Origin of the sequence: Luteimonas sp. RC10 (assembly GCF_014192745.1) — a bacterium.
Classification (GTDB): domain Bacteria; phylum Pseudomonadota; class Gammaproteobacteria; order Xanthomonadales; family Xanthomonadaceae; genus Luteimonas.
This window is the reverse complement of the sequence record NZ_JACHYJ010000008.1, coordinates 224,206-281,876: the sequence shown is the minus strand read 5'-3', so window position 1 is coordinate 281,876 and position 57,671 is coordinate 224,206. Positions and strand designations below refer to the sequence as shown.

At 69.2% G+C, this 57,671-nt stretch carries 47 protein-coding genes and 1 other RNA gene (2 of these 48 only partly in view); 29 read left to right on the top strand and 19 right to left on the bottom strand.

Going from position 1 to position 57,671, the window contains the following annotated elements:
* On the bottom strand, window positions 1-1,055 hold the 5' portion of the coding sequence (locus FHW73_RS15255) for an ATP-binding protein (RefSeq protein ID WP_183427596.1). The gene continues 520 nt to the left of window position 1, outside the view; only the first 1,055 of its 1,575 coding nucleotides appear in the window; its start codon is at window positions 1,053-1,055; its stop codon lies beyond the left edge, outside the window.
* A 194-nt stretch (window positions 1,056-1,249) separates the two neighbouring features.
* On the opposite strand from FHW73_RS15255, the gene sucC reads away from it, so the two are divergent.
* The 7 genes from sucC (at window position 1,250) to rpoD (ending at window position 8,978) form a co-directional block, all read left to right on the top strand.
* Window positions 1,250-2,413 (top strand): ADP-forming succinate--CoA ligase subunit beta, encoded by a 1,164-nt coding sequence (sucC, locus tag FHW73_RS15250; protein WP_183427595.1) that lies wholly within the window; start codon window positions 1,250-1,252, stop codon window positions 2,411-2,413.
* Window positions 2,414-2,438: 25 nt separating this feature from the next.
* Window positions 2,439-3,311, top strand: coding sequence for a succinate--CoA ligase subunit alpha (sucD, locus tag FHW73_RS15245; protein WP_183427594.1), 873 nt, complete (start codon window positions 2,439-2,441; stop codon window positions 3,309-3,311).
* A gap of 245 nt (window positions 3,312-3,556) precedes the next feature.
* Window positions 3,557-3,835, top strand: a complete 279-nt coding sequence (locus FHW73_RS15240; RefSeq protein ID WP_183427593.1) for a type II toxin-antitoxin system CcdA family antitoxin — start codon at window positions 3,557-3,559, stop codon at window positions 3,833-3,835.
* Complete coding sequence (locus FHW73_RS15235; protein ID WP_183427592.1) at window positions 3,832-4,146, top strand: CcdB family protein; 315 nt, start codon at window positions 3,832-3,834, stop codon at window positions 4,144-4,146. The genes FHW73_RS15240 and FHW73_RS15235 overlap by 4 nt, the downstream gene beginning before the upstream one ends.
* A complete protein-coding gene (locus FHW73_RS15230) occupies window positions 4,136-5,785 on the top strand; it encodes an NAD+ synthase (RefSeq protein WP_183427591.1) in 1,650 nt (549 codons plus the stop codon). The genes FHW73_RS15235 and FHW73_RS15230 overlap by 11 nt, the downstream gene beginning before the upstream one ends.
* Window positions 5,786-6,599: 814 nt before the next feature.
* Window positions 6,600-7,037, top strand: coding sequence for a D-aminoacyl-tRNA deacylase (gene dtd / locus FHW73_RS15225; protein ID WP_183427590.1), 438 nt, complete (start codon window positions 6,600-6,602; stop codon window positions 7,035-7,037).
* Between the two features lie 54 nt (window positions 7,038-7,091).
* The gene (rpoD, locus tag FHW73_RS15220) at window positions 7,092-8,978 is read left to right on the top strand and encodes an RNA polymerase sigma factor RpoD (protein WP_183427589.1); all 1,887 of its coding nucleotides are present in this window, start codon (window positions 7,092-7,094) and stop codon (window positions 8,976-8,978) included.
* A 506-nt stretch (window positions 8,979-9,484) separates the two neighbouring features.
* On the opposite strand, the gene rpiA is transcribed toward rpoD, so the two are convergent.
* The 7 genes from rpiA to FHW73_RS15185 all read right to left on the bottom strand — a co-directional run bounded on the left by rpiA (window position 9,485) and on the right by FHW73_RS15185 (window position 14,354).
* A complete protein-coding gene (gene rpiA / locus FHW73_RS15215; protein ID WP_183427588.1) occupies window positions 9,485-10,132 on the bottom strand; it encodes a ribose-5-phosphate isomerase RpiA in 648 nt (215 codons plus the stop codon).
* On the bottom strand, window positions 10,129-10,608 hold the full coding sequence (locus FHW73_RS15210; protein ID WP_183427587.1) for an EVE domain-containing protein: 480 nt from the start codon (window positions 10,606-10,608) through the stop codon (window positions 10,129-10,131). Before FHW73_RS15210 ends, rpiA begins: the two co-directional genes overlap by 4 nt.
* The gene (locus FHW73_RS15205) at window positions 10,605-11,204 is read right to left on the bottom strand and encodes a 5-formyltetrahydrofolate cyclo-ligase (RefSeq protein ID WP_183427586.1); all 600 of its coding nucleotides are present in this window, start codon (window positions 11,202-11,204) and stop codon (window positions 10,605-10,607) included. The genes FHW73_RS15210 and FHW73_RS15205 overlap by 4 nt, the downstream gene beginning before the upstream one ends.
* A gap of 54 nt (window positions 11,205-11,258) precedes the next feature.
* Window positions 11,259-11,443, bottom strand: a non-coding RNA gene (gene ssrS / locus FHW73_RS15200) — 6S RNA.
* A 152-nt stretch (window positions 11,444-11,595) separates the two neighbouring features.
* On the bottom strand, window positions 11,596-11,895 hold the full coding sequence (locus FHW73_RS15195) for a cell division protein ZapA (RefSeq protein ID WP_183427585.1): 300 nt from the start codon (window positions 11,893-11,895) through the stop codon (window positions 11,596-11,598).
* Window positions 11,892-12,113, bottom strand: coding sequence for a TIGR02449 family protein (locus FHW73_RS15190; RefSeq protein WP_183427584.1), 222 nt, complete (start codon window positions 12,111-12,113; stop codon window positions 11,892-11,894). The genes FHW73_RS15195 and FHW73_RS15190 overlap by 4 nt, the downstream gene beginning before the upstream one ends.
* A gap of 45 nt (window positions 12,114-12,158) precedes the next feature.
* Window positions 12,159-14,354, bottom strand: coding sequence for an EAL domain-containing protein (locus tag FHW73_RS15185; RefSeq protein ID WP_183427583.1), 2,196 nt, complete (start codon window positions 14,352-14,354; stop codon window positions 12,159-12,161).
* Window positions 14,355-14,421: 67 nt separating this feature from the next.
* Here FHW73_RS15185 and FHW73_RS15180 point away from each other — a divergent pair, with 67 nt between their 5' ends.
* Both FHW73_RS15180 and FHW73_RS15175 read left to right on the top strand, forming a co-directional pair.
* The gene (locus tag FHW73_RS15180; protein WP_183427582.1) at window positions 14,422-15,033 is read left to right on the top strand and encodes a UPF0149 family protein; all 612 of its coding nucleotides are present in this window, start codon (window positions 14,422-14,424) and stop codon (window positions 15,031-15,033) included.
* A 13-nt stretch (window positions 15,034-15,046) separates the two neighbouring features.
* Window positions 15,047-16,357, top strand: a complete 1,311-nt coding sequence (locus FHW73_RS15175) for an aminopeptidase P N-terminal domain-containing protein (RefSeq protein ID WP_183427581.1) — start codon at window positions 15,047-15,049, stop codon at window positions 16,355-16,357.
* A gap of 163 nt (window positions 16,358-16,520) precedes the next feature.
* On the opposite strand, the gene pepQ is transcribed toward FHW73_RS15175, so the two are convergent.
* The 4 genes from pepQ to rph all read right to left on the bottom strand — a co-directional run bounded on the left by pepQ (window position 16,521) and on the right by rph (window position 20,503).
* Window positions 16,521-17,870, bottom strand: a complete 1,350-nt coding sequence (pepQ, locus tag FHW73_RS15170) for a Xaa-Pro dipeptidase (protein ID WP_183427580.1) — start codon at window positions 17,868-17,870, stop codon at window positions 16,521-16,523.
* Between the two features lie 69 nt (window positions 17,871-17,939).
* On the bottom strand, window positions 17,940-19,094 hold the full coding sequence (hemW, locus tag FHW73_RS15165) for a radical SAM family heme chaperone HemW (RefSeq protein WP_183427579.1): 1,155 nt from the start codon (window positions 19,092-19,094) through the stop codon (window positions 17,940-17,942).
* Window positions 19,095-19,158: 64 nt separating this feature from the next.
* The gene (gene rdgB, locus FHW73_RS15160; RefSeq protein ID WP_183427626.1) at window positions 19,159-19,749 is read right to left on the bottom strand and encodes an RdgB/HAM1 family non-canonical purine NTP pyrophosphatase; all 591 of its coding nucleotides are present in this window, start codon (window positions 19,747-19,749) and stop codon (window positions 19,159-19,161) included.
* Between the two features lie 25 nt (window positions 19,750-19,774).
* A complete protein-coding gene (gene rph / locus FHW73_RS15155; RefSeq protein WP_183427578.1) occupies window positions 19,775-20,503 on the bottom strand; it encodes a ribonuclease PH in 729 nt (242 codons plus the stop codon).
* A 129-nt stretch (window positions 20,504-20,632) separates the two neighbouring features.
* On the opposite strand from rph, the gene FHW73_RS15150 reads away from it, so the two are divergent.
* Window positions 20,633-21,493: a YicC/YloC family endoribonuclease gene (locus FHW73_RS15150; RefSeq protein WP_183427577.1), complete on the top strand. Its 861-nt coding sequence runs from the start codon at window positions 20,633-20,635 to the stop codon at window positions 21,491-21,493.
* A gap of 214 nt (window positions 21,494-21,707) precedes the next feature.
* On the opposite strand, the gene FHW73_RS15145 is transcribed toward FHW73_RS15150, so the two are convergent.
* The 5 genes from FHW73_RS15145 to FHW73_RS15125 all read right to left on the bottom strand — a co-directional run bounded on the left by FHW73_RS15145 (window position 21,708) and on the right by FHW73_RS15125 (window position 30,207).
* Window positions 21,708-24,692, bottom strand: a complete 2,985-nt coding sequence (locus FHW73_RS15145) for a TonB-dependent receptor (RefSeq protein ID WP_183427576.1) — start codon at window positions 24,690-24,692, stop codon at window positions 21,708-21,710.
* A 109-nt stretch (window positions 24,693-24,801) separates the two neighbouring features.
* Entirely contained in the window at window positions 24,802-26,337 is a 1,536-nt protein-coding gene (locus FHW73_RS15140) for an amidase (RefSeq protein WP_221187586.1), read from the bottom strand.
* A gap of 133 nt (window positions 26,338-26,470) precedes the next feature.
* Entirely contained in the window at window positions 26,471-28,522 is a 2,052-nt protein-coding gene (locus FHW73_RS15135; protein ID WP_183427574.1) for a S9 family peptidase, read from the bottom strand.
* Between the two features lie 145 nt (window positions 28,523-28,667).
* Entirely contained in the window at window positions 28,668-29,660 is a 993-nt protein-coding gene (locus tag FHW73_RS15130) for a FecR domain-containing protein (protein WP_183427573.1), read from the bottom strand.
* Window positions 29,650-30,207, bottom strand: coding sequence for an RNA polymerase sigma factor (locus tag FHW73_RS15125; RefSeq protein ID WP_183427572.1), 558 nt, complete (start codon window positions 30,205-30,207; stop codon window positions 29,650-29,652). The genes FHW73_RS15130 and FHW73_RS15125 overlap by 11 nt, the downstream gene beginning before the upstream one ends.
* A gap of 259 nt (window positions 30,208-30,466) precedes the next feature.
* Here FHW73_RS15125 and gmk point away from each other — a divergent pair, with 259 nt between their 5' ends.
* From gmk to FHW73_RS15070, 11 genes are all read left to right on the top strand, one after another.
* Window positions 30,467-31,084 carry a guanylate kinase gene (gene gmk, locus FHW73_RS15120; RefSeq protein ID WP_183427625.1) on the top strand — a complete coding sequence of 206 codons (618 nt, stop codon included), beginning with the start codon at window positions 30,467-30,469 and terminating at the stop codon, window positions 31,082-31,084.
* A gap of 138 nt (window positions 31,085-31,222) precedes the next feature.
* Window positions 31,223-31,525: a DNA-directed RNA polymerase subunit omega gene (gene rpoZ, locus FHW73_RS15115; RefSeq protein ID WP_047135361.1), complete on the top strand. Its 303-nt coding sequence runs from the start codon at window positions 31,223-31,225 to the stop codon at window positions 31,523-31,525.
* Between the two features lie 168 nt (window positions 31,526-31,693).
* The gene (locus tag FHW73_RS15110; RefSeq protein ID WP_183427571.1) at window positions 31,694-33,865 is read left to right on the top strand and encodes a bifunctional (p)ppGpp synthetase/guanosine-3',5'-bis(diphosphate) 3'-pyrophosphohydrolase; all 2,172 of its coding nucleotides are present in this window, start codon (window positions 31,694-31,696) and stop codon (window positions 33,863-33,865) included.
* Window positions 33,866-33,936: 71 nt separating this feature from the next.
* Complete coding sequence (locus tag FHW73_RS15105; protein ID WP_183427570.1) at window positions 33,937-34,320, top strand: RidA family protein; 384 nt, start codon at window positions 33,937-33,939, stop codon at window positions 34,318-34,320.
* A 19-nt stretch (window positions 34,321-34,339) separates the two neighbouring features.
* Window positions 34,340-36,433 (top strand): ATP-dependent DNA helicase RecG, encoded by a 2,094-nt coding sequence (recG, locus tag FHW73_RS15100; protein WP_183427569.1) that lies wholly within the window; start codon window positions 34,340-34,342, stop codon window positions 36,431-36,433.
* Between the two features lie 136 nt (window positions 36,434-36,569).
* On the top strand, window positions 36,570-37,229 hold the full coding sequence (locus tag FHW73_RS15095) for a response regulator (RefSeq protein WP_183427568.1): 660 nt from the start codon (window positions 36,570-36,572) through the stop codon (window positions 37,227-37,229).
* A 237-nt stretch (window positions 37,230-37,466) separates the two neighbouring features.
* Complete coding sequence (locus tag FHW73_RS15090; protein WP_183427567.1) at window positions 37,467-43,091, top strand: YadA-like family protein; 5,625 nt, start codon at window positions 37,467-37,469, stop codon at window positions 43,089-43,091.
* 61 nt (window positions 43,092-43,152) lie between these two features.
* A complete protein-coding gene (locus tag FHW73_RS15085; protein ID WP_183427566.1) occupies window positions 43,153-43,965 on the top strand; it encodes an OmpA family protein in 813 nt (270 codons plus the stop codon).
* Window positions 43,966-44,020: 55 nt separating this feature from the next.
* Window positions 44,021-44,959, top strand: a complete 939-nt coding sequence (locus FHW73_RS15080; protein ID WP_183427565.1) for a nucleoside hydrolase — start codon at window positions 44,021-44,023, stop codon at window positions 44,957-44,959.
* A gap of 93 nt (window positions 44,960-45,052) precedes the next feature.
* Window positions 45,053-45,304: a type B 50S ribosomal protein L31 gene (locus tag FHW73_RS15075; protein ID WP_183427564.1), complete on the top strand. Its 252-nt coding sequence runs from the start codon at window positions 45,053-45,055 to the stop codon at window positions 45,302-45,304.
* A 245-nt stretch (window positions 45,305-45,549) separates the two neighbouring features.
* Window positions 45,550-46,842 (top strand): citrate synthase, encoded by a 1,293-nt coding sequence (locus FHW73_RS15070; RefSeq protein ID WP_183427563.1) that lies wholly within the window; start codon window positions 45,550-45,552, stop codon window positions 46,840-46,842.
* 152 nt (window positions 46,843-46,994) lie between these two features.
* Here FHW73_RS15070 and FHW73_RS15065 read toward each other — a convergent pair whose 3' ends face one another.
* Window positions 46,995-47,615: a hypothetical protein gene (locus FHW73_RS15065; RefSeq protein ID WP_183427562.1), complete on the bottom strand. Its 621-nt coding sequence runs from the start codon at window positions 47,613-47,615 to the stop codon at window positions 46,995-46,997.
* A 108-nt stretch (window positions 47,616-47,723) separates the two neighbouring features.
* Window positions 47,724-50,282: a penicillin-binding protein 1A gene (locus FHW73_RS15060; protein ID WP_255493020.1), complete on the bottom strand. Its 2,559-nt coding sequence runs from the start codon at window positions 50,280-50,282 to the stop codon at window positions 47,724-47,726.
* 188 nt (window positions 50,283-50,470) lie between these two features.
* Here FHW73_RS15060 and FHW73_RS15055 point away from each other — a divergent pair, with 188 nt between their 5' ends.
* The 8 genes from FHW73_RS15055 to FHW73_RS15020 all read left to right on the top strand — a co-directional run.
* Window positions 50,471-51,529: a pilus assembly protein PilM gene (locus FHW73_RS15055; protein ID WP_183427560.1), complete on the top strand. Its 1,059-nt coding sequence runs from the start codon at window positions 50,471-50,473 to the stop codon at window positions 51,527-51,529.
* Complete coding sequence (locus FHW73_RS15050) at window positions 51,529-52,134, top strand: PilN domain-containing protein (RefSeq protein WP_183427559.1); 606 nt, start codon at window positions 51,529-51,531, stop codon at window positions 52,132-52,134. Before FHW73_RS15055 ends, FHW73_RS15050 begins: the two co-directional genes overlap by 1 nt.
* Entirely contained in the window at window positions 52,131-52,805 is a 675-nt protein-coding gene (gene pilO / locus FHW73_RS15045; RefSeq protein WP_183427558.1) for a type 4a pilus biogenesis protein PilO, read from the top strand. Before FHW73_RS15050 ends, pilO begins: the two co-directional genes overlap by 4 nt.
* 20 nt (window positions 52,806-52,825) lie before the next feature.
* Window positions 52,826-53,347, top strand: a complete 522-nt coding sequence (locus tag FHW73_RS15040; RefSeq protein ID WP_183427624.1) for a pilus assembly protein PilP — start codon at window positions 52,826-52,828, stop codon at window positions 53,345-53,347.
* Window positions 53,348-53,360: 13 nt separating this feature from the next.
* Complete coding sequence (gene pilQ / locus FHW73_RS15035) at window positions 53,361-55,256, top strand: type IV pilus secretin PilQ (protein ID WP_183427557.1); 1,896 nt, start codon at window positions 53,361-53,363, stop codon at window positions 55,254-55,256.
* Between the two features lie 151 nt (window positions 55,257-55,407).
* On the top strand, window positions 55,408-56,400 hold the full coding sequence (locus tag FHW73_RS15030) for a MoxR family ATPase (protein WP_183427556.1): 993 nt from the start codon (window positions 55,408-55,410) through the stop codon (window positions 56,398-56,400).
* 38 nt (window positions 56,401-56,438) lie between these two features.
* Window positions 56,439-57,356, top strand: coding sequence for a DUF58 domain-containing protein (locus tag FHW73_RS15025; RefSeq protein ID WP_183427555.1), 918 nt, complete (start codon window positions 56,439-56,441; stop codon window positions 57,354-57,356).
* Between the two features lies 1 nt (window position 57,357).
* Window positions 57,358-57,671 carry the 5' portion of a DUF4381 family protein gene (locus FHW73_RS15020; RefSeq protein ID WP_183427554.1) on the top strand. The gene runs 145 nt beyond the window's last position, so only the first 314 of its 459 coding nucleotides appear in the window; its start codon is at window positions 57,358-57,360; its stop codon lies beyond the right edge, outside the window.

Genomic DNA, 57,671 nt, shown 5'->3' with positions numbered 1-57,671 from the left:
CGCACACACTGCTGGTGGACGATCTGCAACAGGCGGCGATCGCCGTCCTGGATGGCGTCCGATTCTTCGAGCAGTTGCGTCGCGTAGCTGATCGCCGCCAGCGGGTTGCGGATCTCGTGGGCGAGGCTGGCGGAGAACCGGCCCATCGTGGCGAGGGTCAGCGACTCGGCGCGGCGGGTGACCAGCGAGGTGTCGTCGAGAAAGACCAGGGTGTTGTCGCCGTCGGCGAGCAGGCGCACGAACCGCGGCATGACATCGACATGCTCGCGCAGTGCGAGCGGGGCGTCGTCACTGCTGCCGCTGCGCAGCCAACTGGCCAGGCGCAGCGCCAGCGGCGGCGACAGGCGCGATAGCGGGCGGCCATGCGGGTCGCCGTCGGCGTCGAGCAGGGCGAGTGCAGCCTCGTTGGCCCGGCGCACATGACCGGCGCCGTCGACGAGCAGCACGCCGGTCTGCATGCGCCGGATGATCAGCTCGTTGATCTCGGCCAGGCTCTCGGCCTCGGCCTCGTGGTGGTCGGCCAGCGCTTGGCTTTCGCGGATCTGCTTGCCCAGCAGCCGGGTCAGCGAGGCGGCGGCGAACAGGCCGAGCGCGAACATCAGCGGCTCGGCGACCGGACGCGTCGGCGCGCGCGCGCTGGTCAGCCCCACGAGCGGGCCGATCAGCAGCGAGGCGGCTGCCGCCACGCAGATCAGCAGACTGACGCGCAGGTTCACGAACAGCGAGGCTGCCGCGACGTTGAACAGCAGCAGCATCGCCACACCGGGCGCGACATCGGGCGCAGCATGGCTGGTCAGCGCTGCGACCAGGATGTCCACGCCGATGCCGACCGTCGCGTGGGCGGCGTAGTCTGGGTTGGGCGCACGGGCGTGGATCAACAGGCCGACCGAGGCGACCAGGTAGCCCAGGCTCACCGGCACCGCGATCGCGGCGATCTCCACGCCGCCCAGCGCCTCGCCCCAGGGGCTGAAGACGACCAGCGCCAGCAGTGCGGCCTCGAGGACCCGGTAGAGCGAGAACAGGGCCAGTTCGCGCTGCATCAGCGACCGGGACATCGCGGGGGCGGCCAGCGGCACGGGGGCTCCAGGGGGACGGTCTGGCGCCAGTATAGGCAGGCCCCGACAGTCCCGGCCGTCCCCCGGTTTTGCCCGGCGGGCGCGCATGCGCGAGAATGGCGGACCCCGTCGGCCCGCCGCGCCCTGTGCGCCCGCCGGCGGTCGGCGACATTTCCTTCCCGTACGGACCCCACATGAACTTCCACGAATACCAGGCGAAGCAGTTGTTTGCCGATTACGGCATCCCCGTGCCGGCCGGGCGCGTCGCGTCCTCCGCCGACGAAGCAGTCGAAGCAGCCAAGTCCCTGGGCAATGGCCCCTGGATGGTCAAGGCCCAGATCCACGCCGGTGGCCGCGGCAAGGCCGGTGGCGTGAAGTTCTGCAAGACCCACGATGATGTGAAGGCCGCTGCCGAGAAGATGCTCGGCACCCACATGGCGACCTACCAGTCGGCGGGCGTCGCCCTGCCGGTGAACCTGGTGCTGGTGACCGAAGCCGGCGAGATCGCCAAGGAACTGTACCTGTCGGTGCTGGTCGACCGCGGCACGCAGTCGATCACCTACATCGTCTCGAGCGAGGGCGGCGTGGACATCGAGCAGGTGGCTGCCGAGACTCCCGAGAAGATCGAGACCCTCAATGTCGGCTTCGTCGAGGGCTTCCAGGCCTACCAGGGTCGCGATATCGGCTTCAAGATCGGCCTCAACGCCAAGCAGGCCAATCAGCTGGCCAAGATCATGGGCGGCCTGTACCGGCTGTTCAACGAGAAGGACCTGGCGCTGGTCGAGCTCAACCCGCTGGCGATTCTCGACAGCGGCGACCTGTACGCGCTCGACGGCAAGGTCAACAGCGACGACAACGCGACGTTCCGTCACAAGGATCTGGCCGCGATGCGCGACACGACCCAGGAAGACGAGGCCGAGGTGCGCGCCAGCGAGTACGACCTCAACTACGTGACGATGGATGGCAACATCGGCTGCATGGTCAACGGCGCCGGTCTGGCGATGGCGACGATGGACGTGATCGCGCTCAACGGCGGTTCGCCGGCCAACTTCCTCGACGTCGGCGGCGGCGCGACCAAGGAGCGCGTGACCGAGGCGTTCAAGCTCATCCTGTCCTCGGACAAGGTCAAGGCGATCTTCGTCAACATCTTCGGCGGCATCGTGCGCTGCGACATGATCGCCGAGGGCATCATCGCTGCGGTCAAGGAAGTGGACGTCAAGGTGCCGGTCGTGGTCCGTCTGGAAGGCACCAACGTGGAAGCGGGCAAGAAGCTGCTGGCCGAATCCGGCCTGGCCATCACCCCGGCCGACGACATCAACGACGGCGCCAAGAAGGCCGTCGCGGCCGTTGCCGCCTGACCCCACGCGACCAGGAAATCATTCAATGTCTGTTCTGATCAACAAGAATACGAAGGTCATCGTGCAGGGCTTCACCGGCCAGCAGGGCACCTTCCACGCGACCCAGATGGTCGAGTACGGCACCCAGGTCGTCGGCGGCGTGACCCCCGGCAAGGGCGGCACCACCCACATCAACCTGCCGGTGTTCAACACCGTGCGCGAAGCGGTCGAAGCCACCGGCGCCGATGCGTCGGTGATCTACGTGCCGCCGCCGTTCGCGGCCGACGCGATCCTCGAGGCCGCAGCGGCCGGCATCAAGGTCATCGTGTGCATCACCGAGGGCATCCCGGTGCTCGACATGCTGCGGGTGAAGAACGTGCTCAAGTCGCACCCTGATGTCACGCTGGTCGGTCCGAACTGCCCCGGTGTGATCACCCCGGGCGAGTGCAAGATCGGCATCATGCCCGGCCACATCCACATGCCGGGCAAGATCGGCATCGTCTCGCGCTCGGGCACGCTGACCTATGAAGCCGTCAAGCAGACCACCGCGGCGGGCCTGGGCCAGTCGACGGTCATCGGCATCGGTGGCGACCCGATCAACGGCCTGAACTTCGTCGACTGCCTGAAGCTGTTCAACGAGGACCCGCAGACCGAGGGCATCATCATGGTCGGCGAGATCGGCGGCGACGCCGAGGAAGCAGGCGCCGAGTACATCAAGGCGCACGTCAAGAAGCCGGTCGTGGGCTTCATCGCCGGCGCCTCGGCCCCTCCGGGCAAGCGCATGGGCCACGCCGGCGCGATCGCGTCGGGCGGCTCGGGCACGGCCGAGGGCAAGTTCAAGGCGATGGAAGCGGCCGGTGTGAAGACCGTCCGTTCGCCGGGCGACCTGGGTGCGGCGATCGCCGAGCTGGTCAAGTAAGCGATCCGGGTCACCGGCGCTTGTCGAAAAGGCCGCCTTCGGGCGGCCTTTTCGTGTCTACCTGTAATACCAAAGCCGGAGTCAGCGTGTCATTTCGCAAGGCGGAATTGCACGCTGCCCCCGGTTTGCGGCGCGGTCACGCTGTCGCCATCAGACTCTGCGCAATAGGTGGAGCAGGTCGGTCATGCGGTTGACAGGTGATGGCTCAATGCGCATGCTCGATGCGCATTGAAGAGGATCACGTCATGCGCATCCGCGAAGACTATGCCGGCTACGGCAAGCGCGCGACCAATGTCAGCATCAACCAGGGATTGCTCGAACAGGCGCGTGCGCTCGACATCAACCTGTCGGCGACGTTGGAAAAGGCGCTGGAGGCCGAGGTGCGTGCCCGCAGGCGCGCGCAGTGGCGGGAAGAGAACCGCGAGGCGATGGCCGCGTACAACGCGCGCATTGCCCGCGACGGGCTCGCCAGCGACCGGGTTCGCGCATTCAAGGCATCGCGGAAGGACCCGGCGGGGGTATGAGCCAGTTCTGCGTCTATGCCAATGCCGATCCGGCCTCGCGTCACGCGGTGCCCTGCTGGTTGAACGTGCAGAGCGATCTGATCGATACCGTGGAGTCGCGCGTCGTCGTGCCGCTGATTCCACCCGAGCAGGCCGGTCCACTGCTCACCCGCCTGATGCCGGCACTGCCGGTCGCCGAAAACACGATGGTGATGGACACTGCGCAGATCACCAGCGTGCCCATGCAGATGCTCGGTCCCCAGGTCGCGAACCTGTCGGACGAACGACTGCGCATCATCGAAGCCCTGGATTTCCTGACGTATGGCATCTGACCCCGCCCGCCCCCTGCGCATCGCCCTGGCCCAGTTCGACTTTCCGGTCGGCGACGTGGGGCGCAACGCCGAACGCATCGCCGCGATGATCGAGGAGGCGAAGACCGAGTTCGGCGCCGACATCGTCGTGTTCCCCGAGCTTGCGATCAGCGGCTACCCGCCCGAAGACCTGCTGATGCGGCCGGGCTTTTTGATCGACTGCGAGGCGGCGTTGATGCAGGTCGCCAAGGATGTGCACGGCATCGTCGCGGTCGTCGGTTGGCCCGAGTCGGCCGGTAGCGTGCTCTACAACTCCGCCAGTGTGCTGCGCGACGGCAAGGTCGAGCGGACGTATCGCAAGCGCGAGTTACCCAACTACAACGTCTTCGACGAGCGGCGCTATTTCCACGTCGACCCCGATGGTGGTTCGTGCGTGATCGACGTGCGCGGCGTGCCGGTCGGTGTGCTGGTATGCGAGGACCTGTGGTTCCCCGAGCCGCTTGACGACACCGTGCGCGCCGGCGCCGAACTGGTCGTGGTGCCCAACGCCTCGCCCTACGAGCGCGGCAAGCATCGCCAGCGCGACGCCTTACTGGCCGAGCGCACGCGCGATGCGGGCGTGGCATTGGCCTACGTCAACGTGGTCGGTGGCCAGGATGCGCTGGTGTTCGATGGCGCCTCGGTCGTTGCCGATGCCGATGGCACCGTGCATCCGGCAGCGGTTGCGTTCGACGACCAATGGCTGGTGGTCGATTACGACCGGGAGCGCCGCGGCTTCACGCCGGTGCTCTGGGTCGACGATGGCGACGAGAGCATCGACGCGCTGGCCTGGCGCGCGGTGGTGCGCGGGCTGCGCGATTACTGCGGCAAGAACGGCTTTTCCAAAGTGTGGCTGGGGCTGTCGGGCGGCATCGATTCGTCGGTGGTACTGGCGATGGCGGTCGATGCCCTCGGCGCCGACAACGTCACCGCGGTGCGATTGCCGTCGCGCTACACCGCCGGGCTGAGCAACGACCTGGCCGCCGAGCAATGCGAGCGCCTGGGCGTGCGCATGCTCACGATTCCGATCGAGCCGCCGTTCCAGGGGTTCCTCGACACGCTGTCCGAGGCGTTCGGCGACGCGGCGCCCGATGTGACCGAGGAGAACCTGCAGTCGCGTACACGCGGCGCGATCCTGATGGCGCTGTCCAACAAGCACGGCGGGCTGCTGCTGACCACCGGCAACAAAAGCGAGTACGCGGTCGGCTACGCGACGATCTACGGCGACATGTGCGGCGGCTACGCGCCGCTGAAGGATCTCTACAAGACAGAGGTCTTCGGGCTGGCGAAATGGCGCAACACCGTCGCCGGCAGTCCGGTGATCCCGCCCGCGGTCATCGACCGGCCGCCGTCGGCCGAGCTGCGCGCCGACCAGCTCGACCAGGATTCTCTGCCGCCCTACGACGTGCTCGACGCGATCCTGCGCCGCTTCGTCGACCAGGAAGAATCGCGCGACGAGATCGTTGCCGCTGGCTTCGACGCGCCGACCGTCGACCGGATGCTGCGGCTGGTGCGCACCAGCGAGTGGAAGCGACACCAGGCCGCCCCCGGCCCGAAGATCTCGCGCCGCGCCTTCGGCCGCGAGCGCCGCTATCCGATCAGCAACCGGTACTCGGGTTGATGGGTTTCACTCCGCTTCACTCCACGCTTGAGGCGGGCCGGTATCGGGCCAACACTCCGCACCCTCCCCCGCAAGCGGGGGAGGGCGACGGACAGCGCGCGACAGGCCTGTTTGCAAGGAGCGTCGCTGTGCCCCTTCCCTCGCTCGCGGGGGAAGGCTGGGATGGGGGCAGTGCTTCGCTCCTTCCCCCGCCTGCGGCGGAAGGTTGGGATGGGGGTGTAACGTCGAGGCGCGGGATGGATGGGGTGGCCTTCCGTCGCTCGCCCTTGGCGTCCGCATCGTCTGATCGCTTGCCCCCACCCAACCCTCCCCCGCAAGCGGGGGAGGGCGTCGGGCAGCGCGCGACAAGAACGTTTGCGAGGAGCGGCGCAGTGCTCCTTCCCCCGCTTGCGGCGGAAGGTGGGGATGAGGGCCGTGCTTCGCTCCTTCCCCCGCCTGCGGGGGAAGGTTGGGATGGGGGCGTAACGTCGAGGCGCGGGATGGATGGGGTGGCCTTCCTCATCCGTCGCTCGCCCTTGGCGTCTGCATCGCCGGATCGCTTGCCCCCACCCAACCCTCCCCCGCAAGCGGGGGAGGGCGTCGGACAGCACGCGACAGGCCTGTTTGCAAGGAGCGTCGCTGTGCCCCTTCCCTCGCTCGCGGGGGAAGGCTGGGATGGGGGCAGTGCTTCGCTCCTTCCCCCGCCTGCGGCGGAAGGTGGGGATGAGGGCCGTGCATCGCTCCTTCCCCCGCCTGCGGGGGAAGGCTGGGATGGGGGCGCAGCGGCGAGGGGCGGGAGGGACCGGTCTGAGCGGCTGGCTGCAGTGGTGGCGTCATGCTCGCTCTGATCCAGCGGGTCAGCGAGGCGGCGGTGCGGGTCGACGGCGAGGTCGTGGGCCAGATTGGGCCGGGGCTGCTGGCGTTGGTCGGGATCGAGCCCGGGGACGACGATGCCCAGACTGCGCGGATGGCCGATCGGCTGCTGGCCTACCGGGTGTTCGCCGACGAGGCCGGGCGCATGAACCGGTCGCTGGCGCAGACTGGCGGCGGGCTACTGCTAGTCAGCCAATTCACATTGGCCGCGGACACCCGCTCGGGCAATCGACCCGGCTTCAGTACCGCCGCGCCCCCCGAGGAGGCTGAACGGACCTTCGATCGTCTGGTCGCGGCTTGCCGTGCCCGGCATGGGGGGGTGGAAACGGGGCAGTTCGGGGCCCATATGGTGGTCAGCCTGGTCAACGACGGCCCGGTCACCTTCCTGCTGCGGGCATGACCCCGGCCCTGCAGGTGGTATAATTACGGGTTCACTTTGACAACGGTGCGCCACATGGCGAATGAACGTCCCGCCCAGCAGTCCGATATCAAGCTCCTGATCAGCAAGGGCTTGGAGCAGGGTTATCTGACCTACGCCGAGGTCAACGACCACCTGCCCGACGACATGGTCGATCCGGAGCAGATCGAAGACATCATCGGCATGATCAACGGCATGGGCATCGATGTCCATGAGGTCGCACCCGACGCCGAGACGCTGCTGCTGGCGGGCGAATCGAGCGGCAACCGCGAGGTCGACGAGACCGCGGCCGAGGAAGCCGCCGCGGCGCTGACTTCGCTCGATACCGAAGGCGGTCGCACCACCGACCCGGTGCGCATGTACATGCGCGAAATGGGCACGGTCGAGCTGCTGACCCGCGAGGGCGAGATCGCCATCGCCAAGCGCATCGAGGAAGGCCTGAACCAGATGATGGCCTCGGTGGCCAGCTTCCCCTGGTCGGTCCAGCTGCTGCTCGAGGAATACGAACTGCACAAGGCCGGCAAGAAGCGCCTGGCCGAGGTCGTGGTCGGCTTCAACGACCAGTTGCTCGAAGAACTCGCTGCCGAGGAAGAGGCTGCTGCCGGCAACGCGCCTGCGCCGGTCGCCGCCGATGCGGACGATGACGACAGCGACGACGAGGATGCCGACGACGACAGCGGCGACGAGGAAGAGAGCAGCGGCCCCAGCGGTCCGGACCCGGCCGAGGTCGCGCGCCGCATGGAAGTGCTGGCCGACCTGTTCAACAAGTTCCAGAAGGCCTACGCCAAGAACGGCGCGTCGGCCAAGCCGGTGGTCAAGCTGCGCGGCGAGATGGCCGACCAGTTCATGACCTTCAAGCTGCCGCTGCCGCTGAGCGACCTGCTGGTGCGCAAGCTGCGCGACGTCGTCGGCGAGCTCAAGGACCACGAGCGCCGCATCCTCGACCTGTCCACGCGCGTCGCCAAGATGCCGCGCAAGGACTTCATCCGCGCCTGGGATGGCAACCAGACCAATACCGGCTGGGCGGACGAGATGATCAAGCGCAAGCAGAAGTGGTCGTCCGGCCTGAAGGACGTACGCGACCAGATCGTCGCCGAGCAGGAAGCCACGCTGGCGATCGAGAAGGCCATGGGCGTGACCCTGGCCGACCTGAAGGAAATCAATCGGGCGATGGCCTACGGCGAGGCCAAGGCCCGCAAGGCCAAGAAGGAGATGGTCGAGGCCAACCTGCGTCTGGTGATCTCGATCGCCAAGAAGTACACCAACCGCGGCCTGCAGTTCCTGGACCTGATCCAGGAGGGCAACATCGGCCTGATGAAGGCGGTCGACAAGTTCGAACACCGCCGCGGCTTCAAGTTCTCGACCTACGCCACGTGGTGGATCCGTCAGGCCATCACCCGTTCGATCGCCGATCAGGCGCGCACCATCCGGATTCCGGTGCACATGATCGAGACGATCAACAAGTTGAACCGCATTTCCCGCCAGATGCTCCAGCAGTACGGCCGCGAGGCCACGCCGGAGGAGCTGGCCAAGGAAATGGACATGCCCGAGGACAAGATCCGCAAGGTGATGAAGATCGCCAAGGAGCCGATCTCGATGGAGACCCCGATCGGCGACGACGAGGACTCGCATCTGGGCGACTTCATCGAGGACACCAACGTGGAGTCCCCGATCGACGCGACCACCAACACCAACCTGATGGAGACGGTCCGCGACGTGCTCGCCGGCCTGACCCCGCGGGAGGCGAAGGTGCTGCGGATGCGCTTTGGCATCGACATGAACACCGACCACACCCTCGAGGAAGTCGGCAAGCAGTTCGATGTGACCCGCGAGCGGATCCGTCAGATCGAGGCCAAGGCACTGCGCAAGCTGCGTCACCCCTCGCGCAGCGAACAGCTGCGGAGCTTCCTCGACGTCGAGTGATCTCCTGCTGTCGAGATGCGAAAAAGCCCGCCGAAAGGCGGGCTTTTTTGTGGCCGATCGCCGAAGTGCGGGAGGAGCCTGCGTCGGGTTGGGCCAGTGGAGTGGCCTGCCGGCCGGAAGCCTGCTCCCCGTGGTCAATGCCGCTGCGCGGCTTAGCTACGCGAAGCACGCGTGGGTTGGCGTGGACTTGCGGCAGTGCTGCGCGATGGTTGTGCGCTCATGGCTTTCACAGCTCTGTACACCACGCTGCTGAGGCTCAAATCACTTCGATTTCTTCCAACAGAAAACGTTGCGCTTACCCGAAGTCCGAGTTGCGAACGCTCAAGGCAGCGGACTGGCGGCCGGTGGCCGCGTCGAGCGCGCCATGGATGGCGCGCGCCCGAGTCAAGGCAGGATGCCTTGACCGAGGGAAAAGCGGCTTCCGGCCGGCAGGCCGCTGCCCGTCCGAAGCGAACACCCGCTACTGCCCGGCAAAGGCGCTTTTGGCGGAGGCGTAGCCGAGGATGTCAGAGCACCGTCGGCGTCGCGGTGCCGACGATCACGACATCGGCCTTGCGACGCGCGAACAGGCCGACGCTGACCACGCCCGGGATCTGGTTGAGCTGCGTTTCCAGTGCCACCGGATCGGTGATCGACAGGCCGTGGATATCGAGCACCCAGTTGCCGTTGTCGGTACGCACCCCCTCGCGCCAGACCGGCTGGCCGCCAGTGGTCGCCAGGATCTCGCGGGCGACGAGGCTGCGGGCCATCGGAATGACCTCGATCGGCAGTGGGAACGTGCCGAGCACCGGCACCTGCTTGGCGGGGTCGATGATGCAGACGAAGCGCTCGCTGGCCTCGGCGATGATTTTCTCGCGCGTGAGTGCCGCGCCGCCGCCCTTGATCAGGTGCTTGCCCGGATCGCACTCGTCGGCCCCGTCCACGTACAGCGACAGTGGGCCGGTGGCGTTGAGGTCGAGCACCTCGATGCCGTGCTGGCGCAGGCGCTCGGTGCTCTGGTCCGAGCTCGACACCGCGCCGTCGATGCGGTGCTTGATCTTGGCCAGTGCGTCAATGAAGAACGCGACCGTCGAGCCGGTACCGACGCCGACGATCATGCCGTCCTCGACGTACTCGATCGCCTTCTCGCCGGCCAGGCGCTTGCCTTCGCTCATCGCTTCTTCTCCAGGGACGACAACAGCTTCCACTGCGCGGCCGTGACCGGCAGCACGGACAGGCGCGCGCCCTTGCGGATCAGCGCGAACTCCTCGCCCAGCGCGTCCGCGTGTTCGCGGATCTCGCTCAGGGTGATGGGGTGGGCGAGCGTGCGCACGTAGCGCACGTCGACGAGGAACCAGCGCGGGGCTTCCTGGCTTGCCTTTTCGTCGTAGTACTTCGACGACGCGTCGAACTGCGTCGGATCGGGATAGGCGGTGCTGGCGACCTCGGCGATGCCGTAGATGCCCGGCACGGCCGCGTTGGAGTGATAGAAGAACACCCCATCGCCAATCCGCATGCCGTCGCGCATGAAGTTGCGCGCCTGGTAGTTGCGAACGCCGGTCCACGGTTCGGTGCCGACGCGGGCGAGGTCGTCGATCGAGAAGTCTTCGGGTTCGGACTTCATCAGCCAGTAGCGCTTGCGGGTGCTCATCGCGTCTCGTCAGGCGGCGGGGGCGAGGGTGGAAACAGGGTCGCCGATTCGGTGCAGACCGCGTCGAGCGGCACGTCCCAGTCGGCGGCATCGAGTGCGTCGACCTGCTGCGAGGCGAAGGCGGCGCCGACCAGCAGGGGCGGCGCGCCCTGCGCCCGGCGGAACGCGAAGCTGCGGTCGTACCAGCCCCCGCCCATGCCCAGGCGATGGCCCTGCGCGTCGAAGCCGACCAGCGGTGCGACGACCAGCGCCATCTCCCGCGCATCCAGCGCCGAGGTGGGCTCGACGTCCGGTTCGGGAATGCCGTAACGGTTGGTCACCAACGCATCGCCGGCGCGCCAGGGCGCGAAGCGCAGCGTGTCGCCATGCAGCACCGGCAGGCAGTAGACCAGGCCGGGGGGCAGACGGAGCTGGAAGACATGCAGGCCGATCTCGCCGTCACTGGCCCAATAGCCGGCGACGTAGCCGGTGGCGGGCAGCGTGGGCAGGGCGAGCAATTGCGCGGCCAGGGCTTCGGCGGCGGCGATCCGCGTCGCGGCTGGCAGCGCGCGGCGCTGGTCGCGCAGGCGGCGGCGAAGGGCGGGGCGGTCGGTCATGCGGCCGGACTCGTCGTCGAAAAAGCGCCGGCGACGCGGCAGGCGAAAAGAAATACGTTCTCCGCACATGTCGATGCACGCGAAACGACCTTGAACCCGGGGTTCAAGTGGGAACGCCGGAATTCCTTTGGGCTTTCCGCTCGAGGGCGGATATGCACTCCCGGTTTTCCTGCATCCCCGGTGTCGTTCTTAAGGGACAAGGCGAATGTTTTGCACGCTGTCGGACACGGCAGAGAACGCAGGCGCAGTATAGCGCCGCAACGCCGATGCGCGCAGCCGTTCGTCGGCGAGCGGCATTCGGCGATGGAACAAGTTCAGCCGCGTGGCGGCGGTGCGAAGGCGGCGCGGCCAGAAACGCGTCGCGATCGTTCCAGCGTCTGCTGGCCTACGATCAGAGTTCGGCTTCGAACGCGTCGAGCCGGCGATGCAGCGACGCGATGGCCTCGGCGATCGCGCGGCCGTCGCTGCCGCCGGTCTGGCGCAGTTGCAGCAGCTCGTGCGCGAAATTCAACGCTGCGAGCACGGCGATGCGGTCGACGGCCGCCATGCGGTTGGCGCCGCGGATCTCGCGCATCTGGGTGTCGACCAGGCGCGCGGCCGCCGTCAGGCCGTCACGCTCGCCCGGCGCCACGCCCACGGTGTACTCGCGGTCCAGCACGCGGACACTGACCGCCTCGCTGGCACCGCTCACGTGTGCTGCTCCAGGGACTTGAGGCGCGTGATCATCGCTTCGACGCGCGAGCGCGCCTGTTCGTTCTTCGACACCAACTGGGCACGTTCGACGACGATGCTTTCCTGTTGCTGGCGCAGACTGCGGTTCTCGTCGCGCAGCAGGCGGGCCCGCTCGATCAACGTCTCCACGCGCGCCGTGAGGCGGGCGAGTTGGGTGATGACGTCGGGCGTGTCCATGTCGGCACGATAGGCAGCGCCCCGGTGCCGGTCAAGGCGGGCGCCTTAGCGGTGGCTGTCCGCGACCGGGGCGGGGCCGGCGGGATGGGCACGGACGAAGGCCAGGCACTGGGCCGGGGGCAGGGGCCGCGAGATCCAGTAGCCCTGCAGTTCATCGCACTGACGGTCGGTCAGGAAGCGCAGTTGGGCCTCCGTCTCCACGCCCTCTGCGACGACCCGCAGGCCCAGTGCGTGCGCCAGCGAAATGACCGTGGCGGTGATCGCGGCGTCCTCGCGGTCGTCCGGCAGCCCGGCGACGAAGGCCTTGTCGATCTTGATCGTGGTGATCGGCAGCCGCTTGAGATACGCCAGCGATGAGTAACCGGTGCCGAAATCGTCGATCGCCAGCGACACGCCCATCGTGCGCAGGGCCTGCAGGCGCGCGGCGGCGTGCTCGGCGTCGGCCATCAGCACGCTTTCGGTCAGTTCCAGCTCCAGCCTCTGGGGCGGGAATCCGACTTCCTCCAGCACGCGGCGCACGACGCCGGGGAAATCGCCGCGCAGCAGTTGCAGCAGCGAGACGTTGACCGAGACCGAGATGTCGGCCAGTCCCTGCCGGCGCCAGTCCAGCACGGTGCGGCAGGCCTCGCGCAGCACCCATTCGCCGATCTCGTGGATCAGGCCGCTTTCCTCGGCGATCGGGATGAACTCGCTCGGCGGGATCTCGCCCAGCGTCGGGCTGTTCCAGCGCAGCAGGGCCTCGACGCAGGCGATGCCGCCCTGGGCCCGGGCGTGACGCGGCTGCATGACCAGACGCAGTTCGCCGCGGTCGAGCACTTCGCGCAGCGCGCCGGTCAGCGTGGCGCGTCGGCGGGCGGCGATGTCCATCGCATCGTCGTAGCGCTTGAAGGTCCGACGTCCGGCGGCCTTGGCCTGGTACATCGCGATGTCGGCCTGCTTGAGCAGTTCGATCGCCCCGCGCGCATGGTCGGGATAGATGCTGATGCCCAGCGACGGCGAGATGGTGATCTGCCGCCGGTCGTCGATGCGCAACGGCGCCTCGAAGGCATGGATGATCTCGCGCGCCATGCGATCGGCGGCCTGTACCTCGTCGAGGTTCTCGATGACGATGGTGAACTCGTCGCCGCCCAGGCGCGCCACGGTGTGGTGCATGCCGACCGTCTGCTGCACTCGGGTGGCGGCCGCGCACAGGATGCGGTCGCCGGCGGCGTGGCCCAGCGAATCGTTGATGTCCTTGAAGCGGTCCAGGTCGAGGAACAGCACCGCGATGCGGTGGCCGTTGTCGCGGGCGCGCGTGATCGCGCGCGACAGGCGCTCCGACAGCAGCGATCGGTTGGGCAGGCTGGTGAGGGTGTCGAAGTTGGCCAGATAGCGCAGCTCCTGTTCGGCGCGCTTCTGATGGGTGATGTCGTTGAGCACGAACACGTGCAGGGGCTGGCCCATGTCGGCGTCGTAGACGGTGCGGCACTCGACGGCGGCGAGGAACTGCTCGCCGTCCTTGCGCCGCTGCCGCAACTCGCCACTCCAGTGGCCGTGGCGCGCAGCCTCTTCGCGCAGGTGGCGCGAGACATCCTCGTCGTCGGGGTTGTCGTCGAGCAGCCGGGCGTCCTGGCCCAGCACTTCGCTCTCGGTGTACCCGGTCATGCGCAGGAACGCCGGGTTGACCGCGACGTAGCGGAAGCCGGCATCGATCACCGCGACCGCCTCGCGCATGCTGCGCAGCACCTCGGCGGCGATGCGGTGTTCGCGCTCGGCCGCGCGCGTGCCGGTGATGTCGAGCGCGGTACCGGCGATGCGCAGGATTGCACCGTCGCGGTCACGGGCGACCGCGCGGCCGCGCACGCGAACCCAGCGCCAGTCGCCGCCGTCGATGGCGACGCGCACCTGCAGTTGCAACTGGCCGCCGCCATCGCCCGCGATGTAGCGCGCCAGTGCCTCGCGGGCGAGCGGGCGGTCTTCGGGGTGCAGCAGCGCATCGATCGGCACCACGTGTTCGACCGCGGCCTCGCCGTGCGGGTCGGTCTCGCACACGGTGTGCCGGACCTCGCCGGACCCCATGTCGTAGTCCCAGTCGCGCTCGCCGGTGGCCCACAGCGCCAAGTTCAGCCGTGCCGCCCGCTCGTCCCGGGCGTGGGGGCGGGCCCGCCGGCGCTGCCGTCCGAGCACCAGCACCGCGCACAGCACCAGCAATGCGGTCAGCAATGCAGTGACCGGAACGTGCAACGAACTGGGGACGATCACGCGGACTCCGCGCCGGAGGGGCGGCGTCGAGTTTAGGCATCGCGTGGCCGGGACAACAAGCGTGGCGATGAGGGGACGACGGTGCGGTTGCTACACTGCGCCGTCCCTCGCCGCCCTCGTGAGTCCTGTGTCCGAACACCTGCCCAGTCCCGCCGAGATCGACGCCGAGACCGGCCGTCTGCAGTTGGCCATCGGGGCCAGCGAATTGCATGGAAGCCTGTGCGGCTGGCTGGCCGGTGGCGGGGCGTCACGACCCGACTGGTTGGCGCCGGTGCTTGCCGACGACACCCTGCCTGCCCCGGTGGCCGGCAGCGCGCTCGACCGGCTGCGCGAGGTCAGCGCGGCGCAGCTGGAAGATCGCAGCTTCGGCTTTTCGCTGGTGCTGCCCGATGAGGACGCGACGCTGTCGGCGCGCAGCGCGGCGCTGTTCGATTGGTGCCGCGGGTTTCTCGGTGGCTTCGGCCTGGCGGCGGGCGCGGCCCCGGGCCTGTCGGAGGAAGGCACCGAGGCCTTGGCCGATCTTGCGCGGCTCGCGGCGGCCGACGCGCAGGCCGATGCCGAGGACGACGACGCCGAAGAGGACGCATTCGCCGAGATCGAGGAATTCGTCCGCGTGGCGGTGCTGCTGCTGCACGGCGATGCGGCGCTGGGCCGGCGTCATCGCAACCGGTTGAACTGACGTGGCCGACGCGATGTCCGTGGCCGCCTGCCAGAAGCGGCGGCGCCAGTTGATGCGGATGGCCGGCAACGACGCGATCGTGGTGGTGCCCTCGGCGCCCGAGCGTATCCGCAGCCGCGATACCCACTTTCCGTATCGTCAGGATTCCGACCTGTGGTACCTGACCGGGTTCGCCGAACCCGATGCGGTGCTGGTGCTGGTACCCGGCCGCGTGCATGGCGAGGCGCTGCTGTTCTGCCGTGAGCGCGACGCCGAGCGCGAAGCCTGGGATGGGCCGCGGGTCGGTCCCGAGGGCGCGGTGGACGCGTTGGGCGTGGACGATGCGTATCCGATCGACGATCTCGACGAGATCCTGCCCGGGCTGCTCGAGGGCAGGACCCGGGTGTACTACCACTTCGGGCGCGACACCGAATTCGATCTGCAGCTCATCGGCTGGCTCAACCGCGTGCGCGCGCAGGTCCGGCTAGGTGCGCAGCCGCCGCACGAATTCCTCGAGCTCGGCCACCTGCTCGACGAGATGCGGCTGATCAAGACCGCCGACGAGCTGAAGCTGATGCGCCGGGCGGCGAAGATCAGCGTCGAGGCGCACGCTGCGGCGACGTGCGCGGCGCGGCCGGGTGTGCGCGAGTACGAACTGCAGGCGGAGCTGGAGTACGTGTTCCGCCGCCACGACGCGGTGCCGGCCTACGAGAGTATCGTCGGTGCGGGCGCCAATGCCTGCGTGCTGCACTACCGGGCCAATGCCGCGCAGGCACGCGACGGCGACCTGGTGTTGATCGACGCGGGGGCGGAGTACCGCGGCTATGCCGCCGACATCACCCGGACGTTCCCGGTCAACGGTCGTTTCACCGCGGCGCAGCGCGCGCTGCACGAGGTCGTGGAAGCGGCGCAGCAGGCCGCACTGAGCAAGGCACAGCCGGGCCGGCCTTACGAGGCCGGGCACCACGCGGCGGTCGAGGCGCTGACCGAAGGGCTGCTGCGGCTGGGGCTGCTCAAGGGCCGTCTGGAGACGTGCATCGCCGACGGCAGCTACAAGCGTTATTACCCGCACAAGACCGGGCACTGGCTGGGCCTGGACGTGCACGATGTCGGCGACTACCGCATCGAGGGCGAGTCGCGCCTGCTCGAGCCGGGCATGGTCTACACGATCGAGCCCGGGCTCTACGTGCCGGCCGACGACACGTCGGTCGATGCGAAGTGGCGCGGCATCGGCATCCGCACCGAGGACGATGTGCTGATCACCCGCGCCGGGCACGAAGTGCTCACCGCGGGTCTGGCCCGCACGGCCGACGAGATCGAAGCCTTCATGGCGCAGGCGCGCTGACGGCAAGTCGCTTCGGGCCAACGCCTCCGCATACCGATGGCGGCAATGCTTCAGTCCGCAGTGGAAAGCCCTCCCGCGCGCGCGAGGGCGATCCGCTTGCGCGGCACTGCCGCGCGGGGCGATCGAATGCCCCGCGGGCTGCGCCGGGCCGGATGGGGGCGGCTTACTCGGCCGATGCGTCCCACGCGTCGCGCGTGAGGTTGATCGGGGCATCGTCGGTGCACACCACGTTGTCCTCGATCCGGATGCCGCCGTAGGGGCGGAACGTCTCGACCCGGTCCCAGTCGACCGCATCGCCCTTGCCCGCGGCCTTGAGGTCCTCGAGCAGCATGTCGACGAAGTACACGCCCGGCTCGATCGTGACCACCATGCCCGGCGCCAGCGTGCGGGTCAGGCGCAGGTAGGGATGGCCGTCGGGCTTGGCGATGGTGCCGCCGGTCTCCGAGGCCGCGAAGCCTGCGACGTCGTGCACCTGCAGGCCGATGCCGTGGCCGATGCCGTGCGGGAAGAAGGCGGCGCTGACGCCGGTCTCCAGCGCTTCCTCGGGTGAGACGCGCAGCACGCCGAAGTCGCGCAGCACGCCCGACAGCGCCAGGTGCGCGTCCAGGTGCAACTGCTTGTAGTCGAATCCGCTGCGGACCTGCGCGCACATCGCGCGCTGCGCGCGGTCGACAGCGTCGATCATCGCCTGGAACTCGCTGCCGGTGTCGCGCGCGTAGCTGCGGGTGATGTCGGCTGCGTAGCCGGCATGGCTGGCGCCGGCGTCGATCAGGAAGCTGTGCACCGGGTCGGGCGCAAGCCGACCGAGTTCGGTGTAGTGCAGCACCGCGGCGTGTTCGTTGAGCGCGACGATATTGTGGTACGGCAGTTCGTTGGCGTCCTGGCCGGCGGCCTGGCAGTAGGCCAGGTGGATGCCGAACTCGCTGGCGCCGGCGCGGAATGCGCGCTCGGCGGCCTGGTGGGCGCCGACCGCGATGCGCGTGGCCTCGCGGAGCATCGCGATCTCGTAGGGCGTCTTGAACGCGCGGTGGTAGTCGAGATGGTCGATCACCGCCGGCGGATTGTTCGGGCGGTAGGCGCCGTACTGGCCGAGCGCGCTCTGCGGCTCGCCGAGGATCGCGCAACGCGCTGCATTCTTGGGCAGGTGCTGTTGGGCGTCTTCCGGCTTGCGGATGACGACGATATCGAAGTGCGCCACCCAATAACCAGAGGGCGCCTCGGGCACGACGTGCCAGTAGTCGCGCGGCTGCAGGTAGATCAGCTTGGGCTTCGCGCCGGGCGTCACCACCAGCCAACTGCCCGGGTTGCGGGTCAGCGGCACCCAGGCCTTGAACTGCGGGTTGACCGCGTAAGGGTAGTCGCGGTCGTCGAAGACCTGGTAGTGCAGCGTGCCGCTGGGGATCACCAGGTGGTCGAGGCCCGCGCGCTCGAGCGCGGTGTGCGTGCGCTGGGACAGCGTCGCGAGGTGGTCGGCGTAGAGGTCGGCAGCGGACGGCACGGAAGTGGTGGACATCTCGATCCTGCGGGAAAAGCGTGAACGCCTATTCTGCCGCAAGCGCCCCCGGGCCTGGGGGCGGGCACGTCAGTCTTCCAGGAACAGCGACACCACGTCGTTGGCGAAGCGGTGGCCGAGCGCGGTCGGCACGATGCGGGCGCCGTCGTCGTGCAGCCATCCGGCGTCGAACGCGGCCTGCAGCGGGGCGGCGATCGCCGACGGCGGCAGGCCGGTGCAGGCCTCGAAATCGTGCAGCGTGAAGCCCTCGACCAGGCGCAACGCGTTGAGCATGTACTCGAACGGCCGGCGCGCCTCGGCAATGCGCTCGTCGCCGCCGATCGAGGCCGGCGTGCCGGCGGTCGCCAGCCAGGCCGTGGGGTGCTTGTGCTTCCAGCGGCGCGCGATCGCCTGCTCGCTGCCAAGGGTGAGCTTGCCGTGGGCCCCGGCGCCGATGCCCAGGTAGTCGCCGAAGCGCCAGTAGTTGAGGTTGTGGGCGCATTGCCGGCCCGGCCGCGCATAGGCCGAGATCTCGTACTGCGCGTAGCCGGCTTCGGCGAGCCGCGCCTGGCAGCGTTCCTGCATGTCCCAGGCCAGGTCCTCGTCGGGCAGGTTCTGCGGTGGGCGCGCGGCGTAGACAGTGTTGGGTTCAAGGGTGAGCTGGTAATGCGAGATGTGCGCCGGCGCCAGCGCGATCGCGCGCGCGATGTCGTCCTCGGCCATCGCCAGCGTCTGGCCCGGCAGCGCATACATCAGGTCCAGATTGACGTTGTCGAACCCCGCCTCGCGCGCCAGCGCGATCGCCGCCAGCGCCTGGGCGCTGTCGTGGATGCGGCCCAGGCGGTGCAGGCAGCCATCGTCGAAGCTCTGGATGCCGAAGCTGATCCGGTTCACACCGGCGCGGCGGTAGTCCTCGAAGCGGCCGTGCTCGGCGGTGCCGGGATTGGTCTCCAGGGTGATTTCCGCGCCCGGCGCGAAACGCAGTCGCGACGAGGCGCCCTGCAGCAGCCGGTCGATCGCGTCGGCCGGGAACAGGCTCGGCGTGCCGCCGCCGAAGAACACGCTGTGCACCGTGCGGCCCCAGACCAGCGGCAGGTCCTGATCGAGATCGGCCAGCAGCGCGTCGACGTAGGCATCGAACGGCAGCGCGCCACGTTGCTCGTGCGAGTTGAAGTCGCAGTACGGGCATTTGCGCACGCACCAGGGCAGGTGCACGTACAGCGACAGGGGCGGGGGAATCAGCATCGGCCGGAAGCGTGGAGGGGCCGGGTGGCCCGGCGCCAGGGGCGGGCAGACCCGCCAGGAGGGATCAGGATGCCAGGCCGGTCAGGCGCTGACGCAGTGCCTGGAGCGCGCGGGCCCGGTGGCTGAGGCGGTTCTTGAGTTCCGGTGCCATCTCCGCGGCAGTCAGGCCGTGCTCGGGGTCGAGGAATACCGGGTTGTAGCCGAAGCCATGGTGGCCGCGCGGGCTACCCAGGATGCGGCCTTCCCAGGCACCTTCTGCAATCAGCGGCTGCGGATCGTCGGCATGGCGCAGCACCACGATCACCGCGTAGAAGCGCGCCGTGCGCCGGTCCTCGGGCACGTCGCGCAGGGCCTCGAGGAGCTTGGCGTTGTTGGCGGCGTCATCGGTCGGCGTGCCGGCGTAGCGGGCGCTGTAGAGGCCGGGCGCGCCGCCGAGCGCATCGACGATCAGGCCCGAGTCGTCGGCCAGCGCGGGCAGACCGGTGACGGCGCTGGCGTGGCGGGCCTTGATCAGCGCGTTCTCGACGAACGTGGTGCCGGTCTCGGGCACGTCGTCCACACCCAGCGCGCGCTGGGCCACGATCTCCAGCGGCAGGTCGGCGAGCATCGCCTGCAGTTCGGCCAGCTTGCCGGCATTGCCGCTGGCCAGCACCAGGGGCGTGCGCGTGGATGCGTCCACGTCAGCCTGCCAGCGCCGCGCGCTGCAGCGCGACCAGCTCGGCCACGCCGGCCTCGGCCAGGCCCAGCATCGCGTCCATCTCGGCGCGGCGGAACGCGTGGCCCTCGGCCGTGCCCTGGATCTCGATGAAGCCGCCGCCATCGTTCATCACGACGTTCATGTCGGTGTCGCAGTCGCTGTCCTCGGCGTAGTCGAGGTCGAGCACCGGCACCCCGCGGTAGACGCCCACCGAGACCGCGGCGATCGCGCCGTGGACCGGGTCGCGGCTGAGCTCGCGACGCGCCTGCAGCACGCGGATCGCATCGACCAGCGCGACATAGGCGCCGGTGATCGCGGCGGTGCGGGTGCCGCCGTCGGCCTGCAGCACGTCGCAGTCGAGGGTGATGGTGCGTTCGCCCAGCGCGCGGCGATCGACGCAGGCGCGCAGGCTGCGGCCGATCAGCCGCTGGATCTCCAGCGTCCGCCCGCCCTGCTTGCCGCGCGCGGCTTCGCGGTCGTTGCGGGTGTTGGTGGCGCGCGGGAGCATGCCGTACTCGGCAGTGACCCAGCCTTCGCCCTTGCCGCGCAGGAATGCAGGCACGCGGTTCTCGACGCTGGCGGTGCACAGCACGCGGGTGTCGCCGAAGCTCACCAGCACCGACCCCTCGGCATGGCGGGTGAAGCCGCGCTCGAAGCGCACCTCGCGCAGCTGGTCGGGCGCGCGGCCGCTCGGGCGGGAAGAATCGGACATGTCGGGTCGCTGCAGGAAAACGGGGGGCGATTCTAGCAGCCGGCCCGCAAACCCCGGTCCGCGCGGCTCGGCGCCGTCGGCCTTCAGGCATACTGCCGCGCTCCATTGCGCTTGATTTTTAGGACCGCCATGATCCGCAGCATGACCGCCTTCGCCTCGGGCGAACGCACCACGCCCTGGGGCACGCTGAGCTGCGAGTTGCGCGCGGTCAACCATCGGTTCCTGGAACTGGGCACGCGGATGCCCGAAGAACTGCGGGTGCTGGAGCCGGTGCTGCGCGAGCGCATCGCCGCGCGCGTCTCGCGCGGCAAGCTGGATCTGGGCCTGCGCCTGCGCCCGGTCGAGGGCGGCGGCGAGCTGCAGCTCAACCGCGCGCTGCTCGATCAACTCGGGCAGCTGGCGCAGGATCTGCGCGCCGGCTTTCCCGAACTGCGCGCCAGCCTGACCGAACTGCTGCAGTTCCCCGGCGTGCTGCAGTCGCGCGGTGTGGACCCGGCGGCCTTGCAGGTCGAGGTCGTGGCGCTGCTCGACGAGGTGCTCGACGGCTTCATCGCCGCGCGCGAGCGCGAGGGCGCCAAGCTTGTCGCCGCGACCTTGGAGCGGGTCGACGGCATCGCCGCGATCGCCGCCCAGGTGCGGACGCTGATGCCGACCATCCGCGAAGGCCAGCGCACCAAGCTGCAGGCGCGGCTCGACGACCTGGCCCAGCCGGTCGATCCGGGGCGGATGGAGCAGGAACTGGTGCTGTGGCTGCAGAAGCTCGACGTCGACGAGGAACTCGACCGGCTCGACAGCCATGTCGACGAGATCCGCCGCGTGTTCGCGCAGCGAGAGCCCGTTGGCCGACGGCTGGATTTCCTGCTGCAGGAGTTCAACCGCGAAGCCAACACGCTCGGTTCCAAGTCGGTCGACAAGCGCAGCTCACAGGCCGCGATCGAATTGAAGGTGTTGATCGACCAGATCCGCGAGCAGGTGCAGAACATCGAGTAGCGTGTCGGGAAGGTGTCATGCCATCCCAAAGAGACCTATGAATCCCTGTTCAACGTGGAGCGCGTCGCCACCCGCGTGGCGGCGGGTGGGGATGGCAGGGTTGGGGCCGATCATCGGGAGTGGCCGGACATGCGTGACACCGTCGCGAGATTTGGCCGGCCCTCCATCGGATCGCTGAGGTTGCGATCGCGCCCGGTTCACACCGCGGCGCGCCTCAGAACCGCAGGCGTGCACCGATCGAGTAGTAGCGTCCCAGCACGTCGTAGTAGGCCGAGAACGCCGAGGAGGCGGGCGGGCCCTTGTCGAGCAGGTTGTTGATGTTGGCGTAGAGCTCCAGGTCCGAGTCGGCGAAGCCCGCGGTCCGCATGCTCATCCCCAAGTCGAAGTAGGTGACGCTGCCGATGTGGTTGTTGACGATGTCGACGGCCGAGTTGTAGTTGCCCGACGAGATGTAGCGGGCCCGCAGGTTGGCGCCGAAGGTGTCGCCGCGATAGGCCAGGGTGTTGGTCACGCGCAGCCGCGGGATGCCTGGACCGGAGAAGGCCGAGCCCTGGGAGCCGACGTAGCTCAGCTTGACCTCGCCATCGTCGGTGGTCAGTTCATTGATCCAGGTCGCCAGCGCGCGCCACTGCACCCGCCCGCCGGCCGACGGCACGAGCCGCGCAGCCGGAAACGTGTAGAGGATCTCGGCATCGATGCCGTCGGTCTTGTACTGGGCGAGATTGACCGGCGTGGAGCGGATCAGCTCAATGCTGCCGTTCGCATCGCGGGTGATGCGGCCGCACAGCACCTGGTTGCCGCGGGCGCAGCGGTTGATCACTTCCTGCACCCCCAGCGACATGATCACGTCGTTGATGGTGATGTCGAAGTAGTCGATCGAGATGTCCAGACCTTCGGTGAACTGCGGCGTCCAGGCGATGCCGAAGGTCGTGGTGTCGGCCTCTTCCGGCGTCAGGCCAGGATTGCCGCCACTGATGACCTGGGCCTGCACGGTTTGCCCGGTGATGGGGTCGGCGACGTTGTTCCAGCCGGTCAGCGCAGTGGTGAACAGCTCGGTGAGGTTGGCCGAGCGGATGTCGCGCGAGCGTGTGGCGCGTGCGCGCAGGCCCGGGAGGAACTCGTTGGTCGCACCGGCCTTCCAGGACCAGATCGAGCCGGTGGTGTCGTAGTCGCTGATCCGCGCGGCGGCATTGAATTCGAGCTTGTTGAGGCCGGGCACGTCGCGCACCAGCGGCACCAGGATTTCGCCGAAGGCTTCCTTGACGCGGAACGCGCCGAACATCGAGGCATGGCTGAACGAGCGGAACGCGCCGGCCGTGTCGAGTGCGCCCGCGGTGCTCTGCTGCCATTCCCGACGCGCCTCCACGCCCAGCGCGACCGAGACATCGCCTGCGGGCAGGGTCCACGGGTCGCCCTGCAGGCTCAGGCCGCCGGCATCGAGCTTGATCAGCGTCTCCTGCGTGGGCGCGCCGGTGACGTAGGCGATGGCCTCGGCCGACGGCGACCCGCTGCCGAACAAGTTGATCGGCACGCAGTCGGTGGTCGGATCGGCCAGGGCCACGCGACAGATCGGCTGGCCGGTCGTGGGGTCGAGAACCGAATCGACCGCGCGTGCGTAGTTGTCGCGCAGCAGGAAGCCGGGATTGCGCATGTCCTGGCGGTATTCGCCATGCGTGTAGTACGAGCGCCACGTCCAGCCGGCGCCGAGCGCACCATCGATCGCCAATGTGGCTTCGGTGGTCTTGCGCTGAAAGTCGATCGTCGCGTACGCGAAATCGGAATTGAACCGTCCCATCTGGAACGACGACTCGCCGGCCGCGGCCAGCGCATCGCGTACCGGTGCGGGCAGGAACGCGTTGTCGGCCGAGATCCGCAGGCGTGTGCTGCCGCGGTTGTGGTCGCCGAACCAGGGGTAGTCGTTGTACATCCGCGAATGCCGGACATCGAGCGTGAGCCGGGTGTCGTCGGTCAGGTCGAAGTATGCGGTGCCCATCGTGCTGTAGCGCCGTTGCGGGGTGACCAGCGGGCTGAAGTGGTCCGCGCTCGGGCCATTGCCGCCGACCATCTGCGTGCCACCGACCACGCGCCCGTACTCGAAGGGGCGCAACGACCCGTCCGGCTCGAAGGCCTGGCCGGCGAGCGCGCCCGACAGGATCAGGCCGCCATAGGCGGCGTCGGCGATCGACACGCCGTGGGTGAGCACGAAACGGCCGTTGCCGTCAGGCAACGTCGCCCAGCCGGCGACGTCCGGCCGGCGCGATCTGGGCACCAGGCCATCGTTGTCGAGGAATTCGGCGCCCAGTACCAGGTGGCCGCGGCCACCGAACAGCTCGCGACCGAAGGCCGCTTCGAAGCGCCGCTCGTTGGCGTCGCCACGATCGGAGACGCCGAACTGCGTGCCGAGCTTGGTACCGACGAAGGTCCGGTCGATGGCGATGTTGACCACGCCGCTGACCGCGCCCGAACCCCATGCGGCCGACGCGCCGCCGGTGACGATGTCCGCGCCCTGCACCATGATCGAAGGAATGGTGTTGAGGTCGTTGGTGCTGGAGAAGCGGCGGCCGTCGATCAGCACGAGGGTGCGATTGACGCCGAGCGCGCGCAGGTCGACCGGCGCCGAACCGGCGTCGGTGTTGGTGCCGGTGGTCTGCGGCGACACGCCGGCGCGGAACTGCGGCAGATCGTTCAGCGCCGCGGCGATATTGGGCCGCCCGCCGACAGCCAGGTCCTGCGCGCTCAGGCTCGTGGTCGGCGTGGGTGCGTCGAAACCGGGGCGGTCGAGCCGCGACGATGAGGCCCGGACCTGCACCGCGTCGAGATTGGTCGCCGGATGACCGGAGGTGGCACTGACGGCCGCGCCGGATGTCGCGGCGTTGTCCTCAGGCAGGCGGATCAGGATCGAGCCCGCCTCTTCGGTGACGTCCAGTGACGTGCCGTCGAGCAAGGCCTCGAATGCGGCGCGCGGTTCGAGCAGGCCGCTGACGCCTTCGGTGCGCAGGCCCCGGACCTGGCGCGCCGGATAGATCGCATTGACGTCGAACTGCCTGGCCAGCGCGTCCAGCGCGTCGGCCAGGTCGCCGGCGGCGACCTCCACCTGGCGGGGTTCGGCCGCGATCGCGATCGGGGCCGACAAGGCCGACAGAGCGGCGAGGACGGCAGCGTGGATGAGGCTGGATCGCAGGCGGGTCGAACGTGGCATGGCCGTCCTCGGGTTCGGCTCGGGTGCGAGCCGCTGATTGGAATGTCGAGCGAGTGCGCGCTTTCCGGCAACGCGCGTGCGGGCCCGACTCCGGGCCCAGCGATGAAGGTCAGGCGTCCATGTTCAGTGCCGACGGGCGCCGTGCGGCGATCCACGGCGAGGCCTGCTCGTAGGCGTGCGCGACCTGCAGCACGGCCAGGTCGGCGTGCGTGGGTCCGATGATCTGCAGGCCGAGTGGCAGGTCGTCGGGGCCGCCGAAACCGGCCGGCACCGCCAGCGCCGGCAGGCCCGCCATCGTCGCCGGCAGCGTCACCTCCATCCAGCGGTGATAGCTGTCCATCGGCGTGCCGGCGATCTCGCGCGGCCAGTGCTGCTCGACATCGAACGGGAACACCTGCGCGGTCGGCAGCACCAGAAAGTCGAAGCGTTCGAACGCCTTGCGGAAGGCCTCGTAGATCCGCGTGCGTCCGGCCTGCGCATCGGCGATGCGTTCGGGCGTCAGCTGCTGGAAGCCTTCGACCTCCCACAGGGCCTCGGGCTTCATCAACGCGCGCTTGGCCGGGTCGGCGGCGTAGGCGCGCAGGTCGTCACCCACCGACAGGTGACGCAGGGTCACGGCCGTGCGCCACATCGCCTCGGCCGGTTCGTCGAGCGTGGCCGCATCCACGTGCATGCCGAGGGTCCGGAACGCCGAGAGCGCGCGTTCGCAGGCCTCCAGCAGGCCGGCTTCCATCGGCAGCGCGCCACCCAGATCGCCCAGCCAACCGATCCGCCGGCCGGTCCAGTCGCGCGCCAGCGGCTGGGCGAAGATCGCCGGGTCGTCCTGGAGCGAGAACGGTGCGCGGGGATCGGCGCCAGCCTGGACCGAGAGCATCAGTCCGAGGTCGGCCACCGTCCGCGCCATCGGTCCGGAGGTGGCGTAGGTCTGGCTGAAGACATCGCTCGATGGGGCGGACGGCACGCGCCCGAACGACGGCCGGAAGCCGAACACGTTGTTCCAGCCTGCCGGATTGCGCAGCGAACCGCCGAAATCGCTGCCGTCGCCCAGCGGCGTCATCCGCAGCGCGAGCGCCACCGCGCTGCCGCCGGAACTGCCGCCCGCCGACTTGCGCGGGTCGTAGGCGTTGCGGGTCACGCCGAATATCGGGTTGTAGCTGTGCGAGCCGAGCGCGAATTCCGGCACGTTGGTCTTGCCGGTGAAGATCGCACCGGCGTTGCGCATCCGCGACACCACCAGCGAATCGGCCGCAGGCACGTTGTCGCGCAGCAGCGGCGAGCCTTGCGTGCTGCGCATGCCGCGCACTGGCGCGGTGTCCTTCACTGCATGCGGAAACCCGTGCAACGGACCGTGGAAGCGGCCCCTCGCAGCGTCCTCGTCCTGGGCCGCGGCCTGGCGCAGCAGCAGCTCGGGATCGACCGACGAGACGATGGCATTGAAGCGCGGATTGAGCGCCGACAGTCGCGCGAGGTAGGCGGTCATCGTCTCGCGCGCGGACACGCTGCGCGTGCGCAGCGCCGCCGCAAGATCCACGGCCGACAGGTCCAGCACGTCCTCGCCCGGCCGTGCGAACACCGCGCCAGCGCCGCCCGCCGCATACGCCGCCACGGCGGCGGCCCCCATCTTCAATGCCGTGCGCCGTGTCATCGGCATGCAAGCCGCCCCTGGATCATGTGCGTCCCCGTGCCCGGCCCGGAAGGGGCCGCTGCCTGTGGAGTCGAACGAGGGCGGGCTTTCCGGCTATCGATCTGCGTGCGGGTGCATCGCGGCGGTGGTCCCGTTACAGATGGCGCTCGAGCCAGCCCAGTACGCGTTCGAGCACGTCGCGTTCCTGCTCGCGTGCCTCGAACCAGTGCGGGCCGCGCGGATAGCGCACCATCTCCACCGGTGTGCCGTTGGCCTGCAGCGCGCGATGGAACTGCTCGCCCTGCGAGATCGGCACGCGCCGGTCGTCTTCGCCATGCAGCACCAGCACCGGGACCGTGACGTTGCCGGCGCTGTGGATCGGCGAGTTGCGGTCGTAGAGGTCGCGCTGCTCGAGCACGTTGCCGAAATAGCCGGGCAGATATTCGTAGGGCACATCGGTGGTCAGGGCCATCACGGCGGTGTCGATGACCGCCGCGCCGACGATCGCGGTGCGGAAGCGGTCGCTGTGACCGACCGCCCAAGCCGACAGGTAGCCGCCGTAGCTCCAGCCGCCGATGGCCACGCGTTCCGGATCGGCGATGCCCTCTGCCTCGAGTGCATCCAGGCCGTCGAGCACGTCCTGGAATGGGCCATCGCCCCAGTCGCCGCGCGCCAGCGAGGTGAAGTCATCGCCTTGCCCGTAGGAGCCGCGCGGATTGGGCAGCAGCACCGCGTAGCCACGCATGGCCAGCGATTGCGCCCAGTCGTGCCAGGACCCCAGCCAGCCTGACAGCCAGGCGTCGGCGGGCCCGCCGTGGGCCTGCACCAGGGTCGGCAGCCGCGTGCCGGGGCGCCAGTCGGGCGGCAGTACGAGCACGCCATGGATCGGCCGGCCATCGCGCGAGCTGGTCCAGACGCGGTCGCGGACCTGCCCCAGCGGCCAGGCGTGGACCTGCGGATTGGTGTCCGTGAGCCAGGTCACGCGGCCGCCGCCCAGGACCTCGGCTTCCGACAACGTGCCGACCTCGGGTGGCTGCTCGGCACGGCCATGGGCCAGCGCGACCCGGCCGTTGCGCGCCAGGCTCAGGCCGCGGACGGGCCCCTGCAGTTCGGCCAGTTCCACGACCTCGCCGTCGCTCGGATCGACGGCCAGCAGATGCGGCCGCACGCCGCGCAGGCCGATCCCGACCAGCGTGCCGTCGTCGCGCCACTGCAATGTGCGCAGCGTGCCGGGCCACGCCGTTGCGAGCGCGACGTGGGTGTCGGTGGCCGGGGCATAGACCATGCGCGTGGCGGTGTGCCCATGCGGGCCGAGCTGTCCGTACAGCAGCCGCGTGCCGTCGGGCGACCATGCCAGCGGCCCACCGGAGGCACGCGTGGTGACCGTGCCCAGCATGCCGCCGTCCTCGGCCGATATCAGCACGACCCGCGAGCGGTACCACATGGCGCCGAGGCCGACCTCGTCGGAGACCCGCAGTGCGAAGGTGCGGCCGTCCGGCGACCAGGCCAGGTCCTGGACCTGCAGGTCCGGCGGGGTCAGGGCCCGAGCATCGCGGCCGTTCGCATCGCTGATCCACAGCCGCGTGAACTGCCCATCGCGCCCGACCTCGACCGCGTCGTCCTTGCGCGCGATCCGGGCAGCGCGCTCGGGCGAGGGCGGGTCGATCGCCAGATACGCCACGCGCGTGCCGTCGGCCGACCACGAGAACGCGGTGACCTCGCCGGCCGATGCGGTCAGCGGGCGCGGTGTCGCGCCGTCCGCGGTCGTGACCCAGACCTGGCTCGATGCCCGTGGCGCCGCGGTCTCCTCGCCTGGCACGGCGCGCGTGGACAAAAATCCCAGGCGCGTGCCATCGGGCGACCAGCGTGGCATCCGGTCGGCGGCGGTCTCCGGCGCGGCGAGTTCCACCGGCGCGCTGCGGCCGTCGCTGGCCACGCGCCAGATGCGCCGCAGGTTCGATGCGCCCCCCGGGCGCGGCGTCTCCACCGTGTAGGCGATGGTGGTGCCGTCAGGACTGATCTGCGGATCGCCGACCTCCTTGAGGTCGACGACCTGCGCCGCGGACGGGACGCCGTCGCGTGCCTGCAGTGGCAGCACGCAGGCCATCGCGATGCTGGCGCCGATCGATGCGCGCAGCGCCAGCGTGCGCAACGTCGAGCGGACGGGCAGGGCGGTGCGGCAATCTTCGGCGTCGGATGTCCGCATGGCCGCGTGCGCGCTGCGGCCTGGTTCGAATCTCGGCATGGGGGGGTCTCGGTCTCGGGCCGGGAATGGGGCCGCCAGCTTAAGAGGTCGAACGATTGCGGGCATTCCGGTAAAGGGGGTGCCAGCCCAGCGCCAGGGGTGCGCGTTACTGGCGCGCGGTCAGCACGATGCGGTCGTCTTCGGTCTGGGCCTGGACTGGGAAGCCCTGCTGGATCAGGCTGACGAACGCATCCAGTTCGGTGGCGCGGAAGATGCCGCCCACGCGCAGTGCGCCGACCGCCGGATCCTCGACGACCAGCTTGCGGGTGTTGTAGCGGTTGAACTCGGCGATCGCCTCGGCCATCGGCGTGTCGCGGAAGACCAACTGGCCAGTGCGCCAGCTCAGATCCTGGGCCAGCTCCACCGGCGAGCGCGCCCGCACCAGCACTGCGTCGCCCTGCGTGCGCGCCGCCATGCCTGCCTCCAGCAGCGGGGCCTGCAGCACTTCGTCACGGCCGCCTGTGGTCTCGATCCGCACCCGGCCTTCGGTGACCACCACTTGCACGTCGTCGCCATCGCGCCGCACGGAGAACGCGGTGCCGACGGCAATGATCCGCTTGTCGCCCGCTTCGACGACGAACGGCCGGGCCGGATCCTTGGCCACCTCGAAGAAGGCTTCGCCCTGGCGCAGGCGCACGCGTCGGTCGTCGCCGGCCATGTCGACGCGCAGGCGGCTGTCGGTGTTGAGCGTCAGCCGCGAGCCGTCCGGCAGCGCCACCGCCTCCAGCGCGCCGATGCGGGTGGCGTAGACGTCGTCGCGCGACCAGGGCAACTGCACCAGTGCGGCCAGGCCGACCGCGCAGACCACGCCGGCGGCGACCGCCAGACCGGGCAGGCGCCAGCGCCGTGCGCGCACCGGGACGTCCGGCGGCGGCGCGGCGCGCACCGGTTCCGGCGCGGCGCCTGCTGGCCCCAGCAGCGCCTGCAGCCGACCCACTTCCTGCCAGGCGCCCTTGAAGCGGTAATACGCCGCCCGATGGCCGACCGACTGCGCAAGCCAGGCTTCGAGCTCGGCGGCGTCGCGCTCGCTCCAGGGGCCGTTCTCCTGCCGCAGCAGCCAGGCCGCGGCGGCCTGTTCGTCGCGTTCCCTATTGCCCATGACGTGTTGCCATCCTTGTCCACGTGTCCTCGGTGTCACGATGTTCGCCCGACTTGCCGTACAGCGCATCGGCCAGCAGGGCGATGCCGCGCATGAGATGTTTCTCGACGGTCGCTTCGGCGATGCCTAGGCGGCGGGCGATCTCTTTTTGCGGAAGATCCTCGATCCGGCGCATCCACACGACCTGGCGACAGCGCGGCGGCAGGCGCCGGAACAGCGTCGAGAGACGGTGCATCTGTTCGCGACCGGCGGCGCGCCGCTCCGGTGACAGCTCGTCGATCAGCACGTTCAGGCTGTCCACGTCGGCCAGCAGGTCGAAGGCCACGATGCGCTCACGGCGCACGCGGTCCACCAGCAGCTTGCGCGCCACGTCGAACAGAAACGCCTTGGGTGAGTGTGGGCGCTGGCGCTCGGCGGCCAGCAGCACGCGGATGTAGATGTCGTGCCGAATGTCCTGCACTTCGTTGGGATGCACCCATTTGCGGGCCAGGAAGCGGACGAGCGCGGCCTCGTGAGGCAGGATTTCGCGCTGGAACCAGGTCTCCAATGCAGTGTCCATCGCGCCGCCGGTCCGCGCTCCCCGCGCGGTTCGTCTTCGACGCTATCCCAAGCGCCGGGCAAAATCGATTGGAGGAACCTGCCCGCTCGTTCGACTCCGGGTCGAATGGCGGGCCGGCGGGCGATGGATGCCCGGGGCCGCGCATCGCGACGGGCCTGCGCGTAAAGCGGTACGATGCGCGGCTTTCCGGGCGCCGGAGCCAGGCGTGACCCATCGCGAACCCGCACCCCAGATCGCCGCCGCGCCCATGCGCGGCACGCTGTTCATCGTCGCGGCGCCGTCGGGCGCCGGCAAGTCGAGCATCGTCAACGCCTGCCTGTCGCGCGATCCGGACATTGCGCTGTCGATCTCGTTCACCTCGCGCGCCCCCCGGCCGGGCGAGCGTCACGCCGAGCATTACCACTTCGTCGGCAAGGACACCTTCCAGCAGATGATCGAGGCGGGCGAGTTCTTCGAGTACGCCTTGGTGCACGGCGACTGGAAGGGCACTGCCCGCCAGTCGGTGGAGCCGCAACTGGCCGCCGGCAAGGACGTGCTGCTGGAGATCGACTGGCAGGGCGCGCGTCAGGTCCGGGCCTTGGTGCCCGAGGCGGTCAGCGTGTTCATCCTGCCGCCCTCGCGCGAGGCGCTCGACCAGCGCATGCGCAAGCGCGGGCAGGACAGCGAGGCGGTGATGGCCCAGCGCCTGGCGGCGGCGCAGGAAGAGATGTCGCATTACGACGAGTTCGACTACCTGGTGGTCAACGAGGACTTCGATCGTGCGGTCGCCGAGATGTGCGCGATCTTCCGCGCCAGCCGCCTGCGCCGCGAGCGCCAGGCCGAGCGCCACGCCGAGCTGATCGCAAGGCTGCTGTCGGGGCATTGAGCGGGCCGTTGGTCTGCGCTGCGTGGCGCAAGTGATTGATTCGTTGAGGTGCGCCTTGCACGGCGGGTCGTCCGGCCGTATCATACTCGGCCCTTTTCCCCGAATTCGCGCGACCTGTGCCGGTCGCCGGGAGCCCGCATGGCCCGCATCACCGTAGAAGATTGCCTGGAAGTCGTCGACAACCGCTTCGAGCTGGTCATGATGGCCGCCAAGCGTGCGCGTCAGCTCGCCAATGGCGTCGAGGCTCAGCTCGACAACAGCGAAAACGACGACAAGCCGACCGTCCTGGCGCTGCGCGAGATCGCTGCGCGCCGGATCGACCAGCCGTTCATCGACGCGGTCGACAAGTCCGAGCGCGAGCGCAAGGAGCGTGAGGCGCTGGAGTGGGCGGCGGCCGAAGTCGTTGCCGACGAGGACATGGCCAAGGGCGACGATCTCTGATCGAGTCGTGCCGCGCTGACGCCACGCGTCGCGCACTGGTTGATCGACGGCCCCGCTTTCGAGCGGGGCCGTTGTGTTTTGGCAGTCCCGTTGCCGGTTCCCGGTGGCGGGACCTGCCTGCGGCGAGGCCCGGTTCACAAACGCCGACCTTGCCCGTAGGCTTCGAGGATGACGCCCGCCCCTCCCGCCAGTCTCGTCATGCCGGACGTTCCCGGCGACGACGCGCTGCCCGATTACGTCCGCGACCTCGACCGCGCCGCGCTCTATCTGCCTGATGAGCAGCGTGCGCTGTTGCGACGTGCATGGGAGGTCGGAGCGGCGGCCCACGCCGGGCAGATGCGCAAGTCCGGCGAGCCCTACATCACCCATCCGGTCGCGGTCGCTCGGGTGCTGGCCGAGCAGAAGGTCGACGTCGAGACCCTGGTCGCGGCGATCCTGCACGACACCATCGAGGACACGCCGCTCACGCGCGACCAACTGGCCGAACAGTTCGGCGAACCGGTGGCCGAGCTCGTCGATGGCGTGACCAAGCTCGACAAGCTCAACTTCAGCAGCCGGCAGGAAGCCGACGCCGAAAGCTTCCGCAAGATGATGCTGGCGATGGCGCGCGACCTGCGCGTGATCCTGATCAAGCTCGCCGACCGCCTGCACAACATGCGCACGCTCGGCGCGCAGCCAGGGCCGTCGCGCGAGCGTATCGCGCGCGAAACCCTGGAGGTCTACGCGCCGATCGCCCAGCGGCTGGGCATGAACCGGATCAAGGCCGAATTGCAGGACCTGGGGTTCCATGCCCTGCATCCGATCCGCCACATGGTGCTCGAGAAGCGCATCCGCAATCAGCCGCTGGTGCGGCGCGAGGCGCTGGCGAGCATCGAGGCGCAACTGGCGCAGCGGCTGACCAGCGCCGGGCTGCAGTACCGACTGGTGGGGCGGGTGAAGTCGCCCTGGAGCATCTACAACAAGATGCAGGGTGAGGGGAAAACCTTCACCCAGGTCATGGACGTATTCGGCTACCGGATCATCGTCGGCAACGCCGCCGACTGTTACCACGCGCTGGGCATTGCGCACGCCGTGTTCAAGCCGCTCGATGGGCGCTTCCGCGACTTCATCGCGATCCCGAAGGCGAATGGCTACCAGTCGTTGCACACCGTGCTGTTCGGACCGTACGGCGCGCCGATCGAGGTGCAGATCCGGACCGAGGAGATGGATCTGATCGCCGAGCGCGGCATCGCTGCGCACTGGGCCTACAAACACGGCGGCGAGGGCCCCAACAGCGCCCAGTCGCGCGCGCATTCGTGGATCGCCGGCCTGCTGGAATCCCAGCGCACGACCGGCTCGTCGCTGGAATTCCTGGAGAACGTCAAGGTCGACCTGTTCCCCGACGAGGTCTACCTGTTCACGCCCAAGGGCGACATCATGTCGCTGCCGCGCAATTCGACCGCGCTCGACTTCGCCTACTCGGTGCACACCGACATCGGCAATCAGGCGGTCGCCGCGCGCGTGGACGGCAAGCTGGTGCCGCTGCGCACGCAGCTCGCGAGCGGCCAGCGCGTGGAGATCGTCACCGCCAAGTCCTCGATGCCGCGGCCGCAGTGGCTGGAATTCGTCGCCACCGGCAAGGCGCGGACCGCGATCCGCGCCCAGCTCAAGCAATTGCAGCACGAGGACGCGGTGCAACTGGGCCACCGCATGCTCGACCGCGCGCTGGAAGGGCTGGGGACCTCGCTCGATCGGCTGCCGCAGGAGCGGCTCGACACCTATCTGGCCGAGGCGCGCTATCCCCGGCTCGAGGAACTGATGGCCGACATCGCGCTGGGCAACTGGATGCCCGCACAGGTGGCGTCGGCGCTGGCGCAGCACGATGCCGACGCCGAAGGCGATCGACCGGCGGCGCGAGCCGGCGAGACGATCCGGATCCGCGGCGACGAGCGCGGGGTCATCGCGTTCGCCAACTGCTGCATGCCGATTCCGGGCGACGACATCATGGGCTACCACACCACCGGGCGCGGCATCGTCGTGCATCGGCTGGATTGCCCCAACGTCGCCGAGTTCCGCAAGTCGCCCGAGCGCTGGGTCGCGATCGACTGGGACCGCGAGGTCGTCGGCGACTACAACGTCGCGCTGCGCATCGAGGTCGAGAACCATCCTGGCGTGCTGGCCCAGGTGGCCGCAGCGATCGCGCGCGCGCATTCCAACATCGATGGTGTCGAGTACCTCGAACGCGACAGTACGGTTGCCGCGATCCGGTTTTCGATCGAGGTCAAGCACCGCAAGCACTTGGCCGACGTCATCCGTCGCACCCGGCGGCTGCCGGTCGTCCACGGCGTGCAGCGGATGTAGCCCGCGGTCGCCCGGGCGACCGCGCGCGGGCATCGCCCTACAATGGCGGGATCTTCCACCGGAGTTCCGTAATGCCCCGCACGCCTATCAGCACCCAGGACGCGCCCGCCGCGATCGGCCCGTATTCCCAGGCCGTCCGCGCCGGCGACACCGTGTACTTCTCCGGGCAGATCCCGCTCGATCCGGCGACCGGCGAGATCGTCGAGGGCGACATTTCGGCGCAGGCGCGTCGCGCCTTCGACAACCTCAAGGCCGTGGCCGAAGCCGCCGGCGGCAGCATGGCCGACATCGTGCGCGTGGGCCTGTACGTCACCGATCTGGGCGAGTTCGCACAGGTCAATGCGGTGATGGCCGACTACTTCGACGCGCCGTATCCCGCGCGCTCGACGATCGAAGTGCCGGCGCTGCCCAAGGGCGCGCGCTTCGAGGTCGACGCGGTGATGGTGCTCGTCTGATCCCAGGCGTGCCGCGCAGATGAGCAGGCCGGCGCTCGCCACGGCCGGCGCCGCGTCGGTGTCGACGCTGCCCGGCGTCGGCCCGAAAGTCGCCGACAAGCTGGCCGCGCGCGGGCTGGCCACGGTCGGCGACCTGTGGCTGCACCTGCCGCGCCAGTACGAGGACCGGACCCGGATCGTGCCGATCCGCGCGCTGCGCAGCGGTGTGCCAGCCCAGGTACAGGGCCGGGTCGAAGCGGTAGATCGTGCGTTCCGTCGGCGTCCGATGCTGCGTGTCGCGATCGGCGACGGATCGGGGGCGACCCTGGTGTTGCGGTTCTTCCATTTCCGCGCCGCCCAGTTGGCGCAGTTCGCGGTCGGCACGCCGCTGTGCGTCTACGGCACGCCGCGGCCGGGGCAACACGGCCTGGAAATCGTCCATCCCAGCTACCGGCTGATCGGCGATGCCGCCGATCCGGTGGTCGAGGACGCGCTCGACCCGGTCTACCCGGCCATCGAGGGCATCGGGCCGGCGACGCTGCGCCGCATGATCGGGCATGCGCTCGACCGCTTGCCCGACGGCGACGCGTTGGAGCTGGTGCCGGCCGATCTGCTTGCCGGACTCGCGTTGCCGTCCTTGCGCGAGGCGCTGCTGACCGTGCATCGTCCGCCGCCGGATGTGGACCTGGGCGCGTTGTTGTCCGGACGTCATCCGGCGCAGCGGCGGCTGGCCTTGGAGGAGATGCTGGCCCATCACCTGAGCCTGCGGCGGCAGCGGATTGCGCTGCAGGCCCATCGTGCGCCGGTGCTGCGGCCCGGGCCGCTCGCCGCCGCGATGGAGGCCGGCCTGCCGTTCGCGCTGACCGGCGCGCAGCGCCGCGTCCACGCCGAGATCGTGCGCGATCTCGCGCAGCCGCGTCCGATGCTGCGCCTGGTCCAGGGCGATGTGGGCAGCGGCAAGACCGTCGTCGCCGCGTTGGCCGCGCTGGCGGCGATCGACTCGGGCCGTCAGGCGGCGCTGATGGCGCCGACCGAACTGCTGGCCGAACAGCATTTCCGCAATCTGTCGACCTGGCTCGCGCCCTTGGGCGTCCGTGTCGCGTGGCTTGCGGGCAAGGTCACTGGACGCGCGCGCGCGGCCGCGGCTGCGGACATCGCCGCGGGCGTCGCGCAACTGGTGGTCGGCACCCATGCGCTGATGCAGCAGGCGGTCGAGTTCCACGACCTGGCACTGGCGATCGTCGACGAGCAGCACCGCTTCGGCGTGCACCAGCGCCTGGCGCTGCGCGACAAGGGCGCGCAGGCGGGCAGCGTGCCGCACCAACTGGTGATGACCGCCACGCCGATTCCGCGCACGCTGGCGATGGCGGCCTACGCCGATCTCGACGTGTCGGCGATCGACGAACTTCCACCCGGTCGCACGCCGGTGCAGACCGTGGTGCTCGGCGCCGGCCGGCGCGCCGAGCTGATCGAGCGCGTGCGCGCGGCGTGCGCGCAGGGCCGGCAGGCGTACTGGGTCTGCACCCTGATCGACGAGTCCGACGAGGTCGTGGCGCAGGCCGCGCAGACGACGTTCGAGCAACTGTCCGCAGCCTTGCCGGACCTGCGGATCGGCTTCGTGCACGGCCGCCTGCGCGCCGCCGAGAAACAGGCCGCGATGCGCGCATTCAAGGACGGTCACAGTGACCTGCTGGTCGCCACCACCGTGATCGAGGTCGGCGTGGACGTGCCCAATGCGTCGCTGATGGTGATCGAGAACGCCGAGCGCCTCGGGCTGGCGCAACTGCATCAGTTGCGCGGGCGCGTCGGGCGAGGCAGCGCTGCATCGAGCTGCGTGCTGCTGTATCAGCCACCGCTCTCGCGCACCGCGCGCGAACGGCTCGACACGATGCGCACGACTGGCGATGGCTTCGTGATCGCCGAGAAGGACCTGGCGTTGCGTGGGCCGGGCGAACTGCTGGGCACGCGGCAGACCGGTCTGGCCGAGTTCCGGCTTGCCGATCTGGCGCGTGATGCCGACCTGCTGCCGGTCGTCCATCGGCTCGGCGAGGCCTTGTTGCGGACCGATCCGCAGTGCGCGGACCGGCTGGTCGCACGCTGGATCGGGGGCGCGGCGCGCTACGCGGCGGCCTGATATCTGTCTATCGGCGATTTCCCTAGGTATCGCCTGGTCATCTGCATGAATAGACGATCTTCATGCGGCCACCACTTCGATGCGCGGTACGTTGCCCCTATACGCGGGGTGTGCGTTGTGGATGGGGGGCTAGGGAATGGCACTGTCGATGGAAACGATCCGGGTCTATGCGGCCGACGAGCGGCCGATTGTGCTGGCCGGCATGCGCGCGGTGTTGCACGCGCCCGATTCGGGCATGCATCTCACCGGCGAAGCGGCAAGCGGGCAGGCCTTGCTGCAGATGCTGCAGGCGCGGTTCGACTGCAATGTCGTGGTCACGGATTTCTCCATGCAGGCCGCCGATCCCCGTGCCGGGGACGGTTTGCGGCTATTGGGGCAATTGCGGACGCGGTTTCCGGCGATCGGCGTGGCGGTGTTTACCGAAGTCCGCAATCCGCCGCTGCTGCGTGCGATGCTCGAGCTGGGTGTGCACGCGATCGTCGATAAATCCGGTGCACTCGATGAGCTCCCGGCCGCGATCCGATGTGCGGCAAGCGGCCGGCGCTACCTGAGTCGGAGCATTCAGCGCTTGCTCGATGCCGCGACCGGATGCGGCCGCGGCGCGCCGCTGTCGCGGCAGGAAGCAGAGGTCGTGCGCCTGTTCGCCAGCGGCAAGACGGTCAGCGAGATCGCATCGTCGTTCTCGCGCAGTGTCAAGACCGTCAGCCGGCAGAAGAGCGACGCGATGCGCAAGCTGGGACTCGATAACCACAGCCAGCTCTACGCGTACGCGTTGTCCGGCGGGCTGGCGCGCTGAGCGAGTGGGTGCGCGTCAGCGCATGCACGGCGACGACGGATGTATACGGCCGGCGGTGCGAAGGCGCGGCCGTTCGAGGATGCAACGCCATCGTGGCAATCGATCGCCGCGCAGATGACGCGTGCGCCTGCAGACCAAACGTCTGTGACGACAGTCGCGATTTTTGAGAATCGTCTGATTCACACCCGTAGCGCGGCGCGGTTCCCTTGAGCCCTCATGAACAACGAGGGAAGCGGGATGAACAAGGTCTTCTGCAGGATCTGGAACCGTGCGCTCGGGGCCTACGTCGTCGCATCCGAACTGGCCGACCGGCGCGTCCGAGATGGGCGTCGCGTGCGTGCTGCGGTGCTGGCGATCGTCTGTATGCCGGCGATCGCAAGCGCGGCCGCCCAGGAGCGGACGATCGGGTCGTCGGCGGCGGACCCGGAAAAAATCACCGAACTCGTCGAGCGCCATCTCAACGAGAACGAACGCGTGCTGGCCGGCGGCGCGTTGCCCCTGTGGTCGACCGCGGCGATGGGCCAGTCGCGTGCCGTCGCCGGCGGTGTCGCGCCCATGGGGGTGATCGATCCAGGTGGCCTGACCGGCGGTACGCTGCCCGGGCTGGTGCAGCATTTGACCAACTTCCTGCTGCCGGTCTCGAACCAGTACCGCGCCTGCGGATTGTTGGGCAATGGCACGCTGCTGCCCGACGAGTGCCTGTCGATAGCGCGCGAGAACTTCAGCTACGCGTTCCAGTCGGTATCGCTGCTCGGCACCGACCTGCTGACGATCCCCGACGTGCTCGACCTCAACGGCAACCGTCCGGCCGACCACACCACGATCATCGGCCGCGCCAGCTCGGGCAGCTACATCAGTGTGCCGATCGGCAACTACGCCGGCCAGAACAACGATCCCAGTTGCGAGTTGGTCGTCGGCATCGGGGTGTGCGTGCCGGGCGTACTCGGCACCTATACCTGGGACACGTTGCCCGCGCAGGACTATCAGATCATTGTCGGCGATGGTGCGGCAGCGAACGGCTCGAACACTGTCGTGATGGGCACCAATGCCAGCCACGTGTTGCCGGCTGTTTCGGCGACCGACCTCGGCTGGACCGGCGGTCCGGATGGCAACTACGCCGCCAGGCTCGGCAATGCGGTAGTCATCGGCCACAACGCGTCGGGCACGGCGGACCGGCAGACGATTCTGGGTGCGAACGCCAGTTCGGTGCACGCCAACAGCGTCGCGCTGGGCGCCGATTCGGTCACGATCCGAGGCGCGCAGGCAGGCTATGTGGCGCCCGGTCTGCAGGCGTTGCAGACTTCGGCAGGTGAGGTGTCGATCGGCAACGGGACGGCGGCGCGCCAGTTGACCAATGTCGCGGCGGGCAGCGCGGCGACGGACGCCGTCAACCTGGCCCAACTGCAGGGCGCGCTGGCCGACGTCGACAGTGTTGGCGCCTTCGCGGTCCGCTATGACGACGATGGCGCAGGTGCGCCGAATTTTGGCCGCATCACGCTGGCGGGCGCTGGCGGGACTACGATCGGCAACGTGGCCCCTGGCGTCGCGGCCGACGAGGCGGTCAATGTCGGGCAGTTGTCGCCGGTGGTGGCTGCGCTGGGTGGCAATGCCGCGATCGATCCGACCACCGGCGCGGTGACCGGACCGGTGTACACGCTCGACGACGGCAGCGACACCGGCACAACGGCCAACTTCGGTGATGTCGGCTCCGCGCTCGCCAATCTCGACGGACGCACCGCAAGCAACACCACGACGATCAACAACCTGCTCGATGGCACCGAAGGTCTGGTGCGGCAGGATCCGGGCACGCTGGTGATGACGGTCGGCGGCCAGACCGGCGGCGATGAGGTGAGCTTTGCGAACGCCGGTGGCGATGCGCGGCGGCTGAGCGGCGTGGCCGCCGGTGTCGAGGCGACGGACGCGGTGAATGTCACGCAATTGACTGACGTGGCCGATGCCGTTGACGACCTCGGCGCGTTGGCAGTGCAGTACGACGCCGATGTCGATGGCAATCCGGACTACAGCCGGGTGACCCTGGCCGGGACCGGTGGCACCGCGCTCGGCAATGTCGCAGCGGGCGAGGTCAGCGCGGCCAGCAGCGAAGCGATCAATGGCGCGCAACTGTTCGGCGTCGCCGGTTCGGTCGCCGACCACCTGGGCGGCGGCGCGGGTGTCAACGCCGACGGCACAATCTCCGCGCCGACCTATGTGATCCGTGGCGGCAACTACACCAACGTCGGTGATGCATTCGATGCAGTGGACGGCGCGTTCGACGACCTGGTCGACGACGTCGGCGACCTGGGCGCGACGGCGGTGCGCTACGACACCGATGTCGATGGCAATCCGGACTACAGCCGTGTGACGCTGGCCGGCGCCGGCGGCACCGCGATCGGCAATGTCGCCGCGGGCGTGGCCGCCGACGAGGCGGTCAATGTCGGGCAGCTGACGCCAGTGGTTGCGGCCCTCGGCGGCAATGCCGCGATCGACCCGACGACCGGTGCGGTGACCGGCCCGGTGTATACCCTCGACGATGGCAATGACACGGGCACGACCACGGACTTCGGCGATGTCGGCTCCGCGCTCGCCAATCTCGACGGACGCACCGCAAGCAACACCACGACGATCAACAACCTGCTCGATGGCACCGAAGGTCTGGTGCGGCAGGATCCGGGCACGCTGGTGATGACGGTCGGCGGCCAGACCGGCGGCGATGAGGTGAGCTTTGCGAACGCGGGCGGCGATGCGCGTCGGCTCAGCGGGGTGGCCGCCGGTGTCGAGGCAACGGATGCGGTGAACGTGAGCCAGTTGAGCGATGTCGTCGGCGATATCGACGACCTGGGTGCATCTGCGGTGCGCTACGACACCGACGCCGACGGCAATCCGGACTACAGCCGGGTGACGTTGGCCGGCACCGGTGGCACGGCGATCGGCAATGTGGCGGCGGGCGAGGTCAGCGCGACGAGCAGCGAGGCCATCAATGGGGCGCAACTGTTCGGTGTCGCCGGGTCGGTCGCCGATCATCTGGGCGGCGGCGCGGGTGTCAACGCCGACGGTACGATCTCCGCGCCGACCTATGTGATCCGTGGCGGCAACTACACCAATGTCGGCGATGCGTTCGACGCGGTGGATGGCGCGTTCGACGACCTGGTCGTGGACGTCGGCGACCTCGGGGCGACCGCGGTGCGCTACGACACCGACGCCGACGGCAATCCGGACTACAGCCGAGTGACGCTGGCCGGTGCCGGTGGCACCGCGATCGGCAACGTCGCGGCGGGCGTCGCGGCGGACGAGGCAGTCAATGTCGGTCAGCTGTCGCCGGTGGTGACAGCGCTCGGCGGCGGAGCGGCGATCGACCCGACGACGGGCGCGGTGACCGGGCCGGTCTACACGCTCGACGACGGCAGCGATACCGGCACGACCGCCGACTTCGGCGATGTCGGTTCCGCGCTCGACAATCTCGACGGCCGCACTGCGAGCAACACCACAACGATCAACAACCTGCTCGACGGCACCGAAGGTCTGGTGCGGCAGGATCCGGGCACGCTGGTGATGACGGTCGGCGCGCAGACCGGTGGCGACCAGGTGAGCTTTGTAAATGTCGCGGGCGATGCACGGCGGCTCAGCGGCGTCGCCGCTGGCATCGAGGCGACGGATGCGGTGAATGTGGGCCAGTTGAGCGATGTCGTCGGCGATATCGACGACCTGGGCGCAGCTGCGGTGCGCTACGACACGGACGCTGATGGCAACCCGGACTACAGTCGAGTGACCCTGGCCGGCACCGGTGGCACGGCGATCGGCAATGTCGCGGCGGGCGAGGTCAGCGCGACCAGCAGCGAGGCGATCAATGGCGCGCAACTGTTCGGCGTCGCCGGTTCGGTGGCCGACCACCTGGGCGGCGGCGCGGGTGTCAATGCCGACGGCACGATCTCTGCGCCGACCTATGTGATTCGCGGCGGCAACTACACCAATGTCGGCGATGCGTTCGATGCAGTAGATGGCGCGTTCGACGACCTGGTCGTCGATGTTGGCGACCTGGGGGCGACGGCGGTGCGCTACGACACCGATGCCGACGGCAATCCGGACTACAGCCGGGTGACGCTGGCCGGCGCCGGCGGCACCGCGATCGGCAACGTCGCGGCGGGCGTGGCGGTGGATGACGCGGTCAATGTCGGTCAGCTGACGCCGGTGGTCGCTGCCCTGGGCGGTGGCGCCGCGATCGATCCGACGACCGGTGCTGTGACCGGTCCGGTGTACACACTCGACGACGGCAACGACACCGGCACGACGGCGGACTTCGGCGATGTCGGGTCCGCACTCGACAATCTCGACGGCCGCACTGCGAGCAACACCACAACGATTAACAACCTGCTCGATGGCACCGAAGGTCTGGTGCGGCAGGATCCCGGCACATTGGTGATGACGGTCGGCGGCCAGACCGGCGGCGACGAGGTGAGCTTTGCGAACGTCGATGGCGACGCGCGCCGGCTCAGCGGCGTCGACGACGGCATCGACGACACCGATGCGGCAAATGTCCGCCAGCTCCGTGCGGTGGAAGGCCAGATCGGCGACCTGGATGCGTTCGCAGTGCGCTACGACACCGCAGACATGGCGCGCATCACGCTCGGCGGCAGCGGCGGCACCGTGATCGACAACCTCGCCGCGGGGCAGATCGCGGCCGGCAGCCTGCAGGCCATCAACGGTGGGCAGATGTTCGCAAGCATGTCGAGCATGGCCGCGATCTTTGGCGGCGGTGCCGCAGTCGATCCGTTCGGCGGCCTGGTGCCGCCCGACTACCTGATCCAGGGCACGTTCTACAACTCGGTGGGCGATGCATTGGCCGCGCTCGATACCGGCCTGAGCCAGGTCAACACCCGCATCGACAACCTGCCGCCGGGCAGTGGCGGAGACGGTCGTGATCCGCTGGTCGCCGTCGATGGTCCGCGCGACGGCACCGACGATGCGACCGTCGTCGACGGCCAGCGCGGCGTGGCGATCGGCGCCAACGCCACGAAGGGCGGCCGCTACGGCATGGCGGTCGGCGGCGATAGCTACGCTGCCGGCGACCACGACACCGCGATCGGCGGCAACGCCAAGGTGCATGCCGACAACAGCACCGCGGTCGGTGCCAACACGACTGTGCTGGCAGCGGCGAGCGAGGCGGTCGCAGTGGGTGAGGGCGCGACGGTCGCGGCGATCGGCGGCACCGCGATCGGCCAAGGGGCGACCGTCACTGACACTGCGCAGGGCGCCGTGGCACTGGGCCAGGGCTCGGTGGCCGACCGCGCCGGAACGGTGTCGGTCGGCAGCGCCGGCAGCGAACGTCAGGTGGTCAATGTCGCCGCTGGCACCCAGGATACCGATGCGGTCAACGTGGCGCAGCTGCGCGCATCCGAGCAGGGCACGGTGCGCTACGACACCAACCCCGATGGCAGCGCCAATCCGACCCAGATCACGCTCAACCAAGGCGGCGGCGAGGTGATGGTGCGCAACGTGCGGGCCGGCGCCGCCGGCACCGACGCGGTCAACGTCAACCAGCTCAACGCCGGGATCGGGCGTGCGATCGGCGAGGCGAATGCCTACACCGACATGCGGGTTGGGCAGATGCAGTCCGACATCTGGGAGATCGATCGCGGGTACCGCGCCGGCGTCGCAGCGGCCATGGCGGTCGCGGGGCTGCCGCAGGCCTACATGCCCGGCAAGAGCATGGTCTCGGCGGCGGTGAGCGGCTACGAGCGCGAGGCCGGGCTTGCGGTCGGCATCACGACGGTCTCGGAGAACGGGCGCTGGGTCTACAAGTTCAGCGGCACGACCAACACCGTCAACGATGTCGGCTTCACGATGGGCGCCGGCCTGCAATGGTGACTGCAGCGGCCCCGTCTCCGGACGGGGCCGCTTGCCTCGAACGCGACTGAAGGAGACCCGCATGCATTCGATCCCGAGCTTTTCTGTCCGTACTTGCGCCTTGGTCCTCGCCGCGGGGCTCGCCGCCTGTGCTTCGACCGGCGGCGCGGATGAGGTGCCACGATTCCCCGATCCCGCTTCGGCCAAGCCGCATGGCGGCACCTATCCCACGGCCGGTGCGCTGCAGCCGCTGGGGCCCGGGCTGAGCAAGGACCAGCTCTATGGATTGCTCGGGCCCCCGCATTTCTCCGAAGGCGTATTCGGCGTGCGCGAGTGGGACTACGTGCTGAACTTCCGCGAGGCGGACGGCCAGGTGGCGCGTTGCCAGCTCAAACTGCGCTTCGACGAGACGGGCGTGGTGCGCGATATGCACTGGATGCCGGCCGCCTGCGCGGAACGGGCGCGGCCGCACAGCGCGCACATCGGCGGCGGTGCGTCGACCGCAAGTGAGCAGCTCGCGCTGCTGTCGGCCGACACCACGTTCGTCTTCGCCCGCGCCGAGCTGACGCCGTTGGGGCGGCGCACGCTCGATGCGTTGGTCGAGCGCGCCGGTGCCCTCGATGGCATCGAGGCGATCGAGGTGGTCGGTCACGCCGACCGGATCGGCCGCCCCGCCGCCAACGATGCACTCTCGCGTCGGCGGGCAGAGGCCGTGCGTGACTATCTCGCGCAGCGCGGTGGACCGGCGACGCGGATCTCGGTCGAAAGCCGCGGAAGTCGCGAGCCGCTGGTCGCCTGCGAGGGACTGCACGGCGCGGACGAGATCGCGTGCCTGGCGCCCAATCGCCGCGTCGAGATCATGATGCAGCGCCGAGTGACAGCTGCAGTTCCCTGAGCGGCGCCGTTTCGTCGCGGCTGGCCGTGCGCGGCTGTGATGGGGATAATGCGGCATGGACGCCCGTATTCCCCTGCTGATCGACACCGACCCCGGGGTCGACGATGCCCTGGCCCTGCTGCTCGCGTTCAACGATCGCGCGCACGAGGTGGTCGGATTGACGATCGCGGCCGGCAATGTCGGCCTGCACCACACCACCGCCAATGCATTGAAGCTGTGCGAGCTGGTCGGGCGCTCCGACGTGCCGGTCTATGCCGGCAGCGCCTCGCCTTTGCTGCACCCCGCGCCGGATGCGGCCTACGTGCACGGCAACGACGGCTTCGGCGACATCGGCTACGCGCCCGCAGCGCACGGCCTGCAGGACGAGCATGCCGCGCTGGCGATCCTGCGGCTCTCGCATGTGCACGCCGGCAGCCTGGTGCTGGTGGCGCTGGGGCCGCTGACCAACATCGCACTCGCGCTCAAGCTCGATCCGACGCTGCCCTCGCGGGTGGCGCGCTTCGTGACGATGGCCGGTGCGGTCACCGGGCACGGCAACATCACGCCGAGCGCGGAGTTCAATGTGTACTTCGATCCCGAGGCCGCGAAGATCGTGTTCGACGCGTTCCCGACGTTCGAACTTTCGGACTGGGAAGCCACGGTGGCCCACGGCCTGCCGCAGGACGAGGTGCTGGCCTGGATGCAGGCGGGCGGCGCGCGCGCGGATTTCTACGAGGCCATTTCGCGCAAGACGCGCGAGTGGTCGGCCGACCGTCGCGGCGACGAGTGGCACAGCGCGGATGCGCTGGCGATGGCCTGGGTGCTCGCGCCCGACGGGGTGCTGGAGACCGTCGCCCGGCCGGTGGACGTGGTGCTCGACCATGGACCGGCCCGCGGGGCGACGATCGTCGACTGGCAGCGCCAGCTCGGACGGCCGGACAATGCCACGATCCTGATGCGCTACGACCGTGTGCGCTTCCACGCCCTGGTCCGCGAGGCACTGCAGGCGGTTTGACCCCGTCCTGGGCGCCCGCCGGCAGGTGCCCTTGCGGGGCGGGTCGGGCGCCGGCTATAATGCCGCTCTTTCCCTGCGCAAACTGGTGCCGCCATGAAGGCCGACATCCATCCGGATTACCGTGAAGTCGTGTTTCAGGACGTGACTTCGGATTTCAAGTTCCTCACCCGCTCGACCCTCGCGGCCACCGCGAAGGAATCGATTCAGTGGGACGACGGCAACGAATACCCGCTGGTCAAGATCGACGTGTCCTCGGCCACGCATCCGTTCTACACCGGTCAGAACAAGATCATCGACACCAGCGGTCGCGTCGACAAGTTCCGCAAGCGTTACGCGAAGCAGTAACCGGATCGCGCGTCGCCCGCGCGACGCATCCGGTGTGCGCAGGCGGCCGCCAGCTGGCGGCCGTCGCCGTTTGTGCACAACGCCCATCGCATCCTCCGGTGCGGTGGGCGTTGTCGTGTTCGACGTTCCCGCAGCCCAGTGACCGCGTGTCGCGGGACGCTATGCGATAATTGACGCGTTGCGGCACGCGCCGCGCCCGCCCCACCGGAGCATCTGCCGCTCCGGGAAACGAGGAGTCTTCTTCAGTGTCCGATACCAATTCCAAGCTCGAACAGGTCACGCTCGATGCCGCCGGCAAGTCGGTGACGCTGCCCGTCCTGCATGGCACGCTCGGCAACCCCTGCATCGACATCTCGAAGCTGCCGAAGGAAACGGGCTGCTTCACCTACGATTCCGGTTTCACCGCCACCGCCAGCTGCAAGTCCGCGATCACCTATATCGACGGCGACCAGGGCGTGCTGCTGTACCGCGGCTACCCGATCGAGCAGCTCGCCGAGCATTCCAGCTTCCTGGAAGTGGCCTATCTGCTGATGAACGGCGAACTGCCGTCCAAGGACGAGTTCGGGCGCTTCGAGCACGAGGTCACGCATCACACGATGATGCACGAGTCACTCAAGTGCTTCCTGCAGGGATTCCGCCACGATGCGCACCCGATGGCGATGCTGGCCGCGTCGGTGGCGTCGATGTCGGCGTTCTACCACGACACCCTGGACCTGCAGGATCCCGAGCAGCGCCGCCTCGCCGCGATCCGCCTGCTGGCCAAGATGCCGACGCTGGCTGCCGCCGCGTACCGCTATTCGATCGGCTGGCCGATCCGCTACCCGCGCAACAGCCTGGGCTACGTCGACCGCTTCCTGCATATGATGTTCGAAGTGCCGAGCGAGCCGCTTGAGCTCAATCCGGTCGTTGCCAAGGCGATGGACCTGTTGTTCATCCTGCACGCCGACCATGAGCAGAACGCGTCGACCTCGACCGTGCGTCTGGTCGGCTCCACCGGTGCCAACCCGTACGCGTCGGTCGCCGCCGGCATCACCGCGCTCTGGGGCCCGGCACACGGCGGTGCCAACGAGGCGGTGCTCAAGCAGTTGGCCGAGATCGGCGATGCGAAGAACGTCGAGAAGGCGGTCCTGCGCGCCAAGGACAAGAACGACCCGTTCCGCCTGATGGGCTTCGGTCACCGCGTCTACAAGAACTTCGATCCGCGCGCGAAGATCATCCGCGAGATGACCCACAAGGTGCTCGGCGAGCTGGGCATCGACGATCCGTTGCTGGAAGTGGCGATGAAGCTGGAAGAGGCCGCGCTCAAGGACGAGTACTTCGTCGAGCGCAAGCTCTACCCGAACGTCGATTTCTACAGCGGCATCATCTACAAGGCGCTGAAGATCCCGACCGAGATGTTCACGGTGATGTTCGCCATCGGTCGCACCGCCGGTTGGGTGGCGCACTGGCTCGAGCAGCAGGTCGATCCGGAGGCCAAGATCGGGCGTCCGCGCCAGATCTACACCGGCTACGACGTGCGCGACTACCGCAAGGGCTGACGCGTCGCCGAACCTGCGTTCAAAAGAAGCCGCGGTCTCCCGCGGCTTCTTTTTCTCGCTCTTCCGCCAGTTCCACTTCGGAAGGGCAGCGGCCTGCAAGCCAGAAGCCGCTTTCCCCTCGGCAAGGCCACTTCACGGTCCGACCCCGGTTTTTAACCTCCAGCAAGCAACTGGCGCAGCTGCGCCCCGGACACGCGGCGTATCGGCCGGTCGTCGTCGGCGCGCAGGGGCGCTTGGCGCAGCGCATTGAGTGGCAGCACGGTCAGCTCGAAGGCCACCTCGCCGGCGTGGAAGGCCCAGATCGGGCACTCCTCCCGGCGCGTGCGGTCGAGGCGGATGCGACGACTGCGCACCTGGGCCGGGATGCGCTGGTCGAGCAGGAAACGCTGCACCGCATCGGCATCGTCGCTGTGCAGGTGTAGTTGCACCGGCGCCTGGGCATCGGCAGTGCCATCGAGCACGCCGCCATGCAGGCGGGGCTGGAACGGCGCGAAGAATGTGAGTGCCTCCAGCGCAGCCTCGCGGCTGCGCTGCAATGCATCGGCATGCGCGGCGGGCGAGAACAGGCGGCGGTACTCGCCCAGCGCCTGCTCGATCTCCTGGTCCTGCGGCAGCGAGGCGTCGTCGTGGATGCCCAGTCGACCGGCCGCCTTCAACCGGGCCTGGTGGATGTCGTGGATGCCGCCCTCGGCCATGAGCCGAGCGGCCTCGTGCGCCAGTCGGTGGCGACGTTCGCGGGTGCGGGCCCCGGCATGCTGGCGTGCGCGATGCATGCGTATTCCCCCGTGTCGAGCGACGTTCCGACTCTACGCCTCCGCCCTTGACGGTCAAGCCATCGCGCCGGGGGCGGCGCGATGGGTTCAGGCATCGCGGGCCTGTGATCAGAAGATGTCGAAGGCTTCCTCGGCCGGCACGTCGTCGATCCGCAGATCGACCTCCGACTCCATCCGCTCCAGATCCTCGGCCTTCACGTACTCGACGATGCCGCCGCCCTCGGCGCCGACCGGCATCAATCGCCCGCTGGTGGTCACCGACACACGCACCATGCCTTCGGGCGGCTCGTTGCTGGCCTCTGGCACGCCGTCCAGGGCGACCCGCATGAAGTCGATCCAGATCGGCAGCGCGGCGCGCCCGCCGTACTCGCGGTAGCCCAGCGAACGGTTGTCGTCGCGGCCGACCCAGACCGAGGTCACCAGGTTGCCGCCGAAGCCGGAGAACCAGGCGTCGCGATGCTCGTTGGTCGAGCCGGTCTTGCCGCCGACGTCCTCGCGTTCGAGCACGCGCGCGGCGGTCCCGGTGCCGCGGCGCACGACATCGCGCATCATCGAGATCATCTGGTAGGCCACGCGCTCGTCGATCGCGCGCTCGGCCATGACCGGCGCCTGGCCATCGGCGCGTGCCTCGGGCTCGGGCGCGGCGTCCTGTTCCGGTGCCTCGGTGACGGTGCGCTGCGCCGATGCGGGCCCCAGGTTGAAACCGTCGACGACGTGCGACGGCGCAGCCGACTGGCCAGGGCGGCCGTCGTTGCCGCAGCCGCGGCAGGCCCGTGCCGGGTTCTCCTTGAACACCAGCGTGCCCTCGCGGTCGCGGACCTCGTCGATGAACCACGGGTTGATCCGGAAGCCGCCGTTGGCGAACACCGCATAGCCTCGGGTGACATCGAGCGGGGTCAGCGACGGCGTGCCGAGCGCGATCGACAGGTTGGGGGGCAGTTGCGACTCGTCGAAGCCGAAGTGGCTGATGTAGCGGCGGGCGTAATCCACGCCGATCATGTCGAGCAGGCGCACGGCGACCAGGTTGCGCGACTGCACCAGCGCTTCTCGCAGGCGCATCGGCCCGCGGAACTGGCCGTCGGAGTTCTGCGGGCGCCAGTCCTGCCCGCGGCGCATCCTGAACAACACCGGCGCATCGGGCACGATCGAGGCCGGATTGAAGCCCTTCTCGAACGCCGCAGCGAAGATGAACGGCTTGAAGCTCGAGCCGGGCTGGCGGCGCGATTGGGTGGTCCGGTTGAAGTTGCTGCCGGCGAAGCTGAAGCCGCCGATCAGCGCGCGGATCGCACCGTTGTCGGGCTCCAGCGACACCAGGGTGGCCTGGCCGCGCGGCAACTGGTCGAGCTGCCAGCTCACTGTGGGTGGCGGCACCGGCGCTTCGGGATCGGCATTGGCGGGCACCTTGGCCGGAGTCTCGATCCGGCGTACTCGGGTGAGGTCGCCGCGCGCGAGCAGGGCGGACGGCGCGCGTCCGGTCCAGCGGCTGCTGGCCGCGTCCAGCGTGACGGTGCTGCCGTCGGCAAGGACCACGTCGGCGGTGCCGTCGCCGCTGCGCAGCACCAGGGCCGGCAGCAGGCCGCCCTGTGGGGCGATGCCGCGTAGCCGGCGGGCGGCGGTCGCCGCGTCCTCGTCGGCCGCCAGTTCGAAGGTCTCCGCCGGCTTCACCCAGCCGTGGCGGTGGTCGTAGGTCATCAGCCCGTTGCGCACCGCCAGTTCGGCGGCGGCCTGCATCGTCGGGTCGATCGTCGTGGTGACGTGGTAGCCACGGGTGAGCACGTCGCCGCCGTAGCGGGCGACCATCTCCAGGCGCACCATTTCGGCGACATAGGGCGCGTACGCCTCGATCGGTCGCTCGTGGGGGCTGGCGTGCATCTCGACCGCGCGGGCGGCCGCCGACTCGGCCGGCGTGATGTAGCCCAGCTCCTGCATGCGCGCCAGCACGTAGACATCGCGACGCTCGCGCGCGCGCTCGGGGTTGCTGATCGGATTGCCGCTGGAGGGGAACTTGGGGATCGCCGCCAGCGAGGCCATCTCGTCCAGATCGAGCTCGGCCAGCGACTTGCCGTAGTAGAACTCGGCCGCCGCGGCCACGCCGTAGGCGCGATTGCCGAAGAAGCTCTTGTTCAGGTACAACTCGAAGATCTCGTCCTTGGTGAGGTTCTGCTCCATCTTGCGCGCCAGCAGCATCTCGGCGAACTTGCGGGTGAAGCTGTACTCCGAGCTCAGGAAGAACTGCCGGGCGACCTGCTGGGTGATCGTCGAGCCGCCGGGGACGCGGCGGTCGTCGGTGGTCGCCAACAGCCACAGTGCGCGGGCCACGCCGCGGTAATCGATGCCGCCGTGCTGGTAGAAGCGCGCGTCCTCCGTGGCCAGGAACGCCTGTTTCAGGCGCTCGGGTACCTGGTCGATCTTGACCGGGTAGCGCCGCGTCTCGCCGAACAGCGCGATCAGCTTGCCGTCCCGGGAATAGACATACATCGGCTCCTGCATCTCGATATCGCGCAGGGTTTCCACGTCCGGCAGCTTGGAGGCCACGGCGGTATAGAGGATGCCGGCGGCCACGGTGGCCAGCACCGCCAGCACCAGGCCGAGGATCAGGACCCAGCGCAACAGGCGGCGGAAACGGGAGGCGCGGGGGCGGGGGGGCGACGCGGGATCGGGTCTCATCCGCGCAGTATAGGGCGCCATCGCCGGCCGGTCTCTGAGCGGCCGCGACGGCCTCCGACGGCCCCCCGGCAAGGCCCTGCGTGAGCCCCCGGACAGCGCTGCGCTGTTGCCATCGCGGGGAAAGTCCGTTATCTAATGCGCCGGGACACGCGGCGTGCGGATGCGCCCGTGGCGAAGGGGAGCACTCTGTGGGGCTTATCGCAAAAAGCCACGTGCCGCTGGTCGGCATCGACATCAGTTCGACCGCGGTCAAGCTGCTCCAGCTGTCCAGGCAGGGCAACCGGTATCGCGTCGAGCACTATGCGGTCGAGCCGTTGCCGCCCAACGCCGTGGTCGAAAAAGCCATTGTCGAGGCCGAGGCGGTCGGCGATGCGATCCGGCGGGCCGTGGCCCGCTCGGGCACCCGTGCCAAGCACGCAGCGGCGGCCGTGGCCGGCTCTGCGGTGATCACCAAGACCATCCCGATGCCCGCCGATCTCGACGAGGACGAGCTCGAGTCGCAGATCGAGCTGGAGGCGGTCAACTACATTCCCTACCCGATTGAGGAAGTGAACCTCGATTTCGCGGTGCTCGGCCCCTCGCCGGGCAACCCGGACAGCGTGCAGGTGCTGCTGGCCGCCTCGCGCTCGGAGAACGTCGAACTGCGCGCCTCGGCGCTGGAGCTCGGCGGTCTGGTCGCCCGGGTGATCGATGTCGAGGCCTTTGCGATCGAAAGCGCGTTCGCGCTGGTCGCCGACACGCTCGGCGTCGCCGAGGACGGTGTCGTGGCACTGGTCGATGTCGGCGCGACGATGACCACGCTCAACGTGCTGCGCAACGGCCGCAGCCTGTACTCGCGCGAGCAGGTGTTCGGCGGCAAGCAGCTCACCGACGAGGTCATGCGCCGCTACGGGTTGAGCTACGAAGAGGCGGGCCTGGCCAAGCGCCAGGGCGGCTTGCCGGAAAGCTACGAGGTCGAGGTGCTCGAGCCGTTCAAGGAGGCGATGGTCCAGCAGATCAGCCGCCTGCTGCAGTTCTTCTACGCCGGTAGCGACTTCAACCGGGTCGACCGGATCGTGCTGGCGGGCGGCTGCGCGTCGATCCCGGGCGCGGCGGCGATGGTCGAGGAACAGCTCGGTGTGCCGAGCGTGCTGGCCAACCCGCTGGCGCAGATGACGCTCGGCCCGCGCGTCCAGGCACAGGCGCTGGCCCAGGACGCACCGGCGCTGATGATCGCCTGCGGCCTGGCACTGCGGAGTTTCGACTGATGGCGCGAATCAACCTGCTGCCCTGGCGCGCTGAGCGACGCCGGCAGCGACAGAAGGAATTCGGGATCATGGCCGCGCTCGCGGCCGTGGCCGGCATCGTGCTGTGGCTGCTTGTGAACATGTACTACAACGCGCAGCTCGACGGGCAGCATGCGCGCAACGCCTTCCTGCAGCAGCAGATCGCCGAGCTCGATCGCGAGATCGTCGAGATCGACAGCCTCGACCGGCAGCGGGCCCGCCTGCTGGCACGCAAGGCGGTGATCGAGGAACTGCAGGGCAATCGCTCGCAGATGGTGCACCTGTTCGACCAACTGGTGCGGACCATTCCCGACGGCGTGCTGCTGACCTCGCTCAAGCAGGAAGGGCAGATGCTGACGCTCGAGGGGCGCTCGCAGTCGAACGCGCGCGTGAGCACCTACATGCGTGCACTTGAAGGCTCGGGCTGGATGACCAACCCGCAGTTGGCGGTCATCGAAGCCCGCGACGGCGTGCCGGGTCTGCCGTACGCGTTCACGCTCAACGTCCAGCTCTCGACGCCGGCCGCCAAGGAAGCCGGCGCGACGACGCCTGCGCCCGCCGCACCCGCCCAGGAGGTCGCCCCGTGAGCCGCAAGAAGGTGTCGCTGCGCGAGCTCGACCTCAACAATGTCGGCGCCTGGCCGCGCGAGTACCGCATCGGGACCTGTGTGGTCGTGGGCCTGCTGATCTTCGCACTGCTGTGGTGGGGGATCACACGCGACAAGGGCAACGAGCTGCGCACGCTGGAAGACCAGGAAGCCACGCTGCGCAGCGATTTCGAGACCAAGCAGGGCAAGGCCGCCAACCTCGAACCGCTCAAGCAGCAGCTCGCGCAGATGGAGCAGCAACTGCAGCAGATGCTGCGCCAGTTGCCGAGCAAGACCGAGATGCCGGACCTGATCACCGACATCTCGCAGACCGCGATCGCCACCGGCATCCAGAACGACCTGTTCCGGCCCGGCACCGAGATGCCGCGCGAGTTCTATGCCGAGCAGCCGATCGCGCTACGCATGGTCGGCACCTATCACCAGTTCGGCGCGTTCGTCAGCGGCGTTGCGTCGTTGCCGCGCGTGGTCATCATGACGATGCACGACATCTCGCTCAAACCCCGTGGCGACGACAGCGGCGGACTGGGGGCGATCGGCCCCAACTCGGTGCTCGAGCTCTCGGGCACGGTGAAGACCTACCGCTACCTCGACGAAGAGGAGACCGCGGCGCAGGAGCAGGCGGCCGCCGCCGCGACCGGGGAGACGCCCTGATGGCTGCGTTCGCCAAATCGATGTCCCGATGCGCGCTGACGACCGTGCTGGCGCTGCTCGCGGTCGGCTGCGGGCGCGACATCACCAGCGAGCCCGGCGGTGCGCCCAATCTCGAGGTCTGGGTCGATGAGGTCAAGCAGCGGCCCGCGCCGCCGCTCGAGCCGCTGCCGGTGATGCAGCAGTTCGAGACCTTCGAATACTCCGCCCAGGGCATCCGCGACCCCTTCAGCAACGCGTTTACCGATGTCGACAGCGGCACCGGGCTGCGGCCGGACTCGAACCGGCGCAAAGAGATCACCGAGCAGTTCCCGCTCGACAGCATGTCGATGGTCGGCACCATGAATACCGGCGCCCGCATGCTGGGCCTGGTGCTGGCGCCCGACAAGGTGACCTACCGCATCGCGCCGGGGAACTATCTGGGGCAGAACGATGGCCGTGTCACATCGGTCACCGAGAATCGTATCGAGCTCGTCGAGCTGGTGCCCGACGGTGCCGGCGGCTGGCTCGAACGCCCGGCGTCGCTCGCGCTGAACGAAAAATAATGAGGAAAGCAAGATGACCGTGAGCAAAGCGGGAAGCCCGCGGGCCGCAAGGACGTCGGCACTCCACGCCGGCGCGTTCGGCCTGGCCATTGGCCTGTTGGCGACGTTCGGCGGCGTGCAGGCCGCGCAGCCGGCCGCACCGGGATCGCTGCTGCCTGCGCTGCAGGCCTCGGCGGGCGCGGCGCATGCCGGCGTGTCGGTGACCGATCTCGATTTCAAGCGTGGAGACGGCGGCTCGGGCAAGCTGATCCTGCGCTTCGATGGCGAGGGCGCTGCCCCCGACCTGCGCACGCAGGACGGCAACATCGTCATCAACCTGGGAAGCGCCACGTTGCCGGCGCAGTTGCAGCGCCCGCTCAACGTCGTCGACTTCGCCACTCCGGTGCAGCGCATCGATGCACGTCAGGGCGGCAACGGCGCGCAGGTCGTGCTCAGCGCCCGCGGCGACTTCGAGCCGATGGCCTACCAGAGCGGTCGCGACTATATCGTCGAGATCGTGCCGCGCGCGGCCTCGAGCGATCGCGCGGTCGGTGCGTCCACCGCCGCCGCGGCCATGGGGCAGGCCGCGACGACCGTCTCGGATGTGCGGGCCTACAGCGGTACGCCGGTGTCGTTCAATTTCCAGGACGTGCCGGTGCGCACGGTGTTGCAGCTGATCGCCGACGAATCCGACCTCAACATTGTCGCCAGCGACAACGTGACCGGCAACGTCACCCTGCGGCTACAGAACGTGCCGTGGGATCAGGCGCTGGACATCGTGCTGCAGGCCAAGTCGCTCGACAAGCGTCGCAGCGGCAACGTGGTCTGGGTCGCCCCGCAGACCGAGATCGCCGCGTTCGAGCAGGCCAAGGAAGACGCACGCCTGGCGATCGAAGAGCGCGCGGAGATGACCACCGAGTACATCCCGATCAGCTACGGCAACGCCGAGGACATCGCCAAGCTGCTGACCGAGGAAAGCAAGAACGGCATGGGCGCCAACACTAACAACACCGGGGCTGGTACCACGCAGCAGCGCGGCTTCCTGTCGGCGCGCGGCAGCCTGAGCTTCGACCGCCGTACCAACACGCTGCTGGTGATCGACATTCCGGCGCGCGTCAACGAGATCCGTCGCCTGGTGAATCTGCTGGACAAGCCGGTCGACCAGGTGGTGATCGAGGCGCGCATCGTGATCGCGAACGAGTCGTTTGCGCGCAACCTCGGCGCACGCTTCGGCGTCTCGTCGGCTAATCCTATCGACGGCCGCGTCGATCTCGGTGGCACGCTCGCCTCCGGCCCCAACGGCGCGATCGGTGCCCCGGGGGGCTTGAACGTCAACCTGCCGGTGACCGGCAGCGCGCCGTCGCTGGCATTCACGATCCTGGGCAATACGATCAACTGGGCGGTCGAACTGCAGGCGCTGCAGGCCGAGCAGCGCGGTGAGGTGATCTCCAATCCGCGCGTCGTCACCAGTAACCAGCGCGAGGCGACGATCAGCCAGGGCCAGGAAGTCGGCTACATCACCGTGACCGGCGGTCAGAGCAACAACGTGCCGACCGTGCAGTTCAAGGACGTGCTGCTGGAACTGAAAGTCACGCCGACGATCACCAATGACGGCCGGGTGTTCCTGGCGATGGATATCAAGAAGGATGAAATCATCGATTACGTCGAGTACCCCGACGTCGGCCAGGTACCGCTGATCAGCAAGCGCAACGTCACCACCGCGGTGCTGATCGACGACGGCCAGACGGTCGCGATCGGCGGCGTCTACGAGTTCAACGACCGCGCGTCCTTGTCGAAGGTGCCGTTCCTGGGCGACCTGCCGATCCTGGGCAACCTGTTCAAGAGCCGCGGCCGCACCAAGGAAAAGGCCGAGTTGCTGATCTTCGTGACTCCCAAGGTCATGCGCGTCGCGCAGCGCCCGATCGGCTGATCGCCGACGCCGTGCACCTCTCTACGGGGCCCGAAAGGGCCCCGTTTTCATGTCCGCCGGCTGACGCTCGCGGGGACGCGGGTTGAACCCGGCCCCCCGGTTCGGGTCACACTGTCCGGCGGCGCAACGTGCGCCGGACACAGGGAACCCGATGGAGCATGCGGTCGAACAACCGGGGCAACTGCAGGCGCGGTTCGTCGCGCTGCGCGAGGCCCTGAGCGAGGAGATAGTCGGCCAGCCCGCGCTGGTCGACCGGTTACTGGTGGCGTTGCTCGCCGATGGCCATCTGCTGGTGGAGGGTGCGCCAGGCCTGGCCAAGACCAGTGCGATCCGCGCGCTCGCGGCGCGGCTCGATGCCGAGTTCGCGCGGCTGCAGTTCACGCCCGACCTGCTGCCCGCCGACCTGACCGGGACCGAGATCTGGCGCCCGCAGGACGGCCGGTTCGAGTTCCAGGCCGGTCCGATCTTCCATCCGCTGCTGCTCGCCGACGAGATCAATCGCGCGCCGGCGAAGGTCCAGTCCGCGCTTCTCGAAGCGATGGGCGAGCGCCAGGTGACCGTCGGTGGCCGGACCTACCCGCTGCCCGATCCGTTCTTGGTCATGGCCACGCAGAACCCGATCGAGCAGGAGGGCACGTTCCCGCTGCCCGAGGCGCAACTCGACCGGTTCCTGATGCATGTGCGCGTGGGCTATCCCGATGCGGGGGCCGAGGCGCGCATCCTGCAACTGGCGCGGGAGCGGGCGCTGGCCCAGCTCGATGCGCAACCCGAGGCGGTCGAGCGGATGCCGCTCGCGGCACTGTTTGCGGCGCGCCGGGCAGTGCTCGCGCTGCATGTGGCGCCGCCGGTGGAGCGCTATCTGGTCGAACTGGTCCTGGCCTCGCGCGATGCCGCGCGCTACGACACAGCGCTCGCTGCGCGCATCGCCTGGGGCGCCAGTCCCCGCGGTTCGATCGCACTCGAGCGCTGCGCGCGTGCCGTGGCCTGGCTCGCCGGCCGCGACTTCGTCACGCCCGACGATGTCCGCGCTGTGGCCCCGGACGTGTTGCGGCATCGCATCCTGCCCAGCTACGAGGCGACCGCCGAGGGCTGGGACGGCGAGCGTCTGGTCCAGGCCCTGCTCGACCGCGTCCCGTTGCCCTGACGGCCGGAGACCGGACGGTTGTGATCGGGCATTCGGCAATGCGGGACTCTGACGAGGCCGTGGACACGGAGGCCGGCGTGCGCCCGGCGCTGGCCGAGCTCATCGCACTGCGCGCGAGTGCCACACGGCAGGGCGCGGCCCGGCGCGCGCATACGGGCCTGCGCCAACAAGCGCCATCGCCATTGCGCGGCCAGGGCATGGAATACGCCGAGTCGCGCGAGTACGTGGCCGGCGACGATGCCCGCCACATCGATTGGCGCGTGACTGCGCGCACCGGCCGTCCGCATACCAAGGCCTTCCAGACCGAGCGCGAACGGCTGACCCTGCTCGTGGCCGACACCGCGCCAGCGTTGTACGTGGGCAGCCGGGTGCGGTTCAAGTCGGTCCAGGCCGCACGTGCCGCGGCGGTCGCCGCCTGGGCCGCCGTCGTCGACGGCGATCGCATCGCAGCGCTGCGCGGCACGCACGACGAGGCGCCGGTGCCGCCGGCGTCCGGCAGTCGCGGCGCGCTGCGTGTGCTGCATGCGCTGGCGCGCTGGTATGCCGCGCCGCCTGCCGGCGATGCGGGACTGGCGGTCGCTCTCGATCACGCCGGGCGGCTGCTGCGGCCTGGCGCGCGTCTGCTGGTGCTGGCCGACGCGGCCAGCATTGCCACGGTGCCGACGCAGCGGTGGCCGGCGCTGGCCGCGCACAACCAGGTGCTGGTGCTGCTGTTGACCGATCCGCTGGAGCAGGCGCCGCCCCGGGCGCGGCTGCGCTTTTCCGCCGCGTCGGGACGGGTGGAGCTCGATCTGCGCGACGCGGCCCAGCACGCCCGCTGGCAGGCGGCCTTCGCCGAACCGATCGCCCGGGCCCAAGCGACGCTGCGCGCAGCGCGTATCCGCTGCGTGCTGCTGTCGAGCGAGATGCCGAGCGACGGGTGGTTGCCGGCGTTCGGCCGGCCGAAGGCGGCCTGACATGGCGATGCCCGATCTGGTCCTGCGCGACATCCATGTGATCGCCGCTCCGGGCTGGTGGCCGCCGGCGCCCGGTTGGTGGTGGCTCGCCGCGGCGGTCGTGGCCGTGCTCGCCGTGGTGGCCGGCCTGCGTTGGCGGCGTGCACGCCAGCGCCGCGCCTGGGCGCGGCTGTTCGATGCCCAGGTCGAGGCGGCGATCGATGCGCCTGCGAAGATCGCCGTGATGTCGGCACTGCTGCGGCGCGCGGCGCGGCGCGTGCGTCCCGATGCCGACCGGTTGCAGGGCGATGCCTGGCTGGCGTTCCTGGACGAGGG

Coding starts and splice junctions, on each gene's coding strand:
- sucC (WP_183427595.1), top strand. CDS start 1,250: ATGAACTTCCACGAATACCAGGCGAAGCAGTTGTTTGCCGATTACGGC.
- sucD (WP_183427594.1), top strand. CDS start 2,439: ATGTCTGTTCTGATCAACAAGAATACGAAGGTCATCGTGCAGGGCTTC.
- FHW73_RS15240 (WP_183427593.1), top strand. CDS start 3,557: ATGCGCATCCGCGAAGACTATGCCGGCTACGGCAAGCGCGCGACCAAT.
- FHW73_RS15235 (WP_183427592.1), top strand. CDS start 3,832: ATGAGCCAGTTCTGCGTCTATGCCAATGCCGATCCGGCCTCGCGTCAC.
- FHW73_RS15230 (WP_183427591.1), top strand. CDS start 4,136: ATGGCATCTGACCCCGCCCGCCCCCTGCGCATCGCCCTGGCCCAGTTC.
- dtd (WP_183427590.1), top strand. CDS start 6,600: ATGCTCGCTCTGATCCAGCGGGTCAGCGAGGCGGCGGTGCGGGTCGAC.
- rpoD (WP_183427589.1), top strand. CDS start 7,092: ATGGCGAATGAACGTCCCGCCCAGCAGTCCGATATCAAGCTCCTGATC.
- rpiA (WP_183427588.1), bottom strand. CDS start 10,132: ATGAGCGAAGGCAAGCGCCTGGCCGGCGAGAAGGCGATCGAGTACGTC.
- FHW73_RS15210 (WP_183427587.1), bottom strand. CDS start 10,608: ATGAGCACCCGCAAGCGCTACTGGCTGATGAAGTCCGAACCCGAAGAC.
- FHW73_RS15205 (WP_183427586.1), bottom strand. CDS start 11,204: ATGACCGACCGCCCCGCCCTTCGCCGCCGCCTGCGCGACCAGCGCCGC.
- FHW73_RS15190 (WP_183427584.1), bottom strand. CDS start 12,113: ATGGACACGCCCGACGTCATCACCCAACTCGCCCGCCTCACGGCGCGC.
- FHW73_RS15180 (WP_183427582.1), top strand. CDS start 14,422: ATGAGGGGACGACGGTGCGGTTGCTACACTGCGCCGTCCCTCGCCGCC.
- FHW73_RS15175 (WP_183427581.1), top strand. CDS start 15,047: ATGTCCGTGGCCGCCTGCCAGAAGCGGCGGCGCCAGTTGATGCGGATG.
- pepQ (WP_183427580.1), bottom strand. CDS start 17,870: ATGTCCACCACTTCCGTGCCGTCCGCTGCCGACCTCTACGCCGACCAC.
- hemW (WP_183427579.1), bottom strand. CDS start 19,094: ATGCTGATTCCCCCGCCCCTGTCGCTGTACGTGCACCTGCCCTGGTGC.
- rph (WP_183427578.1), bottom strand. CDS start 20,503: ATGTCCGATTCTTCCCGCCCGAGCGGCCGCGCGCCCGACCAGCTGCGC.
- FHW73_RS15150 (WP_183427577.1), top strand. CDS start 20,633: ATGATCCGCAGCATGACCGCCTTCGCCTCGGGCGAACGCACCACGCCC.
- FHW73_RS15145 (WP_183427576.1), bottom strand. CDS start 24,692: ATGCCACGTTCGACCCGCCTGCGATCCAGCCTCATCCACGCTGCCGTC.
- FHW73_RS15140 (WP_221187586.1), bottom strand. CDS start 26,337: ATGACACGGCGCACGGCATTGAAGATGGGGGCCGCCGCCGTGGCGGCG.
- FHW73_RS15135 (WP_183427574.1), bottom strand. CDS start 28,522: ATGCGGACATCCGACGCCGAAGATTGCCGCACCGCCCTGCCCGTCCGC.
- FHW73_RS15130 (WP_183427573.1), bottom strand. CDS start 29,660: ATGGGCAATAGGGAACGCGACGAACAGGCCGCCGCGGCCTGGCTGCTG.
- gmk (WP_183427625.1), top strand. CDS start 30,467: ATGCGCGGCACGCTGTTCATCGTCGCGGCGCCGTCGGGCGCCGGCAAG.
- rpoZ (WP_047135361.1), top strand. CDS start 31,223: ATGGCCCGCATCACCGTAGAAGATTGCCTGGAAGTCGTCGACAACCGC.
- FHW73_RS15110 (WP_183427571.1), top strand. CDS start 31,694: ATGACGCCCGCCCCTCCCGCCAGTCTCGTCATGCCGGACGTTCCCGGC.
- FHW73_RS15105 (WP_183427570.1), top strand. CDS start 33,937: ATGCCCCGCACGCCTATCAGCACCCAGGACGCGCCCGCCGCGATCGGC.
- recG (WP_183427569.1), top strand. CDS start 34,340: ATGAGCAGGCCGGCGCTCGCCACGGCCGGCGCCGCGTCGGTGTCGACG.
- FHW73_RS15095 (WP_183427568.1), top strand. CDS start 36,570: ATGGCACTGTCGATGGAAACGATCCGGGTCTATGCGGCCGACGAGCGG.
- FHW73_RS15090 (WP_183427567.1), top strand. CDS start 37,467: ATGAACAAGGTCTTCTGCAGGATCTGGAACCGTGCGCTCGGGGCCTAC.
- FHW73_RS15085 (WP_183427566.1), top strand. CDS start 43,153: ATGCATTCGATCCCGAGCTTTTCTGTCCGTACTTGCGCCTTGGTCCTC.
- FHW73_RS15080 (WP_183427565.1), top strand. CDS start 44,021: ATGGACGCCCGTATTCCCCTGCTGATCGACACCGACCCCGGGGTCGAC.
- FHW73_RS15075 (WP_183427564.1), top strand. CDS start 45,053: ATGAAGGCCGACATCCATCCGGATTACCGTGAAGTCGTGTTTCAGGAC.
- FHW73_RS15065 (WP_183427562.1), bottom strand. CDS start 47,615: ATGCATCGCGCACGCCAGCATGCCGGGGCCCGCACCCGCGAACGTCGC.
- FHW73_RS15060 (WP_255493020.1), bottom strand. CDS start 50,282: ATGAGACCCGATCCCGCGTCGCCCCCCCGCCCCCGCGCCTCCCGTTTC.
- FHW73_RS15050 (WP_183427559.1), top strand. CDS start 51,529: ATGGCGCGAATCAACCTGCTGCCCTGGCGCGCTGAGCGACGCCGGCAG.
- FHW73_RS15040 (WP_183427624.1), top strand. CDS start 52,826: ATGTCCCGATGCGCGCTGACGACCGTGCTGGCGCTGCTCGCGGTCGGC.
- pilQ (WP_183427557.1), top strand. CDS start 53,361: ATGACCGTGAGCAAAGCGGGAAGCCCGCGGGCCGCAAGGACGTCGGCA.
- FHW73_RS15030 (WP_183427556.1), top strand. CDS start 55,408: ATGGAGCATGCGGTCGAACAACCGGGGCAACTGCAGGCGCGGTTCGTC.
- FHW73_RS15025 (WP_183427555.1), top strand. CDS start 56,439: ATGCGGGACTCTGACGAGGCCGTGGACACGGAGGCCGGCGTGCGCCCG.